Source organism: Prosthecobacter gellanilyticus (assembly GCF_007992435.1).
Taxonomy (GTDB): domain Bacteria; phylum Verrucomicrobiota; class Verrucomicrobiia; order Verrucomicrobiales; family Verrucomicrobiaceae; genus Prosthecobacter; species Prosthecobacter gellanilyticus.
Genome location: NZ_BKAG01000048.1, coordinates 1 through 57671, shown reverse-complemented (window position 1 = coordinate 57671; position 57671 = coordinate 1). Strand labels below are relative to the sequence as shown.

The window sequence follows — 57671 nt, the reverse complement described above, 5'->3', positions numbered from 1 at the left end:
CGGCCTGGCAGTGGACGAGCACGGGCTTGGATTTGTCGAGCTCGCCGAGCTTTTGAGCGAAGTCGTTCTCGGTGACGTCGATGTTCTTCGCGCCCTTGATGTGGCCTTCCTTGAACTCTTCCGCGGTGCGGACATCGACGACGGTGACCTTGCCATCGGCGATGAGCTTGGCGGCTTCATCTGCCTCGACATGGGCGACTTTGTCCACAGCGAAGAGGACGGCAGGAAGGAGGGAGAGCAGGGTGAGGAGGAGGTGTTTCATGGGGATTGACGTATCAATGGTTAGGTGGTGGCGGAGTGGCGGAGATGAAAAAAGGGGCGGCAAGATCACTCTTGGCCGCCCCTGAATGTGAATGCTGATCGACGATGCGGATCAGGCCTTGGCGCCTTCGTAGCCCTTGGCCACTTCAGCCCAGTTCACCACGTTCCACCAGGCGGCGATGTAGTCGGGGCGCTTGTTCTGATACTTGAGGTAGTAGGCGTGCTCCCAGACATCGAGACCGAGGATGGGGGTGCCGAGATCAGCGTCTGCGACGATGCCCTTCATGAGCGGGTTGTCCTGGTTCGGGGTGGAGGTGACGGCGAGCTTGCCATCTGGCTTCACGATGAGCCAGGCCCAGCCGGAGCCGAAGCGCTTGGTGCCGGCTTCGCCAAAGAGTTTCTTGAAGTCGTCAATGCTGCCAAAGGTGCTCTGGATGGCCTCGCCCAGCTTGCCTTCAGGGCCTTTCGGGCCGCTGCCAGCGGGGGCCATCCACTTCCAGAACCAGGTGTGGTTCACGTGGCCGCCGCCGTTGTTGCGGATGGCCATCTGCTGATCGGCGGGGGCCTTGGAGAGATCGGTGATGAGGTCGATGACGTTGTCTGCCTTGAGATTGGAGGCCTTCAGGGCATCTCCCAGCTTGGTGATGTAGGCCACGTGGTGCTTGCCGTGGTGGATGCCCATGGTGACGGCATCGATGTGCGGCTCGAGGGCCTCAGGCGGGTAGGGCAGGGGTGCCTGCTCCATGCCGATGCTGGCCAGCGCGGCCTGGGAGGGCGTGCTGATGAGGGTGGCGGCGGCAGCGGTGCTGGCGGTGGTGATGAAGGTGCGGCGGTTCATGGTGGGGACGGAACGGAGGTGGATGGGGCTGAGCTGAGATCAGAAATACGAATCACGGAGAAAAAAGTCACGGCTTTTGCTCAGACGCGGGAGACCCGAGGCACATTTCATCCTGGATTCTGGTGAATCCTGCCTAAAGGAAGCGCGCCCATGCCCCTGTTTGTTCCTCCTGACTATTTCCGCGAGCTCCGCCGTGATGAGATCTTCCCTGATGCCTCCCGCCCTCTGGAGGTGGAGCTGGGCTGTGGGGACGGCACCTTCCTTTTTGGCATGGCAAAGCAGCATCCGGAGCGTGATTTCCTGGGCTTGGAAAGGATGCTGGGCCGTGTGCACAAGACCATGCGCAAGATCCGGAACGGCGGGCTGACGAATGCCAAGGTGCTGCGGCTGGAGAGCGGCTACAGCACGGGCTGGCTGCTGCCCACGGCGAGTGTCTCGCGCCTGCATCTACTGTGCCCGGACCCATGGCCGAAGAAGAAGCACTTTCCCCGCCGGCTGGTGAACCAGGATGAGTTCCTCAACGGTCTGGCGCGTGTGCTGATGCCGGGCGGTGAGTTCCTGCTGAAGACGGATGACGCGGTCTATTTTGAAGACGCGCAGGTCAGCCTGGCGGCGCGGCCGGAGTTTGAGCGGCTGGACTGGCCGGAGGATGCCTTCTTTTACCCGACCACGGATTTTGAGGCGCACTGGCTGGCCATGGGCCGCAGCATGAACCGCGCGCGCTGGCGGCGGAAGTGAGCGGGTTTGGGGAGATGGCGGAGCTTCCAGCGTCCCTCCGGGACGCGGGCCTGAACCCATGGGGCGTTGTGCGTTTTACCGGTGGTTCTCGCAAGCTTCGCTTGCTTCACCACCGGCTACCGGCCAGCGATCCTCCGGCTCGCAATACCGAGTGATTCGATGTCGGGCTGCCAATGCATGGGGCAGCGAGACTTCGGCCCGGCATCCAGTCAGTTATGACCGGCTGATGAGGTTCGTCTCCTGGTCCTCGATGTTTTCGGGGCCGCGTTCGGAGGGGTTCAGGAGTTCCTCGATGAGGAGCTGGCTGTCTTCCAGGAAGGTCTGGCCGCTGCGGCGGAGGAAGTCTCCCTCCTCAGCGCGGGTGTGCAGGATGACGAGGACGCATTCACCCTGGAAAATGACGAGGGCGTGGCAGGTCTCAAAGCCGAACCAGTAGGTGTGCGCGGTGCGGTCTCCGCCACTGCTGAAGTGGTTCCGCATGTCATGGACGGCGTGGAGCAGTTTCTCCCCGCGGAACTCCTCATACGGCAGGGAGTTGATGAGGATGTGCCGGCGCCAGCCGAGCAGGAGACCGTTCACGGCGCCGCCATTGCGGAGGCGCTCCATGGCCGAACGAAGGGAAGGGGTGATGTTGGCAGGCATGGTCGGTGGTCGGAAAGTTAGTTCGGCTGGGTGGTGACCTTGGTCAGCAGCTCATAGAGCAGGGTCTTTTTGCCGATGAGGGCGCCCGCGCCAGGGTCGTTGGGGCTGGTGCCTTCGCCGAAATACGCATAGGCCACGCTGAGGTCGTCCTCCTGGATCAGGCCGGTCCATGGGGAGCCGAGGTCCAGGGATTCGCCGATTTTGTTGCCGTAGTGACGGAGGCCCTGGAAGTCAGCCGCAAAGGCATCGACGAGGGTCTGGTCGGCGGAACTTTCGACGACGCCTTCTTTCAGGCTGAAAACGGTCAATGGGGCTGGCTTGGTGGCGCTCATTTCAAAGTCGTCTCAAAAAGTGCGTGTTCTGGCAAGCATAAACCTCCGGGGGCACCTTTGGGGTGTTTCCCGTATGGTTGAACTCCGCGGGTTTGACTAGGTTTTGCACACCAGCCGGATCTGGAGCTCGATGAGGTCATTCACGAGGTGCCCGGCCAGACGGGCGAAGAACCTGCCGGAGCCGTAGAGCACGTGCCAGCGGGTGCGGTCGATGGCGAAGGCGGCCTGGGCGGCGGGGCGGCCCTGGTCATCAATGCCAGCGCTGGCGGTGAACTCCACAGGGGCAGTGATGCCTTTGAGGGTGAGGTCGGCCTTGACCTGCAGGTTGGGGGAGCCGGGGGTGCCGCCATCGGTGGGCTTGGCCTCGCGAATGGTGATGCGGGCCTCGGGATGCAGGTCGGTGTCGAAGAAATCATCACTGCGCAGGTGGTGGATGAGCACGTCATGCAGCGGATTTCCCTGCAGGTCATCACAGGTGATGGCGGTCATGTCGATCAGGACTTCACCGCCGGTGACGAGGCCGTGATCGAAGTCCAGGTGGCCGGATTTGAGGGAGATCTTGCCGCAATGTTTGTTCAGCAGATTGCGTCCCGTCCACTCGAGCCGGCTTTCCTGGAGGTCGATCTCCTTGCGACCGTGCGGCGGGAGGGGCTGGGGCTGCTGCCCGCCTTTTCCTTCCACGGGGAGGTCGGCTTTTTTCCAGGCATCGAGGCCGCCCTGAAGCAGGCGCACATCCGCAAACCCGGCGCGCTTCAGCTTTTCCGCGGCCATGGGGGCCTCATGGCTGGCCTCTGACTGGCCGTAGAGGCAGATGAAGGACGGTGAAGCGGTGGAGGAGTCCTTCAGGCGCTCATGGAAGGCCACCTCATACACGCAGTTGTTCGCCGCCCCGGGGATGTGGCAGCACTCGAAGTCATCCGCGAGCCGGACGTCCAGGATGTGGGCTTGAGAGGCAGCGGCGTGGAGGTCGGCAGGGGAGATGAGCTTCATGGTGCCCAGGCATTACGTGCGGCACGGGGAGGGGGTGATGGGGAAATGGAGGGGGGGAGAGACGCGGAGACACGGAGACACGGAGACACGGAGACACGGAGATGCGGAGATGCGGAGATGCGGAGAGTCCTTCGCCAAGGCTTCGGACTCAAGGGACGCGGTCGAGGCTCTCGAAACTCTTGGTTAGGCTTTTTTCACCAGGCGCGCGGCGTAGGCGCCGTCCATCTGGTCTTTGGGCGGGAAGACGAGGCGGCTTTCGGCCATCTCCAGCTCGGGATGCGCGGCCATGAGGGCTTTGACGAGCTGCTGATTTTCCTCGGGGTCGATGCTGCAGGTGCTGTACACGAGGCTGCCGCCGGGCTTGAGATAACGAAGGGCGCTTTCGGCGATGCCGCGCTGGGTTTGGGCCAGCTCGGCAAACTCGGGCTCGTTGAGACGCCAGCGGACATCGATACGGCGGCGCATGACGCCGGTGTTCGAGCAGGGCACGTCGAGCAGGATGCGATCGAAAAGCAGGTCACCAAAGGGTGGTGCGTCACTGCTGAGGAAATCATGCTGCATGACCTGGGCATGGTGCACGCGCAGGCGGGTCAGGTTTTCACGCAGGCGGTTCAGACGGGCAGGGGAGCTGTCGCAGGCGATGAGCTTGCCTTCTCCCACCATCATCTGGGCGATGAGGGCGGTCTTGCCGCCAGGGGCGGCGCAGGCGTCCAGCACGGTTTCACCGGGGCGTGCACCGAGCATTTTCGGGGCGATGGAGGTGCTGGGGTCCTGGGCGTAGCAGATGCCGGACTTCAGGGCTTCACGCGGGACGGGATTGACGAGGAAGAAGTCCTCCTCCGTGGCATGCGCGGTCAGGCCGGTGATTTTGGAGAGGCGGGCCTCGGCCTCGTCATGCAGGCGGTTCAGGCGGATGTGGGTCTCCGCAGGTTCCTGGTTCCACTGGCAGAGGGCCTCGGTCTTGGCCTTGCCCATGATCTTGATCCAGCGGCGGATCAGATACTCCGGCTGGGAATAGGCCACGGCGAGGGGCAGATCCTTGCGCTGGGCCAGGAGGGTGTTCATCTCGCGGCCAGCGCGGCGCAGCACGGCATTCACCAATCCGGAGGCACGTCCTGCGGTGGCCACGGTCTCATTCACCGCGGCATGGGAGGGCACGCCGAGCAGCATGAGCTGGCAGAGGCCGATGCGCAGCACCCAGCGGGTGCGGTGGTCCAGGTGGCGTCCGTTGGTCAGGTGATCCACCCAATGATCCAGCATGGTCAGGTTCCGCAGCGTGGTCAGCACGATGTCATGCAGAAACGCGGCGTTCGGCCCGGAGAGGGTGGCCTGGCGGGTTTTGTCATCCAGCAGATCAGCGGCATAGCGCGGCGTTTTCTGCCAGGATTCAAGGACTTCAACGGAAAGGCGACGGACGTTCACAAGCGGTCAGGGGGAGGGGCCGGAGCCCAAGGTGCGGAGACAGGGGGAGCCGGTAACATGCCACAGAACAGCTTTGGGGCAAGGTGGAGTTCGGGCAGGGGTTGAGTCGGCCTCAGAGCTCTGGCAAAGCCACATTCCAGCGCTCATTGACCAGGGACTTCTCATAAGGGGACTTTGCCTCCACGAGCTGGCGTGCAAATCCCAGGATCTTCTGCCTCTCGGTGTCTGATCTGGCGGCGACATAGCAGTCATGCAGGTGCCTCCCTAAGAGCCAGTTCCCTGGCGGTGTCCCAATCTTCCCAGGAAACCACCACACCCCGAGGGTGGTCTGTGTCCACTCGTCGGTCGCCGGGTGGTGGCCGACGGTGTTTTTGAGCCACAGGGACAGGTCGTTCTCCGTGACCTTGTAGGGGGTGAGGCGCATTCCAAACCAGGTCACATACTCCCGGGCGGCGGTGGTCTCATAGCTTGTCGCGCTTTGAAAGCCGAGCGGCAAGACCACGACCAGCACGGCCAGAAGGACACGTTTGAGGATGGTTTCTGTCATGGATGGACAAAGGTAACCCGAACGCAGGTCTATCCTGCGCAGGAGTATTCAATTTCCACTTCGGCGCAGGGTTCTGTGTGAAGTCGCTGGATGGCCGCTGTTGTGGCAATGAAAGCGAAGAAGTCTGCGAGTTCGTCAAGTGAACTGCACCATTGGTTACCGAAGCCCAGAGCATCGAGCTCAGCGCTCGGGTGAAACTTGGCTGTGGCCGAGAGCTGGAAGATCTCATCATCGTCATCCTCAGCATGCTGGGGAATGATCTGTCTTGTGATATTGAGCCTAAACCAGCGCCCCTGGCCCCAATCATAGGTTCCCCACTGGAACAACAGCATGTCTCCTTCATTCTCCAGGATACAGTCATCGACCCGGACAGAGTTGTAGAAACGGAGCATGGTATTAACCATGACGAGTGGGAAAGCGTGATCGTCCTGCGCGAACAGCAGCTTCTCAAACTCGTCCTTTGCTTTGTGGCTTTTCATGAGGCGAGGTGCTCTAGCAAGCTGTTCGCTTCAAGCCCTCGTCTCCACCACGCCTCGGCCGATGCCGCGGTATTGGAAGCCGAAGTCGGCGGCGGCGACGGGGTCGATGAGGTTGCGGCCGTCAAAGATCATGGGGGCGCGCATGGTGGTGCGCAGCTCGCTGAGGTCCACGGAGGCGAACTCGGGCCACTCGGTGGCGATGATGAGGGCCTCGGCACCGGCGGCGGCTTCCAGCGGGCTGGTGGCAAACTTGACCTTGGAGGCGAAGGCAAGCTCCTTGGCCTTGTCCATGGCCTTGGGGTCGTAGACGGTGACGTCAGCACCTTCGGAGACGAGTTTTTCGACCACGCTGATGGCCACGGAGGAGCGCACGTCATCCGTGTTCGGCTTGAAGGCGAGACCCCAGACGGCGAGCTTTTTGTCCTTCAGCACCCAGAGGGCTTCGCGGATGCCATCGATGAAGCGGTCGATCTGGCGCTGGTTGATGCGCTGCACTTCCTTGAGGAGGGTGAAGGGCGTGCCCATCTGGTCGGCGATGGCGATGAAGGCGGCGATGTCTTTCGGGAAGCAGGAGCCGCCGTAGCCGAGGCCCGCGTTCAGGAACTCGCGGCCGATGCGCTTGTCCGCGCCGATGCCTTCCGCCACCTTGATGACGTCCGCACCGCTGGCCTCGCAGATTTCGGAGAGGGCGTTGGCATAACTAATTTTGAGGGCAAGGAAGCTGTTCGCGGCGTGCTTGATGAGCTCGGCGCTGTTGATGTCTGTGACGAGCACCGGCGCGGCGAAGGGCTCATACACCTTCTGCATCAGCGCGATGGCGCGGTCCGTGTTCCCACCAATGACGATGCGGTCCGGCTTCATGAGGTCTGCCACGGCGCTGCCTTCACGCAGGAACTCGGGATTGCTGACGACATCAAACTCCACGCCGGGCTTGGCATAGCGGCGGATGGTCTGCGCGACACGCTCACCGGTCTTCACGGGCACGGTGCTCTTGTCCACGATCACGCGGTAGCTGTCCAGGAACTGGGAGATCTCACGGGCCACCTTCTCGATGAAGCTAAGGTCCACGCTGCCGTCTGCCTGCGGAGGTGTGGGCACGGCGATGAAGAGCACCTCGCCATGGTCCACGCCTTCCTCCGTGCTGGTGGTGAAGCGCAGGCGCTTCGCGGCCACGTTCTTTTTCACCAGGGATTCCAGACCGGGTTCATAGATGGGGATCTGGCCGGCGAGCAGGGTCTCGACCTTGCGCGGATCATTGTCCACGCAGACGACATGGTGCCCTACTTCTGCAAAGCAGGCGCCTGTGGTGAGTCCGACGTAACCAGAACCGATGATGGTGAGCTTCATGAGGGAGAAAGTGACAAAGGGATGTGAACCGGAACCAAAGGCCGGGACTGCGCCCCTGGAAATAATATATTCGAGAAAAGTGTGACACCGCCGTGGGGGCGGATGCGGCTCTGGAGTGATGGCGAAGGGCCGAAAGGACTGAAACAACAAAAAGGACCTCGAATCCGAGGTCCTTTCTGTCCTGTGTGTCGTTTCTGTCCTTCGAAGACAGAGATGAAGAGGCCTTCTCTCTACTGGTTCCCACCGCGGCCCGAGGGGTTCGGGTCGATGTCCAGCGGGATGGTGAGGTTCGGGAAATCCTTCAGGGTGAGGGAGAGCATGATGCCGCTGTCCACCTGGCCGCCGCGGTTGTTACGCATCATGCCACCGACCGAGACGATCCAGCTCGTGAGGTCACGGGTGATGCTGTAACTCTGGAACTCCATGGTGCCGTCATCACCTTCAAAGACGTGGTTCATGGTGAAGCCCCAGTTGTCATTGAAGCGTGTGTAGACGCGGGAGAAGAGGAGGTTCGAGTCCTGGAAGTAGGGGTTGTTATTGATGAGCTGGTGCCCCAGGGTGAAGGACAGGTAGTTCGTCGGCATGAGGGTCACGCCCTGGTTGAACTCGGTGAAGTTGCCGTCGTCGTTGCCGATGGGGATCTGCATGTCCATCCAGAGGTTCACCCACGGCACAGGGCGGAAGAAGAGTTCGTTGTAGAGGTTCGAGATGCTGCGGTTGAACTCCGGATCCTTGGAGAAGATATCCACATAGGTGTTCATGCCGGCGAAGTTGTAGGTCTGGACGGCCTCGTCCGTGGCGGAGGAGAAACGGCCATTGCCTTCACCGGTGTAGTCACGGCGGGTCTGGAGGAAGTTCTTCAAGCCCACGCGGGTGATGCCCCAGGAGCGAAGATCATCCACGGCGGAGTAGAGCGGCACATCGATCGGGCGCGGCCGCGTCGTCGCCGAGAGGCGGTCGATGCTGGGGAAGCCCTCGGGCTGGCTGGCATCCAGATAGGAGACATTCACATAGGGCTGGAAGACGTGGCGCAGGCCGTCCAGGCCCAGGGTTTCGCTCTGATAGTCCGACCAGGTCTTGGTGAGCTTGAAGGACACGTCCACACCTGCGTGGAAGATGAACTTTGTCTCGGTGCCGTCCGTGTCCGGAGTGCCGAAGGGCGTCCCCGTGCGCGTGCCGCTGATGCCGGAGTAGTGGGTCACGCCGGCTCCCACACGCGGGACCACATTCAGCCAGCCGCCAAAGGTCTTCGGGTAAAGAAGCTCATGGTAGGTGTGGAAGCGGGCGAACTCAGGGAAGCCATATCCGCGCCGTGCGAGGGCCGCCACACGGTTTGCCTCAGGCACACCCACCACCGTGCCTGGATCCAGGCCGAGCAGCCCACGGATGAACTCATTCTGGTCAGGGGTGCCCACATAGTTCAGGCCCAGGACCGAGACAGCGTCCTTGAGCTGGTCCTGCGCGCGGATGCTGGCCTCAGACGCGCCTTCGCGGTAGTAGCCTGCGGACAAGGTCCCCTGGTGAAAGAGCCCGGTGTTCCAGAGCGGGCGGCGGGTCCAGTCGATCGCCAGTTCAGGCAGCTTCTCACCGACGGTGTAGAAGTCGTTCGCCTGGAAGCGGGTCATGAGCGTGGCGATGTAGGAGGGCGCGGTGTGGACGAGGGAGATCTGGTTGTCCGGCTCCGGGGTCTCACGGAAGTCATTGAAGAAGAAGTCCTCGTAGAAGTGCTGGTCGCTGATCTTGTTGATGTCGAAGTCCACATACCAGGTGCTCTTCTCCGGGCCGGGGAGGTAGATGCGGTGCTGGAAGTTCACGCGGTAGCGGTTTTCTGGCACGGGGCCGCGCGGGATGCTGGACTTGTTTTTGTCCGGATCACTGTCGTTGAGGTAGTAAAGCTTCAGGCCGGAGAAGTTGGTCCAGTTCTTCTTGTAGCGCATGGAGAGCCAGTCCACCCCCACGGCCACGCCGCGGGCGGAGCGCAGGTCCAGGTGGTAGCGGCCCATGGTGTGGTCACCATGGATCACATTGTACTGGTTCAGCATGAAGGCGCCCCAGCGGCTCTGCTGGCCGACGTTGAAGCGGTAGCCGACCTCCTCCTCCAGCGGCTGGGAGAGATAGGGCAGCCAGAAGACCGGGGTGTTTCCAGCCAGGATGGTCACGCCACGAAGGACGACACGGTCACCGGGCTTGATGGTAAGGCTGCGGGCGCGCATGCGGAAGTTTGGGTCTTCCGAATCGTGCGTGGTGATGAAGGTCTCTCCACCCTCCACTTTCTGGACGATCTTTGTCTCGCTGGTGAAGCGGTCCGTCTCGTAGAAGAGATTGCCGATCTCCATCGGCAGGCTGCTGCGCACGGCGTCACCGGTGATCTCACCGGTGTTCGTGTTGTAGATGATGTTGTCCCCTTTGTAAGTGGCGCCGGCTCTCCAGATCACCACGTTTTCCCGGGCGATGACCTCCCCCGTTGTGGCATTGTAACTGGCCTGACCGGCACGGATCTGCACGTCAGCATAGCTGATGTGCACGTCACCTTTGGCGATGGCCAGACCCGTGGTGGGGTCGTAGGTGGTTTCCAGGCCTTCGATGTTCAGGTCACTGGACAAGGAATCCAGGAAGCCCTGCCCGTGGGCAGCAGGGGCGCAGAGGACACCGGCCAGCGCCAGGGCAGCAAACGAACGGAAAAAACTCATGGTTCCAGGGAGTGGGTGATGCCGCTTCGGAGGAGTGCATGCAGATGCGGGAGCCTCCTCAAGAAATACAGTTTTCTTCATAGGCCACCCCGCATCCAGTGACAAGAAAAACGACGGGAAAATTGCCGCCTCCGGCCCTGGTGCGCGGCCATTTGACGGGCTGGCTTTGGATGAAAACATGAGGGGAGATTCGGCGGGCGGGCGGATCTGCCTGAACGGCCCCCTGCTGAAATCACCGTCAGCGCCCTCCACACAGCGTCATTTACCTGAATCGTCGTTCCTGGGGCATACGTAGTAGACGAAGGCTTTCTGCGTCTGTGTCCACCCCTGGACTGACAGGGCTGGCAGGGATGATGTGAAGGTCATGGGTGGGTTTGGAAATCCGCGGCGCTCTCTAGTCCTGTCTCGTCAGTTAAGAATAATGAATGCCTTCCCTCTGAAAGCCTGCCCTATTCACCTAGCGTGCCTAGGTTTCCAGGCCCTTGGGTGAAGATATAGACTCCCGTGCAGATTACAGGAAGCAGGATAATTTGGTAAAACTAACTTTCCTGCTTTACAGTTTATAAAAAATATGGCAATTTCACATAATTCTGACAAACACCATGCCGCTGGCCTTCTCTTTCTTCAGTTCTAAACGCTCCTCGGCGCCCCGTTCCGAGGCGGTTGCCGAAGTGACGCCGACAGTTCAGACGCCTGATTATCAAGAAGAAAGCTCTCCTCCGCCGAGCCCGTTCCCCACGAACGCCGTGCCTGAGGCACCTGCTCCAGCCGTCTCCAAAGAGGTTTCGGGCCCTGTGGGAGACTGGGTGAGTGCCGCCACACTCGTTTTGCCTACCCAGGCGCCGTCCCTCGCCGAGCAGGGAGAGACAGTCAGTGTTTTGCCAGAGCGGCAGGTCTTTCACAAAGGCCTGGCCGCCATGGTGGTGAATCAATGCGAGAAGGAGGCACCTCCTTTCAGCCGCCGACCTCCCATTACCTCGCCCTTTCCTGCGACCACGCCGGAGTCCATGGTGGCCAAAGGCTTTCAGGAAGCCATCGTGGCCGCCTCAGTCCCGGCTTCCCCAGCCTCTGCTCCTTCCGTCTTTCATGCCGTGGAGCGGGTGAAAGTTCCCGAGCCCGCCCCGCTTCCCGAGCCCCAGCCTCTCCAGCCCGATCCCGCGCGGCAGGAGCTGCAGGACGAGATCGAGCAGGTCAAAAACGACCTCTTCGGCGCTGTGATGGGGGTGAGCGCCCTGAAAGACCGCCTGGACGGCCTGGAGGCCCAGCTTTCCCGAATCCAAACCGCGCCCCTGATTCCGGCTCCGCCGGTGGTGGTGCCTGCGGCCGGCCCATCGCGGTCGGAGGTGGAGAGCCTGATCAGCTCCTGGATGGAGACACACCTGTCCGCAGCTGTGGAGCGCTTCATGACCGCCTCCCAGAAGCAGATGATGTCATCTCTCAGCACCCTCGCCTTTTTCCGCGCGGCGACACCCCTGGGTGGCACTGACCGTCAGAGTTTCCTCGCTCAACCTCCCGTCGTCCTCACTGCCACTCCCGTATGAACTCGCTCCGTGTCCGCCTCCTCCTCCCGCTGATCTTGTTCGGCTGGCTGCCTGCCCTGGGTGCCGCCAAGCTGATGGGCAATAACCTGGACTGGTTTTTCAGCTCCTGGGGTTTCGTGCTGCTCGCCGGGGTGTTCCTCGGCAGCTACCTCATCAGCGGCTGGGCCCTGAAGCCCGTGGCTGCGGTGATGAATGCCACCGCCAGTGTCATGCGCGGTGTGCCGCCCACCAAGGAAGTCTCCGACTGGCTGCCCCAGGATTTTTGGAAGCTGCGCTGTGACATCAACATGCTCTTTGCGAAGCATCGCCAGAGCCTGAACGCGGCCGAGACACATGCCAGCCAGACCTCCCAGCGTCTGCTGAATGCCGAGCGCCTGGTGCGTGAGGCTTTCACCGCCCTGCAGGGCATCTTTGCCGCCAGTGATGAAGGTGTGGCCGTGGTAGATGCCAATGGCAGCATCATCGCCTCCAATGCCAAGCTGGATGACTTCCTCGGCGCGCCTTTGGAAGAGATGAGCGGCCGTGGTGTGAAGCAGCTCATGGAGGCGATCGCCAACCGTTTCATGGAGAAGGACCGCATGATGCAGTGGATCGCCAATACCGAGGCCAATCCGCAACTTCGTGACGAGGTGGAAGCCGAGACTCGTGACACCCAGCAGCGCGTGTTTTCCGTGCGCACGGCTCCCATGCAGACAGAGACGGGAGACGTCATCGGCCGTCTCTGGATGGTGCGTGATTGCAGCGAGGTGCGCGGCTTGAAGAAGCAGCTGCGTGAATCCCAGAAGCTCGGCACCATCGGCCAGCTGGCAGGCGGCATCGCCCATGACTTTAACAACATGCTCACCGCCATCCGTGGCAACCTCACGCTGGCTGAGCTCAACCCCGGCACCTCCGGCAATGCGGACGTGCGTGACAAGCTGCAGTCTGCGAACCAGGCCACGCAGCGCGCCGCTGATCTGGTGAAGCAGCTGCTCGGCTACTCACGCCGCGGCAATGGCAGCCAGCTGCGCAAGGTCACCAATCTGAAGAAGCTCCTCGCGGACGTGCAGAGCCTGCTGCGTCACAGCGTGGATCCGCGTGTGACCGTGCGCATCCGTGCCGGCATGGACGCCTCCTTTGCACTCGCTGATGCCACGCAGCTGGAGCAGGTGGTGCTGAACCTTTGCATCAATGCCCGTGATGCCCTCCCGGCCAGCGAAGGCATCATCGAGATCGGCATTGAGAATGTCATGCACCGCTCACCGCAGGGTGGTGACACCGCTGAGTTCGCCATGATCGCTGTGCGTGACAATGGCAGCGGCATTCCTGAAGACATGCGCCACCGCATCTTCGAGCCTTTCTTCACCAGCAAGGATGCCGGTCGCGGCACCGGTCTCGGCCTCAGCATGGCGCAGGACATCGTGCGCGAGCATGGCGGCTGGATCGAGTTTGACACCGTCGAAGGCCAGGGCACGGAGTTCCGCATCTTTCTGCCGCGCGCCCAAGATCCTGAGAACATCGAGGAAGATGTGCAGAGCTTTGATCCGCGCTCCATGGCCGGATCTGCGGGCCAGCGCGGCACCATCCTGGTGGTGGATGACGAGGCGCCCGTGCGTGCCATCGCCGTGAACATGCTCAGCTTCCTCGGCTACCGTGTGCTGGAGGCCGGCGACGGCCAGCAGGCGCTCGACATCGTGCTGCGCAGTGGTGAGAAGATCGACGCGCTGCTGCTGGACATCTACATGCCGAAGCTCAGCGGACGTGACACCTTCAAGCAGCTCCGCGCGGCTGGAAATGATGTGCCCATCGTGGTCTGCTCCGGCTTCGTCATCGATCCGGATGAGTTCACCATCCTCAGTGAAGGCCGCTGCCCGCCGGTGGACATCATGCTGAAGCCTTACTCGCTGGATGGTCTGAGCAAGTCCATGGCCAAGGCGGTGAAGACCGCGCATGCGCCGGACACCTTTTCCCGCCAGATGACACCTCCCGGCTCCGCCCCGCTCTCCGGTCCGACTCCTGTGATGGCGGCCTAACATCGAATGCATCAGCCATCTCGTCTTCGCGGGGTGGCTTTTCATTCTGAAGCTTCGCGAAGCATCGTGAGCTTAACCAAAAATGGGTTCTTGATGCGAAGGCATCAGGCTTGGAGAACCACGGAGTGGTTCCCCATGAATAGCCAGGGGTGACCGGAGGGAACCCCTGGTGGTATCACGATAACGAATCACCCAATATCAATCCCGTAGGGATTGCCCAATGCGCGAATGATCCTGCTTCACGGCAGATAATCGGGCTGCCATTCCAGCCCCACCGTGCGGACCATTCGCTGTAGTTCCTGCACATAATTCTCTCTAGCATGATGATGCTCCTGCCCCTTGATATAATCAATCAAGGCTGGTCTGGCATCGGCTGACAGAGTGAAGGCCCCGTAGCCTTCCTGCCAGTAGTCGAAAGCGGGAAACACATGCTGTCCTTTGATCCAAGACGATGATGCGGTCTTGATTTCTTTGACCAGATTGGCCAGTGCGATGGTGGGATGCAGAGAAGTCAAAAGGTGGAGGTGGCCCTCGACACCTCCGATGCGATAAACGTGGCAGTGGCGTTCCTCAGCAACACCCCAGATGAAACGGAAGAGCTCGTCGCGGCGAGGTTTGTCCAGGGCAGGAATGCGGTTCTTGGTGCCGAAGACGATGTGGTAAGTGATGTCAGTATAGGTTGGCATGTGAAGGGGAGAATGAAGATGCCGTGAGGATTGGGCAACTCCTACGGAGTTGGTTCTCAAAAGTGTTTTCAACGCGACTTACCAGGGATTTCGCGCGCTGACGCTTGCTTCACCCCTGGCTATTCAGAGGGAACCACTCCGTGGTTCGAGACAAAAGCCTTGATGTCGAGATGCATAAACCCTTGGGGCAGGCTCAGGAGAAGCGCTCAAGCGCGACACCGCTGTCGTGCGCAGGCTGGAAATTCGAGGATCAAAAGCCGTGCACGCGCAGACGCAAGCCGCTCCTGAAATCGCTGCTGGTTAGGCCAGCCTCTCCATTTTTTACCTGAATATTTCTACAAAGCGCTCCAGTCCGCTGCTTCGCGCGAATCAATGCTTGCCTCGTTCCGGCTTTTCTCATTGATTGAGGGCAAATGCTCCGTCGATCCTTGAGTCCTGGCCGATGCCTTGTTGTGCTGCTCGGGATCGTCCTGCTCGCGCTGGCCCAGTGGCTGCCGCGGAGTGTCCAGCACACGCCGCTGCGCGTGGGCATCGGCATGTGGGCGGGCTCAGAATCCCTGCTGCTGGCACGTGAGCGCGGGCTGCTGCCGAACAGCCGGTTTCAATGGGTGGAGGTCACCTGGCCCTCGGCGCTTTCCAGCACGCTGGACACCGGCGTGGTGGATGCGGCGGTGATGTCTCTGGAGAGTGTGGTGACCTTGCTGGAGAATGATGAAGACCTCCGCGTGGTCGCCGTGCTGGATGAGTCCAAAGGCGCGGATGCGGTGCTCGCGCGAGGTGACGTCCCCACGCTCAGTGACCTCAAGGGCAGGCGTGTCGGCGTGGATCTTCGCGGACCGGGGCAGCACCTGCTTTCGGAGGGACTCAGCAGCTCGAATTTGAAGATGGAGGACATTGAAGCGGTCTCGATCCTCCAGCCGGAGATGGTGGATGTGCTCGCGCGTGGAGACGTCTCGGCGGTGGTGGCTGCCGAACCCTGGATGACCAAGATGATCGCAGGCGGAGCACATGTTTTGAAGGATTCCGCCTCTGTCAAAACACCCATCTACCGGGTGCTGGTGGTGAAGACTCCGTTCCTGGAGGAGCAGCGTGAGGCCTTGAAGGAGCTGCTGCGCGCACACTTCGCCATGATGCCGGTGCTGCGCAAATCAGAGGCATGCCCGGGCATGGAGGCGGTGCTGCGCCGGCAGGAATTGAAGCTGGAGGAGCTCTCGGCCATCATGGCGCGCGTGCATCATCTGAGCCTTGAAGAAAACCTCACCCTGTTAAAGACACCGGGGAAGGGGCTGGCCGCGACCATCAGTGAGCTGATGAAGCTCAGCCGCATCGGCCGCACGCGGCGTGAGGCTGCGCTGCCTGATCTGTGGCTGGACAGCTCCATCGTGGAGGAACTGCTGCGATGAGCGCCCGGCATTCCATCAAGGCCACCATCTCTTTCAGCGTGCTGCTGCTCGGCCTGCTGCTCATCGCGCTGGATAAATCACGCAATGAGCAACTGCTCGTGGAGAGAAGCGTGGCGCGCATGGAGCGTGAGGCGCAGGTGACCGGCATGCGGCTCTCCGGAGTCATGCAGTATTTGTTTCGCAATGAGCAGCGCCGGGTGGCCGAGCTGGAGATGAGTTATGCCTCCATCTCGCAGGATCTCTCGCTCGGTCTGGTCTGTGATGAGGCGGACGTGGTGCAGTTTGCCTCGCGCCTGCAATGGCGGGGGGGGAGGCTGGCAGACACGCCGCTGGGCGCTGCCACCGCGCCTGCGGCACGGTCCCGCGCGCTCATGGAAGGCATCACGGAGTGGGATGCGGCGCGTGAGCATCTGCTGGCGGTGTTTCCCTTCTTCACAGGTTATGGCATGACCAGCCGTGGCGTGGTGGTGCTGTCCTATGATTCATCATCCGCCTTGGAAAGAGCCCGCGCGGATGCGCTGCAGGAGTCCCTGGTCCGCGCCTGCCTGCTGGCCGCCACCTGCCTCATGCTCTGGCTCACGCTGGACTGGCTCATCGCGCGGCGTGCGCGTGAGGTGCTGGACTACACGCAGGCCATCAAGACCGGGCAGGATGTGCCTCCGCCCGCCGGCAAAGATGAGCTCGCGCTTATTGCGCAAGGTTTCGCAGCCGCAGTGGAGCAGCTGCGCGAGACGGAGGCGCGTTTGATGGAAGCCTCCGAGGCGGAGCGAAGGCGCATCGGCCGTGACATTCATGATGACGTCTGCCAGCGCATCTCGGCGGCGCAGTTGAAGAGCGGCGTGCTCAGCCGTCTGCTGGCGCGTGAGGAGTCCGCGCACTCCAACCTCGCGGAGGAAGTGGCGCGCGAGCTGCATGATGCCGCGGCCATCACGCGCGGTTTCTCGCATGGTCTCGCCCCTGTGTGGGTGGAGAAGGAAGGCTTGGCCGCGGCTCTCTCCGAGCTTTGTGAGCAGATCACTCGCACCTATGGCATCCCTTGTGACATCGCCTCGGATCTCGGGGACGCACCGCTGGCGGTGTGGGTGCAGACGCATGTGTTCCGCATCATCCAGGAGCTGGTGGTGAATGCCGCGAAGCATGCGAAGCCCACGCACATCGAGGCGCGGGTGACGCTGGCGGAGCAGATGCTGAGGATCGAGGTGGAGAACGACGGTGCTCCTTTTGCAAAAGGCGTGGAGACGTCCAAGGGGCTGGGCATGCAATTTTTGCGGCAGCGTGCGCGTGCGCTCGGCGGGCATCTGGAGTTTCATGCACGGCGTGAAGGCGGCTCCGGAACTTTGGCGTTGTGTGAAGCCCGGCTCTCGGACATTCACTTCACCCAACCTCCTGCCAAAGCCTCATGAATGCCCCGCCGTCCTCCCCCTCATGCCGTGTCGCCATCGTGGAGGATCACACGTTCATGAGGGAAGGCATCAAGCTCTTTGTCTCCACCACGGCTGACTTCGCCTGGGCCTGGATGGCGGCCAGCACGGCCGAGGGCATGGAGATGCTGGCCAAGGATCTGCCGGACCTGCTGCTGGTGGACATCACCCTGCCGGATCGCAACGGGCTCGAGCTCATCAAAGATGCGCACGCGCTTTATCCGAAGCTGCAGATGATCGTGCTCTCCATGCATGATGAGAAGCTGTATGCGCATCGTGCGCTGAAGGCCGGCGCACGTGGTTACCTGCGGAAGGATGCGCTGCATGCGGAGTATGAGAAAGCCTTTCGCCGGGTGAGAGGCGGCGGCATTTATGTGAGTGAGAGCATGTCCGCGGACATCGTGCTGGCTTATGCCACGGGTGGCAGCCTTTCCGCTGGTGGTGATGACGAGCTTGGCCAGCTCACGGACCGTGAGCTGGAGGTCTTCCGCCTTCTGGGTGAAGGCAAAAGCACGCATGAAGTGGCGGAGGAGCTGCGCATCAGCCCGAAGACGGTGGATGTGCACAAGATGAACATCAAAACGAAGCTCATGCTGGAAGACGGCTCTGCCGTGGTGCGCCGTGCCATCCGCTGGCATGAGGGCAAACGCCTGGGCGGCGGCTGAACCCAACCATCACCTCCAGACTGGCCCGTATCATGCTTCATCACCAGGGGCATGCGGCTCCAGATGAGCTTATCACCTGAGTCACGCATCAGGTGCGGTTTTGCAGAAAATAAGCAAAACCTTTATGAACGCTAAACCCCAGGTTTATAAAGGGGCAAAGGGCGCGCTTGTGGCTGGCGAGAGGGGGTAAATGACACAGTGGCGGCTCTTCCGTCCTGCCTTGGCATCACTCCCAGATCTTTGATCGTCAGATGTCTAGGCAGGTCGGCCTAACCAGCCCTCTGTCATTCCGTCCCTGACCATGATTTTCCGTCAAAGCTCCGTCCTGCCATGGTTCCGAGCCACTGCGAAACTGCCTGCCTCAGCCCTCGCGCTTCTTCTGATGGTCTCGAGCCAGGTGCCTCTGCCTGCGGCGACTGTTGACTGGGGTGTCTCGCAGTCCGGCACACCGGGCGTGTATTCCTGGCAGCATCTTTACAACTGGACGTCGAACACGGACTACATCACACCGCCCGCCATTCCCTCGCTCGCGGGAGACGTGGCGAACCTGAACCTCCTCAGCCTAACCGGAAATCAAACCATCAATCTCAACGGTGCTGTCACGCTCGGCACCTTGAACCTGGGTGATGCGGCGGGACAGTTTGCCTACACCCTCGCTCCAGGCACGGGCGGTTCATTGATCATGAACAATGGCGGCACGGCGGCGGTCAACAAGACCGGCCAGGCCTTTGACATCATCAGCTCCAACATCACGCTCACGAACAACACCGACTTTAATGTGAACGATGGTGCTCTCGTGCTCACCGGTGTGCTGAGCGGTACGGGGACAGGCCTAACGAAAAATGGTGATGGAACACTCATCCTGCGCGGGGCGAACACCTACACCGGGGCGAACACGCTGAACGGCGGCATGACGCTCCTCGTGCCCCTGGTCAATGACGGCACCGTGCTCGGCACAGTCGCTGGCGCTACCGTGGTGAATGCCGGGGCCACGCTGGCCACCGGTCCGGATGCCCTGGGCTCCGGCGGCATTGGCGCCCCGAGCGAACCCATCACCCTGAACGGCAATGGATTCCGCAACAACGGCGCTCTGCGGAGTTTCATGGGGGCCAATGGTCCTACCATCTCGGGGGTGATCACACTGGGCAGTGCCACGCGCATTCAGAACGACCAGGCCGGAACTCTGACGCTGTCAGCGGCCATGAATATCAACCAGGAGCTGACGGCCGGCGGGGTCGGCTTTGTTGACATTTCTGGCGCGGCTTCCGGAGCATCGACCATCAACCACTATGGCATCGGCGGCTTGCGCCTTCGCAGCATCGCGTCCGGCCAGAGTTACTCTGGCACGATCACTTCCACGCTGGGTGAGATCCGCGCCGACTACGGAACCGATGTGCTGGCGAACGCGCCCTATGCGGATGTCTCCGCGCTGAGCATGAGAAACTCCTGGCTGCGCATCGGCTTTGGCAACACCGCCGGCAGCGCCACCAATGATGATAACACGAACAGCACGGCCAACAGCCGCTTCTCCACCACGGCGCCGATCTCCATGGCCAGCAGCCAGATCTACATCGACAATGCTTCCTTCAGCGGCACTTCCACAAGTTTCTATGACTATGCGGTGATCCAGGGGCTGGGTGCCACCACCATCACCGGTGGTCACAACCGCATCGGCTTCCGCTCGGCGGACGCGGGCAGCGTGCTCATGACTCTTGCCAGCCTCTCGGTGCCCAATCCGGGCACCACTCTTGAACTGTTCGTGGACAGCCTCATCGGCACTGCCTTGGGCGCAGGCACGAAGCACCGTATTCTGAACTCTGCCATCGGCGCGGATGTGCCGTTTGTCGGTGGCTGGGCCTACACCTACTCCGCCACCGCAGGCACTGGCGGCGAGTTTGTGAAGTATGACTTCAGCGGTGGCAATGGCTACACGGCTCTCACAGGCCTGCCCACCTCCATCTCCAGCGCGACACCGACGGACAACGTGCGCCCGACTACGGCGCAGACGGGCTTTGGCGCGAAGACGATCAACTCCCTGAACATCGCCGGTGGTGTGGCCATCGGTGCTCCTGGAGACACGCTGGACATCACATCCGGGGGCATGATGAGCAGCAGCGGCACGAACACCATCGCCGCCACCAGCGTCACCAGCAGCGGCGGGACGCTTTACGACATCGCCATCGTCTCCCACAACATCTCGGCGGACATCACCGGCCCGATTGACTATGTGAAAACGGGCGGCGGTATCACCTCCATGCTCGCCAGCAACAGCTACACAGGCACGACCTACATCAATGAAGGTGTGTTTCGTGGAGTCATCGGTTCACTGGCGACGGCGCTTGGCTCCGGCAATTTGAATTTCGGCGGTTCTCCCAACTCGCCTGCGGCTTATGAGACAGACGATGATTTTTCCCGCGCGCTCGGCACCGGCCCTGGCCAGGTGCAGTTCCTGGGTGGTGGTGGTGTGGGCGGTGGCAGCTCTGGCATCAACGCCTATGGTGCGCCAGTCACGGTGAATCTCGGCGGTGCCGGCGGCACGATCACCTGGGGCAGTCCCACCTTCAATCCTGGCATCTTCGGTCTGAACGTGGGCGGGGCCTCCACCCATGCCATCACCTTCATGAACACCCTCGATTTCGCGGGCGAGCAGCGATATGTGCGCGTGGACGGCAGCGGCTCAGGCACGGAGCGCGGCGCGCTGGTGATCATGGCCGGTGACATGCAAAACGGCTCCCTGGTGAAGCGCGGTGGCGGCACGCTGGTGTTTGACACACCCAAGACGTATGAAAACGGCACCATCGTGAACCAGGGGCAGCTCTGGCTGCGCGGCACTGGCAGGGCAGGTGCCAACGTGAGCGGCAATGACATCCAGATCGCGGCAGATGGTTACCTCCGCATCGAGTCACCCGTGAACATCGGCAGCCGCCAGATGATCATTCTTCAGAACGTCAACAATGACACTCCAGCCGCGGTCTCCTTCGGCGCAGGTTACGGCACGGGTGAGCAGATCACCTTCAGCAGCTTTAACTCCACCAGCGGACCTCTGGGCAGCGGGCCTAACAACATTTTGATCGCGAACAACCAGTCCGGTCAGGCCCGCCGTGTGGCGGTCACGATCAGCGGCAACAACGACTTCCGCAAAGATGTCCTCGGCGAGATCCGCACCGTGGCTCCGAACGTGGAAGCATGGTTCGGCGCGGACAATGGCAACGGCACTTTCACAGGCACCACGCTGTCTCCCTCCGGCGGCACAGGAACCCAGACAGGAACGTTGACGGCAGCTCCTGCCTACCGCCTGGGTGGTCATACCAGCAATGGTGGTGTCCTCACCATCGCCAATGCCAACGTGCTCTCTGACACGGCGCTGGGAGTGCCGACACCGCTCATCGTCGGCGCGCCTGATGCGACGGACCGCAATTACACCGACGGCACGGTCTACATCCCGAAGGCCCAGGCCTTCTCCGGTCAGGTCACCATTGGCCAGGGTGGCCTCTTGTGGGCGGGTGAGAACGCTTCCCTCGGCTCAGGCAGCTTTGACATCAACCTGCGGGCAGGCGAGCTCCGCCTGGACACGCAGAGCAATGCCTTTGGTGGTGAAATCAACACCCAGTATGGCGGTCGCAATCTCAACATCGGCGGCGGCACCAGCACGGTCCGCACCAGCACTCTGGATGGCGGCGGCTTCAACACCGTCACTCTGGGGAATCTGACCTTTGATGCCAACCGCACGCTGCAGGTGCTGTCCGTCGGCACCAACTTCACGGACCTTGCCGTCAACAACATCGTGTTCAACAACTCGGCCAACACGATCGATCTCACCGTTGGCGTTGACAACAGCTTCCAGGCGGGTGCGGGCTTGCTCACCGTGAACGGCATCATCGGCGACCAGGCCACGGGTGCGCAGACGCTGCGCAAGAACAATGGCGGCGTGCTGGTGCTCAATGGCGCGAACACTTTTGACGGTGGTTTGATCGTCACCCAGGGCCGCGTGGTGCTCTCCAACACAAGCGCCGCAGGCACAGGCAGCATTCAGCTGACCTCAAACAGCGACCGTCGCACTGACGTCGAGTATCGCATCAACGGCAGCGGTCCGTTCCTGTTTAACAATGCTCTGACGACCAGCGGCGGCAATGACGGCAGCACACGTGTCATCGCGGTGGGGCCTACCGGCCCCGGTTCTGAAAACCAGGTGGTGCAGATCCCCAGCCTCACCATCGGTCATGCGGGCGTGTATGCCACCAGCGGCGGCACCAGCAGCGCGATCTATTTTGACGGTGCCAACGGCTACAGCACCACCATCACCGGCAACATCAATCTCAACCGCAGCATCGTCCTGCGCACTCGCGGTGCCCTGACCACGGTCAACGGGGCCATCGTCTCCAACGCCGCGGCCAACATCCTGGAGAAATTTGAGCAGGGCACGCTCTGGCTCAATGGTGCCAGCACGACAGCCTTCGACACCGTGATCAGCAATGGTTACCTGGTGCTTGGCAACGGCAGCGCTCTCGGCACGGCCACCACGGACGTCAACATGCGCAGCGCCTCCTTCTCGCAGTTGCTGCTGTCTGGCACGACGAACTTCGGGCGCAACATCATCAACACGGCCACGGGCAGTGTGCAGACCATTGGCGGTCTGGATGCCGGGGCGAAGATCTTCAGCGGCGGCATCAACCTCTCCACCCGCGGCGTGGCTCTCACCGCCATCGCCGGAGGAGACACCACGTTCAGCGGTGTGATCAGCGGCGGCGCGGGCTTCGGCATCGACAAGCAGGGAAGCGGCACGGTGTTCCTCACCAATGCCAACACCTACAGTGGCACCACCACCGTCTCGCAAGGCACATTGGTCGGCACCGCACGAGCGGTGGGCAGCCCCTTTGGCACAGGTGCCATCTCCATGGCGGACGGGGAGCTGAGGCTCGCCGGTATTGGCGGTGCCACCACCACCACGGCGGGTGTGCTGACCACCGGCGGCGGCGCGCGTCTGGGGATTGATGCCACCGCAGGCGGTGTCACGACGTTCAGGTTTGACTCTCTCGTCCGCACCGGCGCGGGCAGCATCACGTTTGTTCCGACCACAGGCTCGCTGAACACGAACGAGATCTTCAACTTCACGAATGCGCCGGTCCTGGCGAATGGCATCGTCGGCCCCTGGGCCGTGCACGCTGCCTCGGGTGCCAGCAACGCTGCGCACTATGTGACCACCAGCAGCAATAACATCGTCAGCCTCGCAGGTGCTTATGGCGGCACGGGCGATCTCAACGGTGCCTCCGGCCCGACCCAGGTCTTCGATGCAGGAGTGACTGGCGGCACCCTCACAGCGGACCGTTCCGTCTTCGCCTTCCGCACGGATGCGAACGTCAATCTCGGCACCTTCACCTTGAATCTCGGTGACAACGCCACCCCTGCCAACGGCGGCGGCATGATCCTGAATGCGGGCGCTGACATCAACGGCGCGGCGGGATCACGGATCAACATCGGCAACACGCAGATGAATGTGTATGTGGACAATGCGGCGGTTTCCAGCCTCAACGTGCCGGTGGTGAACACACGCAACAATGCGACCAACACGCTGAGCACCGTCTTCACCAAGTTTGGTCCGGGCACACTGGAGATCGGCTCCGTGCAGCAGTTCCAGGGCAACATCGAGCTGAATCGCGGAACCCTCAGCTTCACGGTTCCCAATGCGCTGCCGCTGTTCTCCAACCTCAACGGCACCACGGGCTCTTTGGTGATCATGTCACCCGGCACGGAGATCCTGCTCAACAACAACAACCAGGAGTTTGGCAACATCTCAGCGGTGAATCCGAGCAACTCCTTCCAGTTCTCTGCGGGCACCTTGAACCTCGGCACAGCCACACTGACCGTGGGGCGTGACGACGGCAGCCAGACCTTCAACGGCCAGATCCTGGGCGGTGCGGGCTCTATGCTGGTCAAGGTGGGAACCGGGCGGCTCACGCTGGACAACATCAATGGCAACAAACCCAACTCGATCGAAGCCGTGCGCATCGACCGTGGCTTTTTGACGACCTGGGCGAATGACAACTCATGGGCCACGCCTACCAGCAATATTTCTGCCATCCCCGGCACGGCCACGGTGTATCTCCGCGGTGGTGAGTGGGAGGTGCGCGCCATCGGTGACAGCTCCAGCAACGCGCAGCGCATCAACATCGGCAATAGCATCATCCACCAGGGTGGCGACTCCGCCCTGGACACCGACCGTGCGACCGGCGGCGGCAGCAACAAGCTGCTGACCTTCAACAACCTCACTCTCGATGTGCAGCGGTTCCTCATGACGGGTGGAAACACCTTTATCCCACGGTTTGACGGCACGATCACCCTGACCAACCACGCGCGTGTGCAGATGGATGCCGCAGGCGTCTTTGCCGGCACCATCACCGACGGTGGCAATGGCTATACGCTGAACAAGATCGGCGGCTCTGATCTCGCCATCGGGGGTGACAACAGCGCCACCTGGCGCGGCGGCCTGGTGGTGACCGGCGGCACGCTGCTCTTTGGCACCCGCGGGCTGGATGACGTCCGCTCCCCAGGGACGACCTTTGTTTCCCTCTCCACGGCTAACGCCGGCACCGGGGACATCATTGTGAACCAAGGTTCGGTGATCCGCCTCAACGCGCCGTCCAACGTGCTCACCGCGCAGGGGCAGGAAGTGCGCATCTACGGCTCCGAGCGTGGTTCCACCACCCGTGTGGACCTGCAGATGGACGCACCGATCACCGACTATGGACTGCGCTCCCTGACGGACGGCTCCATCGCCCTGGGACTTTCCGAAGGTGCCTGGACCACGCCGATCAACATGGCGCGCGTGGGCAATGGCAACTGGGGAATCGCCGCGCTGAGCAACACCTACTACACGCCCACCACGCTCGGCGCCGGTCTGGACAATATTTACCGCTTCAATTCCACCTCAGCAGGCATCCTCAGCATCACCAACTCAGGTGTGGTCACCGGCACGGCCTCCGTGCTGGTCGGGAAGGATCCCATCTACAATGGCGCCACTCCAGCGGGCTCGGGTGCCAACATCCGTTTCTACGGGGATCAGAACTACACAGGCAGCACCACCATTTACCGTGTGGCAGACGGTGGCAGCATCGGCGGCCTGCTGGAGCTCACCGGTGACACGGCCTCCCCGACCTTTGATGTGTATGGCCGTCTCACGCTGCGTGGCGCGGGCCGCCTAACGAATGATGCGGGAACTCAAACGAGCACGCTCAACCTGCGCCCCGGCGGCAACCTGCGCCTGGATTACAGCATGGATGTGGCCGACAGCATCTTTAACTCCCGTCTCAATGACTCGAACCTCGGCCTTGCGATCACGGAGAACAAGCTGGGGGACACCACGCCGCTGGTGCTTGATGGTGCAGGCGTCAACCTCATCAACCATAACGCCCGTGTGAACATGGAGACGGTGGGCGCCATCACCGTGAAGGGCGGCGCAGGCATCACCCTGGAGCGCAACGGCACAGGCGGCCAGATCCTGCTCTACACACCGAGCATCACCCGCAACGGTCAGAGCACGCTGACGATCCGTGAAAACGCCAACGAGCTCGGCTCCATCAACATTCAGTCGATGAAGCTCATCCTGACCGGTGGTGATCCCGTGCTGACCAACGGCATCGTGGCCCCCTGGATGATCAACGCCACGCGGCGCACCTTCCTGAGCTACAACTCAGTCACCGGCTTCACCAACGCGCCTTTTGTCCTTGGAACGGTCACGGCCGGCACGGGTGACGCCTTCCTGAGCAGCGTGACCGCCACGGATGTGGTGCAGTTCTCCGGCGGCTTTGGTGACACCACGCTCACCGGCACCAAGAATATGTATGCCCTGCGTGTGGACGAGGAGAGCAGCACCAATGACATGATCTTCAATGGCGGCCAGATCAACATCCACAGCGGTGGTCTCATCCTCGGCAGTGACGACGGCAACCGTGTGGACTTCAACACGACGAACGTCTATTTCGGCAATGGTTCCACGCCGGTGGAGGGCATTGTTTATGGCGGTCACTCCGGCCCGAACTCACGCTTTGGCGGCGTGGTCACCGCGGCAAATCTGACGCTGGACGGCCCTGGCGGCTTCCAGTTTGTGAACACGGCCAACGCCATCACCGGCACCATCCAGCTGAATGGCGGCAGGCTTTACCTGGACGGCGCCGGCACCCAGGGCACGGCCAGTGAGATCATCCTGCACAGCAACTACGCCAACAATTTCAACGGCAACCAGATTGCGGATCTGCGCCTGCGCCATAACAGCGCCACCACCACCTTCACCGGCCTAACCATCACCGTGGCGGAAAACGTGGGCCAGGCCATCATCCAGGCGGAGCGCTACACGGGGTCTGGAACCACCACGGCCGTGCAGTTCCAGAACCTGAACATTCTGGGCACCACCGGCCCGGCCGGCACGCTGCTGCGCATGAACAACAGCAACTCGAACACGGATGTGCTGGGCACCACCACCATCGGCGGCACCAGCCCTGTGGGCATGAACGTGAATGCGAACACCTGGCGTCTCATGGGCAGCATCACCGGTGCGGCGCCCATCGTGAAGACGGGGGATGGTGTCCTGCGCTGGGATGCTGACAACAGCGGCTTCACTGGCGGCTTCGTGCTGAACCGCGGGGAGTGGCGTCTCACGTCCAACTCGGCGGCGAACTATGATGTGGCCGGCACGGGTGATGTGGAACTGAACTTCGGCACCGTGCGCATGGCCTTCAACGGCACCTCCAGCGTCTTCACGGCGGCGGGGCAGGACATCAATGTCAACGGCCAGATCCTCTTCCTGGTGGATCGTGATGGTGGATCCGCAGCCGCGCGCACCATCGGCACCAACAATTCCGGAAACGTCTTCCGCACCTCCAACAGTCCCTATCTCGTTTTCCAGTCACCTTCGTTTGGTGATGACCTGGTCCTGGAGAACATCCTGGAGATCAATGACAGCCCGACCTTCCGCACGGACAGCTCGGACCTCTTCCTGCGTGATATTGTGCGTGGCAATGGCATCTTCAACAAGGCAGGCATCTGGTATCTGCACTTTGACAACAATGCAGCGAACACCTGGACCGGCGGCTTCAACAACTTCACCGGCGTCACCACCGTGCGCCAGACCAATGCCACCCTCGGCACCGGCCCGGTGCAGATCTTTGCGGGCACGGGCCTCTCCATTGCCAGCACAGCGCAGCTGGGCACCACCGGCCTAACCAATATCTTTACCAGCGGCGGCGCCATGCCGGTGATTGGCACACGCACGATCGCCAACTTCAACAGCATCACCGCGGCTGCCGCAGGCGTCATTCGCGGCACCGGTGCGGGGGTGCTCGCCATCGACAACAACCAGAGCCTGACGGTGGACCCGGCCATGGCCACCCGTGACGGAGGTGTCTACAACACGTGGTATCTCGGCTCGCAGGACGGCAACGGCAACCTCACGGCCAACAGCGTGGCTCCCTGGGGCACGGGCGGCGCGGAATTCCGCCTCGGTGGTGGCAGCACCACGCTGACGGTCAATCCGGCCACGGTGGGCGCGCAGTTTGCCGGCGCGTCTAACAAGATGCTCATCGGCGCTCAGGACACGGTGATGGGATACGGCACCGTGACCTTCGGTGCGAACTCCGCGAACACCTATGGCGGCGGCACTCTGGTGGCCCGCTCACGCAACCTTGATGGTGGTTACCGCGCTGCCATCCTCTCGCTGCAGGGCGGCGCCATCGGCACGGGCACCACTTTCCGCACACCGCTGGGCACCGGCCAGGTGGATCTGGTGGGTGAGGGACGCATCGAGGGCGCCTCCGGCACGGCTGTGGGCGGCACTGGGGTCAATGCCAACACCTGGGTCTTCCATCCAGGTTCACGCCTCCGTTTTGACAACAACACGCCTTTCACCGGCAGCGGTACCACAGGCACCCGTGCCGCGGGCACGCTGGGAGGCGGAGGGCGCTGGACTGACACGGTGGGCATCACGCTGAACAGCTCCGTGCTTGAGTTGTTCGGTGACAACACGGACCACATCGCCAACCGCGAAGTCATCGGCGCCCTGACCATTCAGGGAGGCTCTGAAGTGGTCATCCGCCGTGACACAGGTTTCTGGGTGGAGCTGAACACGGGCGCCATCACCCGCAGTGGCAATGGCACGATGATGGTCACCGGCATGGTGGTCAATACCAACACGGCCGGCATCCTCGGCACCGTGGCCAGCAATGTGGGCAGTGCCCTCTTCCTGGCGTCCAACGGCGCCGACCTCATGAACAACGGCATGGTGGCGCCGTGGATCGTCAGCCGCGTGGACAACAACTTCATGAAGTATAACGCCACGCTGGGCTTCCAGGACATCACCCAGGGCGGCGCGCCGGTGAACTACATCACGCACACCGGCAACACGCTGACGATGCCCTTGAACGATGGCACGGAGATCCTGAACCTGACGACGGCCACGGCCACGCTGGGCGCCAACCTCAACCTCCATGCCCTGCGTCTCGACCGCGACATCAACAGCAGCGCTGACAATGCCTTCAACCGGATCACCATCCAGAGCGGCGGTCTGATCCAGGCTTCCTCGGCCATCGCTCCGAACATCAATCCCGATGTCTACTTCGGTTCCCTGGCCGGTGATGGCGAGGCGCTCATCTATGCCTCCGCGAACACCATGCAGTTCAATGGCAAGATCTTCGCCAGTGATGTGACGAAGTTTGGCACGGGCTTCATGAACGTCCGCAGCGACCAGGCGCACTTCAGCGGTGACTGGATCATCAACAACGGCGGCATCCAGTTCCTCACCCCCGGTGCTCAAGGCGCGGGCGAGGTCATCCTCAACGGTGCGCGCATGACGGACCGTGACAGCACATTGAACCTCACGGAAGTGCGTTATAACTTCAACAGCGGCACTCCGGACCTCTTCACCTGGACCGGTGGCAAGATCACGGTCAACAGCCTCGGCATCATCCGCAGCGTGGGCGCGAGCGACCGCCTGAGCCAGCTCCCTGCCGTGGACCTGAAGACCTCCGGCAGCGGCCATGAGGGCATTGTCTTCTTCCAGGTGGACGGCTCCCGCCACACCACGCGCACAGGCGCCGTCACGCTGTATGACAACTACCTGCTCAGCTCTGATGCGGTGAGCTTCGGCCCGGGTTCCACCAGCGGCATCCAGCTCGGTGCTGGCAATGGCGCCGGCGGCCTGAACAACCAGGGCCTCTATGATGTGCGCCTCTCCGGTGACGGCATGTTCACCCTGGGTGACAACAGCAGCAGCTTCACCGGCAGCCGCACCTTCAGCATTGGCGATGGCAGCGCGCGTGTGACGCACAATGGTGCCTTCGGTGCCAGCACGGTCACGGCCGTGGTGCGCTCCACAGGCTCCATCGAAGTGGCAGTGCCAAACTTCCAGCCCACGGCCAACCTGGTGCAGGAGCCCGGCTCGATCGAGCGCTGGGCGGTCAGTGATGCTCGTGGCACGGGCAGCTACAGCCTGCCGAATGGCGTGCATCTCCAGCTCTTCACGGATGTCGCGGGCACGCGCACCATCAACCTCGCCGGTGGTTCCATCATGGGTTATCTGCCGCTCGACTATGATCAGGTGGCGGTCATCCAGACCATCCGCAGCGGTGTGACGGTGAACCTCACGGCCAATTCCTTCCTTGGCCAGATCTACCCTGCCGGCATCTCCAGTGGCGCCAACCATTTCATGTATGACATGGGCAAGCTGAACACGAGCACGAACCTGAATCCGAATGATGTGGGTCTGCGTGGTTCCTACCTGGTGATCGATGGCAGCATCACCGGCAATTTCTCACTCACGAAGGTGGGGCAGGATGTGATCAAGCTCGCGGGTGCGAACACCTTCACGGGTCTGGACATCCAGGGCGGTGTCATCCAGATCGGTCGTGACAATGCGCTGCTTCCCACGGTGGCGGTCACCACTCGTGGAGATGGCTACTCCGCCATTCTCGATCTCAATGGTTACAACCAGCAGATCGGCTCGCTCGCCGGTCCTGGCGGCACCATCAACAACAGCGGCTTTGGCATCAACACGCTGACGGTCAACCAGGCTGTCAACACCGTCTACGGTGGTTCCATCCAGGGTGCGGTGACTCTCACCAAGCGTGGCGCGGGCACACTGCAACTGACCGGCATCAATGAATACCAGGGCGGCACCGTGCTGCAGGAAGGCACGCTCTCCGTGGCGGCGGACACCAGCCTGGGCCGTGTGCATCTCACCACGCGTGCGGATTCTCTGCGCTTCGCCGGCGGCACGCTGCAGACCACCGTCAGCATGACCATCGCCCAGACACGCGGCATCACGCTGGATCCGGCGGGCGGCACCTTCCAGGTCTCCGCAGGCACCACCACGCAGGTGAACTCCATCATCACCGGCTCCGGCGGCCTCTCGAAGACCGGCAGCGGCATCCTCCAGCTCAACAATGCGACGAACGACTACATCGGCGTAACCAACATTATGGCAGGGACTCTGCAGGCGAATGGTGTGAACCGCCTTGCCGCCCGGTCCCGCCATGTGCTGACGGGTGACGTGACCTCCGGCACCCTGGCTCTGAATGGCAGCAACCAGGCCATCGGCTCGCTGGCCAGCACCGGCCCGGTTCCGGCGAATGCCACCGTCGCTCTCGGCACGAGCATTCTCACACTCGGCGCGGATCGCACGCAGGATGGTGTGTATGCAGGTGCCGTCACGGGTGGCGCGGGTTCGGCCCTCCGTCTGAATGGCAGCGGCCTGGTGCAGACTCTCTCCACCGCTGACAACAGCGCCCAGGCCTGGGCCACAGAAGTGGCGAACGGCCAGCTCGTGCTGGCGAATGGTGCCAGACCTGGCTCAGGCGCTTTCACGCTCGGTGTGATCGGTGTCTCCGGCATTGATGACCTGGCCGTGCTGGATCTGCAGGGCATCACAGGCCTGACGAACAATATCTCGGTGACGAATGCCAACAGCACCGGCAGCGTGTTTATCACGGCCTCCGGTGCCGCGGACTCCTCCATCAACGGCTCCGTCAATCTGGCGCGCAAGACCTTCCTCGGTGCCAGCGCGGGTCGTCAGTTAAGCTTGGATGGCGCGATCACCGGCTCAGGCCGCATCACGGTCCTGGATGGCGGCACGCTGAGCCTTAACACCGCGAACACCTACGGCACCGGCGGTGGTGTGTCTGGCACGGCCATCGATGGCGGCACCGTCATCCGCTCCGGCACTCTCCAGCTTGGCAACAACCTCGCTGCGGGCACGGGAAGCATCGAGCTGGGTGACACCACCTCCACGCTCGGCGCGGCGGTGGATCGCGCGGCGCTGACCAGCATCCTCGGCAGCGGCAGCTTCAATCCGAATGGCAATGGTGCCGCAGGTGTGGGCTTCGGTGAGTTCACCGGCATCAGCTCCACGCTCGATGGCAGCACCTACACCTCCGGTGATGTCGGCAAGCGCATCCTCGTGGCGGGTGAGGAAGGCAATCCTGAGCGCAATGGCATCTACGTCATCGTCAGTGTCAATGGCAGCACGATGAACATCGCCCGCTCCAGCGACACACAGACGAGTGATGCTCTTCGCTACGGCGCGCAGGTGGCCGTGACGAATGGCAGCTCCGGTGGCAAGACCTTCTTCATGTATGAGGAGAATGTGGTGGTGCGCAACGAGCCGGGCCTGAACCCCGTGCGCTTCCGCGAAGACGCGGTGAATCCTGGCATCTCCCTGCTGCAGAGCGCCCCGGGCCTCGCCGTGGCTAACAACATGGATGTCAACGCCACCAGCGCGGGCACCGTCACCATCGGAGCGAGCGCTGCTGTCACCACCGGCACCAGCACCTTCTCCGGCGCGGTTCGTCTGCAGAACCTGCAGGCCGGTGTGTCTGAGACACGCACGGTGAACTTGAGCTCGAACATCACCGGCAGTTCCGGTGTGGTCTTCTCCAATGTCATCAGCGAGGTCGACCAGACGGTGGGCACGGGTGATGTGCTCTCCATCAGCAAGGTGGGTGATGGCGTGGTCACCATGAGCGCTGCGAACACCTACCGCGGCACGACAGCCGTGACCGCTGGACGTCTGCAGGTCGGCAATGGCACGAGCGGCAGCATTCTCGGCACAGGCGCAGTCACCGTCACGGGTGCTGCCACCACGCTGGCCACGGCGCCGGTCCTGGCGGGTGGTTCGGCCACCACGGTCATCGCCGGTGCGGTGACGGTCGGCACGGCTTCCAACCCTGGCATCCTTGCTCCTGGCATCATCAACAGCGCCACGAGCAACCAGTCCATGACCTTCTCGAACTCTGCGGGCCTGGTCATTGCCAATGCCTCGCAGGTGCAGATGTCCATCACCAACCCGACGCTGAACAGCAGCAACGGCACGATCAGTGCCTGGCTGGCGAGCGGCAATGTGCTGAACGACTACATCACCGCGAACCCAGGCTCCGCCGCGCTGCTGAACATAGCGCCCGGCACCTACGGTGATCTGGACTACATCAATGTCTCGACTGGCGCGTTCACCATCGGCAGCCGCGCTGGCGCAGGCTTTGGCAGCGGCAGCATCCTGGTGCAGAGCAATGGCTGGAATGCTCCGGCCGCGGGTGACATGTTCAACCTGATCGACTGGGTGGGCGCCATGGGTGGCAGCTTCTCCATTCCTGGCACGGGCACCGCAGGCGGTGTGTATGGAGATCTGGATCTCCCCATGCTCTCTGGAAATCTCATCTGGGACCTCTCGGCCTTCAGCTCGCATGGCATCATCGCCGTCACTACGGTGATTCCGGAGCCTTCCCGGGCACTGTTCATGCTACTGGGACTGCTTGCGATCTTCGGCCGCCGCCGTCGCTCATCTGTCGCGTCACATTAATCCCCCCACTTATGGTTCTTGAATCCCCCCGTCAGGAAACAAAGCTTCAGCATCCGCATGCGCATTCCTCTGACACGCTTTTGGTTCGCCAGGAGCGCCGTCGCGGCCGTCCTCGGAAAGAGCGTCCGGCCGAGCTCAGCAATCTCTCGCAGAATTTCGCCGCCCAGGACCGCCTGAAGGTTCTGGCTCTCTATCTGGAAGGCAAATACAGTTACCAGGACATCGCCTGGGCCACCGGCCGCTCACGGGACTCCGTGCGCACCTGGATCCGCGCCTGGAAATCCGGCGGCATGGATGCGCTCCTGCGTCCTGCTGAAAAACCCGTCCGCGTGCCTCACCGCCTCACCCATGAGGCCCGTGAATCCTTGCTGTCTGCCATGGCCGAGTATCGCTGGACGACTGCCCAGCAGGCCTGGCGATGGGTGCGTGACGAGCTCGGCATCGAAGTCTGCTATCTCACCGTCTGGCGCTTTCTGGCTGGCAAAGGCCTCTTCGCCGGAGGTGTCATGCACTCCCGCAAGCTGAACTCCTCCGAGGCGCTCGTCACGGCTGCTTGACCGGTGGTGGAAGTGGAGTCATCACCGGTCCGGTCTGTGATTTTAGGTGCTGCAGTTGGATTTCAACATTGAGCCTGTCCTTGAGTCTCTGAAACTCCTCGCGGAATTCTTTGGTCCGCCGCTCCTCCATGGCCTTTAATTCTTGTTCGGCGCGCCGGCGCTCCGCCCTGGCCGCAGTTTGAGAGTTGATGAAGGGGATCATGATGAAAATCTGGGGCACCACCACCAGGATCAGGACCAGGAAGAAGAGACGCTTCGGCCATGGGTTTCGAGGCGCTGGCGTCAGGCTTCCTGGTGACGCGCCCTGAGGCCTGGGCGCACTGCCATCCTCTTTGTTAGAGAAATGGTAGGCCAGGCTCACGACCCAGATCATCATCAAACTGAGGAGGCCGATCACGGGCAGCAGCAGCCCGCCAGCTTCGAGCTTGGGCGGAGTGACCGCGTTTGAGGTCAGGATGAGCCAGTGAACACAGCTCATGAAGCCGGTCATGATGGCGGCAAGCACGAGATTTTTTCCAGCGAGGATGAACAGCGTGTCACGCTTGCGTTCAGGAGCCATCCAGTAATCCCGGTTAGGCAGGTTCAAGGTCTGTGGGAAGGCAGAGGCCAGCCAGAGCACCAGGCCGAGGAAGGCCACGACGAGGATGGGCGCTGCTCCCAGCCACAGGCAGTGCTCCGTGCGTGTGCTCCAGCCATTGGCCTGGCCGTTTGCCCCGAAATGGATGGCCACACGCTCCGGCAGATCACTGTGCGTGGAGACAAGGTAGGTCAGATGCGCGCCGCAGGTGATGACGAACAAACACAGCGACAGGAAGACATGCCGGTAAAACGGATGAGCAGCGCCAGGCAGGTCCAGCCAGCCCGCCCGATGCTGGCGCGGAGTAGGATCAGAAAGGCGGTGGCAGACCAGGACAAGCGTGATCAGCACTCCCAGAAAGCTGAAATTCTGCACATTGCGTGACGGGCTCCTGTCCATCACCATCTCCACCACCACCCACACGACGCCGATCAGCCCGGCGGTGAAGGGAATGGCCAGAGGCCGCGCCATGTTGATCGTCCAGCCCAGTCCGGGGATGCGCTTTGGCACGATGATGCGCGGATCCTGACGGCAGAAGTAAAAGAAGTAAAAGAACCAGTTTCCGGGATCGGTGCTGTAGCGGGTGTAGTCCGTGACCAAGGGAGACTGCTCACCTGTCACGGCATTTTCAATCTGCGTGCGAAACTCCGCCGCGGTGGCAAAGCGCAGCTCGGGCGCTCTTTCCAGGGCGCGCAGCACGATCTCGTCAATGCGGACGTCCACCTGCACGCGCTTCGAGGGCGGCACGAGGTCTGCGCGCGGCCGCTCGCCGGTCAGCATCTCATAGAGGACCACGCCGAGGCTGTAGATGTCCGCGCGATGATCCGCCGCGCCCTCCGCCTGCTCGGGTGCCGCATAGTCGGGTGTGCCAAAAGGTGTGCTGCGAGACTCTTGGTTAGGCTCGGGTGCGACTGGTGAGCTCGCAGGATCCAGTGCGACGATCTTGGCGATGCCGAAGTCCGCGATTTTGACGGTGCCTGCCTTGTCGATCAGCAGGTTCTCCGGCTTGATGTCCCGGTGCACGATGCCGTGATCATGCGCGCACTGCAGCGCCTCGCACACGGGAGGGACGATGCTGAGGGCTTCTTTCGGCGTCAGGCGCTTGCCTTGCAGGAGCTGGCGCAGGTTCACGCCATCCACGAACTCCATGAGCAGATAGTAAAAGCCTCCTGCCTGACCGAAGTCATGCACACTGACGATGTTTGGGTGATTCAGCGAGGCCAGTGCCTGCGCCTCTTTTTCAAAGCGGGCTGCGAAGCGTGGATCATCTGCACGCTCAGGAGCGAGAAGCTTCAAAGCCACCAGACGATTGAGTGATTTCTGCCGCGCTTTGTAGACGACGCCCATGCCACCACGGCCGAGGCACTCCAGGATCTCGAGCTGCGGAAAGTGCGGCGCGAGCTCTTCCGGCGAAAGTGGAGGCGCGGGTGCTTTTGCGGCCTCGCCGGGCATCATGGTTTCCGTGGCAAAGTTCAGCGCGCCCAGGCAGCGCGGGCAGAGGCCACCCACGCGATTGCTTTCCAAGGCGGAACCACAGCGCGGGCAATGAGAAGGAGTTTCGGGGCTCATACCCATGAAATAAGAAAGCGGCGGAACATGTGGCGAGAAAGGCAAAATTTGTTCAGACCCTTCGATCAAGCCTGATATCCATGCTGTGGGTGAGTTCAAACTCACCCCTGGATCGTGGACGAAACCCCATTGGAATGGGGTTCAACGACCGGCCCGGCCGTACCACCCCATTCCAATGGGGTGGAGGGAGTCCTGGAGATTTGGAATCCATCATCCAGCCCTCGCTCAGCTCAGTGCCGCGATCACTGCGCGCATCTCGTCGTCCACATCCGCCGGATTTGCCACGGTGCTGGCGATCTCCTCGCGGAACATCTCACGGAAGCGCTTGCGCAGACGATGCACGGAACTGCGCACGGAGGCGGGCTCCATGCCCAGCGTGGCTGCCCATTCATCATAAGGAATCTCACCGCGCTCCGCGGTGAGAGAAGGCTTCAGCAGGTCATGCTCGGCGAGTTTGCCCATGGCCTCATACTCGGCGCGCAGGCGCTGCATCACGGTCTCCAGCAGGGTCAGCGCCCAGCGCCTTTCGAAAAGAGATTCCGCAGGCAGCGTGGCCAGATCACGACCGGCATAGAGGCCCTCAGCCTCGTCCGCATCCAGGCTGATCACCTCCGTGCCACCACCGCGTTTCTGGGCCTGCGCGCGGTCGCGCTCGTTGGAGAGGAAGTGCTTTAGCGCCACCAGCAGGAAGGTGCGGAAGCGACCGCGCTCCTGGTCCGCGGCGGTGAGCCACTCTTTCTCCAGCAGCCGCGCAAAGAAGGCCTGCGTGAGGTCCTGTGCATCATGCGCGCTGTGGCCGCGATGCCGCACATAGGCATACAGCGGCGGCCAATATTGACCGCACAGCGCCTCGAGAGACGCAAACTCATCCCGCGATGAACGTCCCTGCGCGGCCAGCACCACCGACCAGCGTGTAGTGTGAAAGGCACCCTGGCGTGTGGATGGAGATGAGGAGTCGGGAGACATTCCACCTCATCATAAGCAAACGCTTCCCGATGTGGCGAAGAAAATGCGCGCTTCGTCGTAGCACGGGCTTTCCAGCCCGTGCCTCTCTGACGTTGAGCCCAGCCTAGAAAGGTCAGGCTACTGTCACTGAATTGCGCAAGCCTCAGCATTAGCGTCTGATCCGAGTGACATCAGGCTGCTTTCTGAGCACCTGAATACGCAGGTGCAGGGAAAGATGCATGCGCAGCGCCAGGTATCTTCATCAACCATGGACCAGCCTTCCTCTTCCGTTCCTCGTCGTGATTTCATGCAGACCGTCAGCCTCGCGGCGCTGGGTGGGGCGCTGGCTCCGCTCATGCCCGGCGCTGCTTCCGCGGCTGACGCTGCTGTGAAGAAGGCTGCGCCCGTGCTGGAACCACTGAACCGCTTTCCACGCATGATGCAGGACTGGCTCGTCACTGAAGTGCGCGCCGCCGAGACTCGTGGCAATGAGCAACGTGCCAAGCTGAAAACGAAGGCAGATGCCGAGGCCTATGTGAAGTCCGTGCAGCAGCGCATCCGCGAGTGTTTCGGCCCCATGCCGGAGAAGACACCGCTGAATGCGAAGGTGACGAAGACCCAGGAGCGCGAGGGCTACCGCATCGAGAACATCATCTTCGAAAGCCGCCCGGGTTTTCATGTGACGGGAAACCTGTATCTGCCTACCACGAAGAAAACGCAGGTTCCCGGTGTGATTGGTGTTTGTGGTCACTCGCTGAATGGCAAGGCTGCGGAGGCGTATCAGAGCTTCGCGCAAGGTCTGGCCCGTCAAGGCATGGCCTGCTTCCTCATCGATCCGGTGGGGCAGGGGGAGCGCTTCCAATACCTGAATGAAAAGCTCGGCTCGCGTCTCGGTGGAGGCACCTCTGAGCATAACCAAATGGGTAATCATCAGGTGCTGGTGGGCGAGGTACTGGGCTCCTGGTTCGCCTGGGATGCCATGCGTGCTCTCGACTACCTCCTCACACGTCCGGAGATTGATCCCAAGCATCTTGGAGTGACGGGCAACTCCGGCGGCGGCACGCAGACCACCTGGCTTTGCGGCCTGGAGCCGCGCTTCACCATGGGGGCGCCTTCCTGCTTCGTCACGACCTTCCGGCGTGATGCGGAGAACGAGCTGCCGCAGGACTGCGAGCAATGCCCGCCCAGCGTGCTGGCGCAGGACCTGGATCACTGTGACTTCATCGCCGCCATGGCGCCGAAGCCAGTGATCATCATGGCGCAGGAGAAAGACTTCTTTGATGCGCGCGGCTCCGCCGAGACTTATGAGCGCCTGAAGACTCTTTATACCTTGTTAGGCAAGCCGGAGAACATCCAGCTTCACACGGGTCCGGATCCGCACGGCTACTCGCAGTCCAACCGCGAGGCCATGTATCGCTTCTTTGGCAAGGTCACCGGCCTCGGCGGTCATGAGGCGGAGCCTGTGCTGACCCTGGAGAAGGACGCGGACCTGCAGTGCACGCCGGAAGGGCAGGTCGCACGCATGGGATCGACGTCATTGATGGCCATGACCCGCGCGAAGGCGGAGGCACTGGCGGCCAAGCGTGGCGAGTTGAAAGGCGAAAGCCTCATCAAAGCCGTGCGTGAGGTGCTGCATCTGCCCGAGCTGCCCTCCACCGCGCCTGACTACCGCATCCTGCGCAGCGTTGGGTCACGTCCTTATCCGTCCAAAGGTTACTGCACCTATGGCATCGAGACCGCGCCCGGCATCCATGCGCTCGTCACACGTTTGAGCGAGGAGGCGCTGACCTCCCGCCTGCCGCGCGGCCAGAAGAAGGCTGTGCTGTATGTCTCGCACCGCTCGGCCGATGCGGAACTGCGTGAAGATCCCTGGGTGAAAGAGCTGGTCACTGCTCATCCTGACGCGGCCTTCTTTGCCTGTGATGTGCGGGGCATCGGCGAGTCCCAGCCGGATACCTGCGGCGCGAACCAGTTCCTGCGCCCTTACGGCAGCCACTATTTCTACGCGGCTTATGGTTTGATGATGGATCAACCTTTGTTAGGTCAGCGCGCCTATGATCTGCTGCGTGTGATCCAGGTTCTCAAGGACGCGGGGCATGAGGAGATCCATCTGGCAGGGAAGGGGTGGGGAGCTCTGCCCGCGGCCTTTGCGGCTCTTCTGAGTTCCGGAGTAACCCAGGTCACGCTGAAGAACGCGCTCTCATCCTTTCATGAGATCGCCATTCACGAAGACTACCAGTGGCCTTACGCCGTCATGCCTTTTGGTGTGCTGGAGCACTTTGACCTGCCGGACTGCTATCGAGCGCTGGAGGCGAAGAAGTTGTTACAGCTCGAGCCTTGGGGCGCGGGTGATGGGATGTCGTGATCCACGTTCTTCAAACCATTTGTTAACCACTGATAGGCACTCATGCACACTTATGCTCCAATCCTTCTGAGGATTGGTCATGAGTGTCAATCAGTGTCCATGAGTGGTTTAAAAATCCGGAGTTCACCGAGGATGCTTTCTCACTTCGTCTCCTCATAGGGAGTGGCTTTTGGCACTTCCTCGAGAGGCATGCCGAAGCGCATGGTCTCCTCCATGATGTGGGCGCGGCGGGACTCGATGGCATTCGGGCTGTTGATGGGATCGCGGGTCACGATGTTCGGCTGGATGAAGATGAGCAGCTCATCCCGCTGGTTGGTCTTCTGCGTGGTGCCGAACAAATGTTTCAGCACGGGCACGCGGCGCAGGAAGATGGCCCCTCGCTCGTTGGTGCCAGTGCGCTCGGTCACCAGACCGCCGAGCACCACGGTGGCTCCATTGCGCACGGTGACGGTGGTCATCAGCTCCTGCGTGCCGATGGTGGGCACGGTGTTTCCGGAGATGGTCTGCTCACCCACGATGTTGTCATTGATCTGGGCGATGCGCAGCGTGACCTCCTTGTCGGAGTTGATCAGGGGCACGACCTCGAGCTTCAGCACGACGTCACGGTAGTCGATGCTGGCGCTGGTGGCAGCCACGTTGTTCAGGCCTGCGTTGGAGAGGATGTTCACCGGCACGGCGATGCGCTGACCACTGGAGATGGTGGCCTTGCCATTGTTCATGATGTGCAGGCTGGGGCTGGAGAGCACCTTGAAGTTCTTGTTGCCTTCCAGCACCTTCACATAGCGGCTCAGCGCGCCGAGCTGGCCGTAGAAACCCAGGGCAGCCGTGCTGAGGTTTTCACCATTGAAGGGCAGGTCCAGGGCTCCGGCGATACTGGTGCTGCCTGAAGGAGTGGTCACGCCTTTCTGGCGCAGCGTGAAGTCATCCAGCGCGTTCAGGAAGTCGAATCCATAGTTAAACTCACCGCCCAGGCTGAGCTGGCCGATGATGGTGCTGATGTAGACCTGCTGCGGGCAGACATCCATCTCGCGGATGAGCTGGTCGATGATCTGGATGTGCTCCGGAGAGCCATTCACGACGAGGCTGTTCGACTGCGGATCGGCAATGAGCAGGGTCTTGCCCACCACCACGGACTCCGGCGCGGAGACGGACTCTGGATCATCCAGCAGACTTTGGTTCGCACGGTTGTTGCCCTGGCCTTGGGAGCCGGTGTTGAAGCCGAAGCCACCACCGCCGAAGCCGCCGTTGTTGCTGCCAAAGTCATTGCTGCCAAATCCGCTGCTAGAATCGCGGTTCCGGGCATCTGTGGAAGGGGAATTGGAGGAGCCGCTGGGGCGACGACGGCTGCTGCTGCTGGATCCTCCACCGATGCCGGAGCCGCCTGCGTCATTCTGAATGTCCGTGTCCTTGGCCAGGGCATTGTAGGCCACGGGCAGGAAATCTCCCACGTCCATGTAGCTGAGCTTTCTCTTCAGGAAGGTCACGCTGTCCGTCGGCTGGTCCAGCTTGTCCACGAGGCCGCGGATGTAGGTGATGTCCACAGGGCGGCCGATCACGAGCAAACTATTGGTTCGGCGGTGCGGGATCACCTTCACCTTGGCGATGGCGGGATTCGTGTTCGCGGAGCTGCCCACAGCGGCAGCCGCGGCGTTCGGCACACGCACCCCATTTGGCGTGGCCACCGGTGCGGTGGGAGCGGCCGGTGCACCAGCGGTGGCATTCTTCGAGGCTTCCTCACGCTCCTCAAAGATCTCATTGATGATCTCGGAGATGCTTTCCGCATCACTGCGCTGAAGCTGGATCATTTCATTGGCGATCTCCGCCGGCGGTACATCGATCAGCAACGCCATCTCGGCGATGCTCCGGATCGTGGCGCTGTTTTCCGTGATGATCAGCGCGGCCGAGTTCGCCATCGGCATGATGGCTCCATAGGTGTGCAGCTTTATCACCTGCTGAAAGGCCTTGGAGGCTTCATCCGCTGAGATGTGCTCCAGCGGCAGCACGAAGTGACAGATCTCCTCACCCAGGGGCAGTTCACGCAGGGAGCGGTAGACTTTCAGTCCTTCCGGTGTGGGGCTCTTGCCACCGCTGTGGTGGATGAGCTTCGCCGTCTTCGAATCCACGTTGATGAAGACATAGCCGTTCAGCACGGCGGTAGCCTCGATGAATTCCACGGCTTCGCGGATCGGCAGCGGCTCGGGAGCGACAATGCGCAGCGGCTCGCCCGTCAGAGCGGAGTCCTGGATGATTTTTTTCCCGGTGAGCTGGGTGTAGAGCGGGATGATGGCCTGGATGGGCACGCTCTGAAAGTTCAGCTTGATGGTGGACCCATCAGTCATGGGGGCCTGACTGGGCTGTCCCTCAGCCGCAGATCCAGGCACGGTGGGGGAGAGCTGCGCCTGCAGGCACGTCCCAGCTCCGGAGAGCAGTGCCGTGAGGGCAAGCGCAGGAATGGCCCGGCTGGAAGGGCGGAGGGCGAAAAAGCGGTTCATAAGGGTCAGATTAACCACAGATTATAATTTTCATAGGAGTAAGGGCAATTGAAATATTTGGAAATGTTAAAATTAGCGGCTGACTTTAATAATGACCCTTTTGAAAGGTCAGCTGACTCTTTCATGACTGTCACTTAAAAGTTCTTGTCTTTCTGGAATCTAGACAAACGAGCCCTTCTGATCAGTGAACTGCACAAATTTTTCCTGATTCACGGGTAGATAAAGTCACGAAAAATGCGCAACTCCTCATCCACAGCTCAATAGAGAACCTATGATATGAAGGGAAAGGGAACGCTCAATTCGATGTTGTGACGGCTTCGTGACAATGGAAATGAATGTTGTGATGAGAGGTTTAAACTTTTCTTGCGTATGTCTTACAATTGGTCTACTCGACCATAATTTCCATAGAACTCCCCCAGGCTGGATGCGCCCGGGAACGAGTTTGCCCTCCTTGCTCCCAGACTACCCATGAAACTTCTCCTCTCTTTTCTTACGTCTGCCTTCCTCCTGGCCTCCGCCTTCAGCAGTGCTCAGGCGGCGACCTGGACGTATGAAACGACGGCAACGGTCACCTCAGGACGCCCAATCTCGGATATCTGGGGTGCCAGTGACAGCGCTGTCTGGGCGGTGGGCGGAACCGCTTCTACCACGGAACTGTGGAAGTGGAATGGCTCCAGCTGGGCCACCCAGTCCACCGGAGCCACGGCCAATCATGCGGGTGTGTGGGGAGTGGATGCCTCCAACGTCTGGATTGTCGGTCGAGGAGGCCGCATTGACAAGACGACGAACGGAGGAACTAACTGGTCCCAGCAGGCTTCAGGATTACCCGCATCGGCCTTGATTCGCGGCATTTGGGGAAGCAGCGCCAGCGATGTCTGGGCCGTCGCAGGTGACTTCAATGACACGAACATTGTGTACATCACCCATTTCAATGGAACCACATGGACACCTTACGCACAGTCATTCACCGGTGGTTTGCGCAGCGTCTGGGGCTCGTCCGCGAATGACATTTGGGCTGTGGGAGATGGCGGAAACGTGCTGCACTACAATGGCACGGCCTGGAGCTACGTGAATGTGGGCGTCACGACGCCTATCTTTCGTGTTTGGGGACTGGATGCCAGCAACGTCTGGCTGGTCACCAGCAATGCCACTCTCCTCAAATACAATGGCACCACCTGGCAGTCCTTTCCGAACACAGGCATCACCGCCACGAACCAACTCCGTAGCATCACCGGTTCCTCTGCCACGAATCTTTATGTGGTCACGGACAACGGCACCCAGAACATGTATCACTACAATGGCACAAGCTGGGCCCTGGAAACCACGAATACGCCCAGCAACAACACTCTGGTGAGCCTCTGGAGCACGAACAACGCCACGAAGTTCTGGGCAGGCGGCACGCCCGTGATCATCTCCGGCACAGCGGCTGCACAGGCCGCCGCCCCGACCGTGACCTCACCGACGCATGCCAGTGTGACTCACAACAGCGCCACTCTCGGCGGTAATGTGACGAGCGACAATACCTCGGCCATCACGGCACGCGGCGTGGTGCTGGCGAAGACCTCGGATGATTCCACACCCACGATCGGCGAGCCGAATGTGAGCAATCTGACCGGAACGGGCACCACCGGTGTGTTCACGGTCAATGCCAGCAGCCTCACTCCCAGCACGGGTTACACCTATGCGGCCTATGCCACGAACGGCATCGGCACCACTTACACGTCCACCTCGAGCTTCACGACCTCGGCACCCCCGGGGGTCGCTGTCACGTCGTTGGTTAGGTCGGGCGCCACGCCTTCGAATGCCTCCTCCGTGAGCTGGACGCTGACCTTCCCCAGCGCGGTCACCGGCGTCACCGCCACGAATTTCAGCCTCAGTGGCGCGGCAGCCACGGGTTCCAGCATCGGCACGCCGACCACGGCAAACAGCGGTGTCACCTGGACCATCCCGGTCACCACTGGCAGCACCGATGGCGCGCTGACTCTGACCCTGGCGAACGCCACAGGGCTTTCCCAGGTGGTGTCCAATGTGCCTTTCGGCGGTGAAAGCTACACGATCGACAAAACGGCGCCGACGGTGCAGTCCGTCACGCGTCTCACGCCGGCTGGCCAGACGACGAACCTAACCACGGTTGTGTTTCGCGTGACCTATTCGGAGCCAGTGACGCTGAACTCGCCTGAGACTGCACGCTTCAGCGTGGTGCCGATGAATGGCAGCACCGTGGTCGCCAGTGTCACCGGGGTGACCGGTACAGGGAACACACGAGATGTGAGCGTGAGTGTCACCAGTGGCACGGGTGAGTTCCGCCTGCGTGTCATCGACTGATTTGCCCCAGACCTCAGAGAATCTGGTTCACAACTTTTCTTCTACTTCCTTTTATGACGACTTTTAAACGTGGCTTTTTCTCAGCCGGCAAGACCTTGCTAGTCATCGCAGCCCTGGCCCTCGCCTTGGCCAGCCAAGCTCGGGCGGATTCCATCCTGACAAATATTCTGGGCTCAAACACCACCTCGCAGTGCGTCGTCAATGACGTCGATGTGGACTCCTCAGGGAACTGTTACTACACCGGTAGTTTCAACGGCACTGTCGACTTCGGGGGGGGCGATGTGACTGACCCAAATCCTGATGGCACAGGTGGGTCCATCTTCATTGCCAAATACAATGGCAGCGGCGTGCTTCAGTGGGTGCGGGCGATCGGCGGAACCAAGATCAGCACGACCTACGGTGATGTTGGGCGTCAGATCGCGGTGGATGCCAGCGGCAACGTGTATGCCGCAGGTCTGTTCAAGGGGAACGTGACCACCGGCACCTTGGACTTTGACCCGGGCGCAGGTGCGGTGGAGCGTGCGGGCACGCAGGGGAACGATTCAGCCTTCACCGTGAAACTGGATGGCAGTGGCTTGTTCCAGTGGGTCTGGACGTTCAAGGCGTTCACCGGTGCCACGGCTCACGTCGCTGTGAACAGCTCGTCAGTCTATATCTTTGGCGCTTACACGGGCGCTGCGGCTCCCAATTCCACACCGATGACGGATGGAGCTGGCACCGATTTCTTTCCTACTGACTCAGGAAATGCGAATCACTATTATGCGGTGAAGCTGGCGTCCAGCACCGGGGCGAGGACATGGACCAGCATCGCGCCCAACTCGGCCAGTGGCTATTCCTCCGGCACTGCGCAGGGCGTGACGGTGGACAGCAGCGGCAACATGTACTGCGTGGGCAACTTGGGTGGAAACACTTTTGGCAGCACCCAGCTGCTCAGCGGTACGCCACCCTCTACGTATGCCATGGGCTTCATCTGGAAGCTGGATGCTAGCGGCGCCACCACCTGGGCACGCAAGATCCAGAGCACCTCCTCCACGACTTGCCGTGGAGTTGTCACGGACACGGACGGGAATGTCTATGTGGCTGGCTCTTATCAAGGCACAGCTGATTTCGATCCGGGTTCAGGAACGACAACCGTGATCTCTCCCGGGGCTAACAATGACCTTTGTGTGATCAAGCTCACCTCTGCAGGTGACCACGTCTGGAATTACGTCAATGGCGGAAGCGGTGTGGATTCCGCCGACCGCTTGTGCCTGGATCAAACCGCCGGAGCGCTTTATGTGCAGGGTAGCCACCAGGGAGGCTTCCTTTCACTCACGACGCAGGGGTTTGCGGACATCCTGACGATGCGTCTGGCCACCAGTGATGGTTCGCTGGGATGGGCCAAAAGCTTTGGCAGCACCAGAACTGAACTGGTCGGTGGCATTGCCATCAACTCCGGTGGAGTCAAGATCGCCGCGACCATCCGCAACACATCGGATGTCGATCCATCGGCTGGCGTGCTGAATGCGGCAACCTCGCTGGACAATGTCCCCGGTCTTGCCTCTGTCTCATGGACAGCGAGCGGTGATCTTGCGTCGGCTGTGGCCACCGCTCCCGAAATCGCCGTCACCGAAAGCGCTGCCAATGTGGCTGACAATGGGTCACTGAGCTTTGGCACCACCACGGTGGGAACAGTGGTGACGAAGACCTTCACGGTCAACAACACCGGCACGGCGACACTGAATCTCTCCAACCTCAGCGTTCCTTCAGGCTTCAGCATCGCGCAAAACTTTGGTAGCTCCACCGTCGCCGCCAACGGTAGCACGACCTTCCAGATCACGATGACGGCAGCCGCTGCTGCCACACCCAGCGGCACACTGAGCTTTGACACGAATGACAGTGACGAGAATCCCTACAATTTCACCGTCAGTGGCACGGTGGCGGCACCGCCCAATGTCGCGCAGCTTGGCACCCCGGCTTTTGTGACCGTGGCAGACAGCATCGCCTCCTACACCGTCAATGCCGGGACAAACCGCCTGCTCCTGGTCACTGTCTCCCATGCGGAGACCGCAGAGACTGCGGCTGCCTCAGCCGTGACCTTTGCAGGCCAGGCCATGACCCAGGTCGGTGTGAAAAAAGATGGTTTGTCTGTGGATTCGATCTGGGCTCGAGTGCTGGGGAGCGGGAGTTCCGTGACCGGCGCCATCGTGGCCACGCGCTACCCTTCCATGGGCACGAAACCACTCTCATTCCTCTCGGCGCAGGCCTTTGAGAATGTGGACCAGACCACACCCACCTCCGGCGCGACGACCAATGCGAACGCAACAGCAGGTAACTCGTCCGTCAATGTCCCCAGTGCCGTGGGAGACATGGTCATGGACTTGTATGATGTGTGGGCGCTCAGCGGTGTTCCAAACCCCTCCGTCAATGGCGGCCAGACCCCGCTCAACAATTCCGGTCCTCTTCCGATCAATGCCAATAACCTCGGGGGCTATGGAGGAACCGCTCATTACCAGACATCGACCAAGCCAGGAGCCGCAGGGACCGTGAGCATCGGCTGGACGGCGACAGCAAATGCCGCCATTCAGGTGGGGCTGAACATCAAGCGGGCCGCAGGTGGCGGTGGCGCCCCTGAGATCACCGTGACAGAAAGCGCGGCCAATGTGGCGGACAACGGATCACTGAGCTTTGGCACCACCACGGTGGGCACGGTGGTGACAAAGACTTTCACCGTTAACAACACGGGCACTGCGACACTGAATCTCTCCAGCCTCAGCGTTCCTTCAGGCTTCAGCATCGCGCAAAACTTTGGCAGCTCCACAGTCGCCGCCAACGGCAGCACGACCTTCCAGATCACGATGACGGCAGCCGCTGCTGCCACGCCCAGCGGCACGCTGAGCTTTGACACGAATGACAGTGACGAGAACCCCTACAACTTCACGGTCAGCGGCACGATCAGCCTTCCTCCACCTGACTTGACGGTTGGCATTACGCATTCGCCAGCCGGCTTCATCCGTGGCCAGACCGGCACTCTGACTTTTGTGGTGAACAACATCGGTACTGGCGCGTCCTCCGGCACGTTCTCCATCAATTCGGCGATGCCAGGCGGCCTCGTCGTCAACTCGATCGTTTCCGGCTCTGGATGGAATTTCACGGCTTCCACCTCCACGACGGTGCAGGGAACGTATACCGGATCCATCGCTGCCGGGGGAACGAGCCCGACTGCTACTGTGACTGTCGATGTCGCCTCCAATGCTCCGGCATCTCTCAATGTGTCTGGCACTGTCACCGGTGGTGGTGAGACCAACACGGCGAACAACACCGGCTCCGACACGATTCCGGTCCTGGCCCCCGAGATCGCTGTGACTGGCAACGGCAACAACATCGCCGATGGAGCCTTGCTCGCCGCGGCCAGCAGCACCAACGCGACTGACTTTGGCAGCACGCCTGTGCAGGGCGGCGCGGTGGAGATGACCTACACGATCAGCAACAGCGGTGGCGCACCTCTCAATCTCTCCGGCACGCCGAAGGTCAGCGTGAATTCCTCCGATTTCACCGTCACGCAGCAGCCTGCGGCCACCGTCGCAGCAGGTGGCAACACCACTTTCAAAGTGAGCTTTGACCCGAGCACGGCGGGAGTCATCTCCGCGACGGTGAGCGTTGCGAACAACGACGGCGACGAGAACCCCTTCGACTTCGTCGTCAAAGGCACCGGCACGGGTCCGCAGACTTTTGATCTGGCTGGCAATGCGGTGAGCAACACGCCTTTTGATGGCGGTCAGAGCTACATCTACACCACGGTGCCTCCGTATATGGGGTCCACGGGTGTGCTGGACACCACCTTCGATGGTGATGGCAAGCGTGTGCACCCCTTTGGCAATGCCGGTGATGGTGCCTATGCGGTGGCCATTCAGAGTGACGGCAAGATCGTGGCCACGGGTTACACGCTCAACACCAGCACCAGCGTGAACAATGTGCCGATCGTCCGCTACAACAGCAACGGCAGCTTTGACACCAGCTTCGACGGCGACGGCAAGGTGGCCTCGGTCTTCGGCACGGCAGATGCCTGGGCGAATGGCGTGGCCATTCAGAGTGATGGCAAGATCGTGGTGGCAGGCATGGCCACGGCAGGTGCTTCCGGAAAAGTGTTCCTGGTCGCGCGCTACACCTCCGGCGGCGCGCTGGACACCAGTTTCGGCGCTATTGGTTATGCCATGACAGATGTCTCGGCCTCGGTTCATGAGGACGTCGCCTACGCCCTCGTCATTCAGAGTGATGGGAAGATCCTGGTGGCCGGCACGTGCGACACCAGCTCCCAGGGCAGGCAGTTTGCCATCGTTCGTTATACCTCAGGCGGCATCCTGGACACGGGGTTCGGCAGCGGTGGCAAGGTGTTCACGGACTTCACCACCGGTGATGACATCGCCCGCGCCATCACGATCCAGCCCGATGGAAAAATCATCGTGGCAGGTGAGGCTGGAGCCTCCTCCGACTTCGCCGCAGCCCGCTACCTTGCGGACGGCACGCTGGACACCACCTTTAACACGACGGGCAAGTTCACTCACTCGATCACTGCGGGGACTGACGGTGCGCGTGGTGTCGGTGTACAGTCCAGCGGAGCCATCGTGCTCGGCGGTTTTGCCGGCACAGGGAACAGCAGGGACATGGCGCTGGTGCGCCTCACTTCCACGGGTCTTCTGGACACGACCTTCAACAGCACGGGTGTGGTGACCACGCCCATCGGCAGCGGCGTGGACGAGGGGCGCAGCCTGATCGTGCAGCCGGATGACAAGCTGATCCTGGCCGGTGCCTCCCACAATGGCACGAATCACGATGTGGCGGTTGTTCGTTATACCTCTGAAGGTGTGCTGGACACGAGCTTTAACACCACGGGCAAGGTGGTCACGCCGGTCGGAGTCGGTAATGATGTCGCCAGCGCCGCGGCTCTGCAGAGCACGGGTGAGATCGTGGTGGCCGGTGAAACCACGGTGGGGAACAACCAGGACTTCCTGCTGGTGCGCTATGGCCTGGGCAATGTGCCGACCACCTCGGCGGAGATCGTGGTGGAGCAGCCTGCGGGCTCAGGCCTTCTGGATGGCACCGCGAGTGTGGCCTTTGGTTCGCAGGAGGTCGCCACGACCGCCACGAAGACCTTCACGATCAAGAACACGGGCACGGGTGTGCTGAACGTGATCGGTGTTTCCTTCACGGGCGCTGATGCGGATGACTTCTCGGCCACAGCGCCGGGATCCACCGTCGCCGCCACGAATGGCAGCACCACTTTTGATGTGACCTTCAGCCCCCTGGGCGCAGGCGACCGTGAGGCGGTGATGCACATCGCCAGTGATGATGCGGATGAAGGATCTTTTGACATCCAGGTCACCGGCAAGGGGCTGGCCGTCATCAGCGGCACATGGACCGGCGGCACGCCGCTGGTCAGCACCAGCGGTCCGTTTGATGCGACCGGGATCACCTTTGAAACGGATCTGGGCTATGTGCCCACCCCTGAAGAGGTCGTCACCTTCGTTCATGCGGATGGCGGTATCACAGGTCACTTCAACGATCTGCCGGACGGTGGTGTGGTGGCGATGGCCATCAATGGTGTCATCTACTACTTCCAGGTGGACTACACGGGCACGGACATCACGCTGAAGAACTTCACCCCGACAGGCGCTGCTGCCTGGAAGTGGGTGGGCGGTCCGAAGGCGCGCAACGGCATCGGCGTGTATGGCACGCTGGGCACGGCGGACAGCGGCAACAACCCGGGCGCCCGCCAGGGTGCCATGAACTGGCGCGCGCCGGATGGCAGCCTGTGGATGTTCGGTGGTTACGGCCATGCGTCGGTTTCATCCCCGACTCCACGCTATCTCAATGACGTCTGGCAGTATCGTCGTGACATCGGCCAGTGGGTCTGGCGTGCTGGTGCCAACATCGCCAACCAGCTCGGTGTTTACGGCACGCAGGGCACGGAAGCTGCGGCGAACACGCCGGGCTCACGCCACTCCGGCACCACCTGGACAGATGGTGATGGCAACCTGTGGATGTTCGGTGGTTATGGTGTCGGCTCCGCCTCTGGAGTCGGGCCGCTGAACGACCTGTGGAGGTTCAACCGCACGAACGCGCAGTGGACTCACATGAAGGGCAGCAACCTCATCAACGGCACTGCCACCTATGGCACGCAGGGCGCCGCCGCTGCTGGGAACACACCTGGCTCGCGCAGCAATGCCGCCGGCTTCTACCGCAATGGCAGCCTCTGGCTCTTCGGCGGCTACAACGGCGCGAATTACTACAATGACCTGTGGCGTTATGACATCGCCACCGGCAACTGGACATGGGTGGGCGGCAGCAGCACGCCTAACCAAAACGGTGTCTATGGCACGCAGGGCACTGCCGCTGCGGGCAACATGCCTGGCTCACGTCGTGACGCCACGGCCTGGACGGCTCTGGACGGCACTCTCTGGCTCTTCGGCGGTCTGGGGCTGCCGGAATCCGGTGCTGTGGCTGCTGACATGAGCGATCTGTGGAGCTATGATCCTGTCAGCGGTAACTGGACCTGGAGAAAGGGCGTGAAGACCACCGGTGCCACCGGTGTGTATGGAACGATCAACATGCCTGCGTCAACGAACCTGCCAGGTGCGCGCAGCGCGGGCAGCGGCTGGGTCACGGTGGATGGTGACTTGTGGCTGGTGGCTGGCTTCAAGGACAGCGGCCTGGGCTTTGATGACGTGTGGATCTATGACGTCGCCACCAACCAGTGGACCTGGAAGCTCGGCAGCGAAGGTCTGCTGAGCCAGACGGGTGTCTACGGCACGCAGGGTGAGCCTGATGCGGCGAACAAGCCGGGCGGCCGCTTCACCCCGAGCACCTGGGTCACTCTCAATGGAACACTCTGGATCTTCGGCGGCGGTGGAGCCGATGGTCTGGGCGGCACGGGCCGTCTGAGTGATCTCTGGAGCTATGGCATCCCGATGCCAAACGGTGCGATCAATGACAGCGGCTCACTGGCTGCCTTCCCAGATTCACTCATCCTCAATGCTGCTCCGACTGCGGGGGATGCGACCGCCGGGACGATGGCTTATGTGCCTGTCAGCGGCCAGCTCACGGGTGAAGATGCCGATGGTGATCCGATCAAGTTCAACAGCGCGGGCGCCACGGCAGGCAGCAAGGGCACGCTGACGCTGAATGCGGACGGCACCTGGACCTACACGCCTGCCTATGGCTTCACCGGCCTTGCCAGCTTCCAGTTCAAGGCGAACGACAACTACGGCGGCGTGAGCTCTGTGAAGACTCTCATCATCAGCGTCATCCCGAATCCGGCTGACAGTGATGGCGACGGCATCGCGGATGCGTTCGAGCAGCAGATGTGGGGCAGCCTTGCCACCGCTGATGGCGAGGGTGATGCGGACCTCGATGGTCAGAGCAACTACTTCGAATTCCTCGCTGGAACGAACCCGCTGGATGGTGGCGAGCGTCTCGGCACCACACCGACCATCGGTGGCGTGGGCACGGCGAACGGTGGCGTGCTGCTGCAGCTCAACCACGTGCGTCCGGGCGTGAACTATCACCTCGAGACCAGCGCGGATCTTGAAGCCTGGAGCCGCATCGGCACCTTCACGTTTGACGCTGCCGGCAGCGCCACCCTCGAGGATCCGACACCTGCCACGGGTGCGCCGAGGTTCTACCGCATGAGCCTCGAAGCCACTCCGGCGGTGATCGTGCCGTAAGAAGGGCTAACCAGAAGTGATTCCAAGGGGTCAAGATGGGCGGATGCCTGTCTTGACCCTTTTGTTTTCCCCGATGCCGCACGCGCGGAATCACTCAGGAGAGCCGTCATCGTTGTGTGGAGGGATCTTGTTTGTCTGGAGCATCTTGAGGGCCTGCTCACGCACCTTTTCATCCGCGCGGTAGAGCCCCAGAGTGCCTGATTTGCTGCTGAAGACGCTGGGGAGCTTTTCGGAGACGATCTCAGGAGTCAATCCGTCGAGAGGCGGCATGATGATCCAGCGGGCGGACTTCAGTTCCTCCGGTGTGGGATCTCCTGGCTGGTGCCGCCGCAAAAAGAACTGCAGCGTGTTATAACCTGTGGCGACGAAGGCGATGGAGTCGTCAGCGGTTTTCGCGGTGACCTGGGCGGCGAACTCTTTGAGATGGTCGCCATTGGGTTTCGTGGCCGCGCTGCTGAAGCAGAAGGACTGGACGCACAGCGCCGCAGCCATCAGCAGGCCGGCCCAGCCATAGAAGACCGGCCCCAGCTTCCAGCGGCCAAAAGTGCGGACACAGGCATAGGCGGCCAGGATGGCGGCCGCAGGGAAGGCGGGTGCGATGTAGTCTGCCGTCTTTCCTGCCGTGAGGGAGAAAAAGGCCAGCACCAGCACCAGCCAGAGGATGGCCGGAGCCAACGGGTGCCGAAGCCAGCGGCGAGGGCCGATCACCCAGAGGGCGGCCAGGGTGGCGAGGGACCAGGGCAGCATTTTTTCGACGAGCCAGACGGGGTTCTTATAGAGACCCAGCAGCAAGCCCATGGCGCCGCCCGACTTGGTGGCGCTGCCAAACTGCTGCCCCACACCCGCGACCCGGGAGAGCAGCTCACGGCCTAACAAAACTTTAAACAAATGGTCCGTGTGAAGCACGGCCACCGGCACCAGCCAGAGGCCGATGATGCCGAGAGCCAGGGGAATGCCCCAGCGCCAGCCTGTGGAGGAGGCCAGGCCTTTTTTCTCCGGGATGAGCCAGGCGGCCAGCGGCACAAAGAGCATGGGAAGAAGTGCGGGAGGCCCCTTGGCCAGCCCGGCCAGACCGGTGGCGATCCAGAGGCCTGCCTTCATCCAGCCCCTGGCACCGGCCTCCATGCTCCACGTGGCAAACATCCATGCCGCGGCGAGGCAGGTGACCAAAAGAGGGTCCGGACGGCAGTGGTAGATGAGGTCCATGCTTCCCGGCGTGGTTAGCCAGGCCATGCCTGCGAGCAGGCCGCCCTCCGTGGCATGCAGAGCTGTCTCGGCGCATTGGGAGAGCAGATGCCGGCCCATCTTGATGATGATGCCGAGAGTCAGAAGAGAGCCCAGGAGCATGGGCATTTTCACGGCCCATTCCGTCCAGAATCCCATGGCCACCAGCGGTGCGGCGAGCCAGTTGACCAGCGGCGGCTTGGTGGAGGGCCGCCCGAACATGTCGTCCGGCAGCAGCCATTCATGATGCAGCACCATGCTGGCTGTGTAGGCCACGGTCTTCGGCTGGTCGAAGCGATGCATGGCGCTCGGACCCGCGACGCGGGCCACGATCATCATGACCAGGCTGATCCCAAGCAGGAGCGTGAGAAGGCGCTTGTGAGAGGATGCGGAGGGAGACGGCAAAGCGGGAGACCATCAAGGGCCAGGCTTCCGTTTTAGAGCGTCTCGCCCCGTCTGGCTCATGAAGATTCCGTCACACTTGGGAGGTCTTTACACCTCTGCCTGGACCGCCACCTTCACGACCACTTTGAAGATCTGCTCCGAGGTCTCCCACTCCACACAGGGGGCATGCGCATCCTGCGGATAGAGGATGCAGAAATGACCTCCGCTGAGATGCAGGTCCGTGGCCTCGGGCACGAGTTTCCAGAGCGCGGCGTCCTTGCTTTCATCAAAGGCCATCGTCTCTTCCTTCATGGCGGCGAGCGGTGCCCAGAGGATGGTTTCGCGACCGCTGAAGATGAACTGCACGTCGATGTATTTCCGATGCGCCTCAAACAGCGCCTTTTCCACGGGCTTCGTGGCATAGGTCTGCACCAGCGCGAAGGCCTGGTCACCCTCGATGTCGTAACGTCCGGGTGTCTCGGTGCCGTTCACCGTGCGGAGATAATCAAAAACCTTCGCGAAGAGCGGGTGGAGGCTGGTGTAGCGGGCGGCGTTGTCGAGCGTGTCGAGGATCATGGTAGGTTCAAATGACTAAACGGAAACGTGTCCGGGCTGCAAGCCTCTCACCGGAAGTGTCTTTCAGGGACCAGCAGGCTTTCTGCCCTGCCAGAAGAGGTTCAGGCAGAAGGTCAGGACGGCGGTCCAGATGAAGCCAAAGGCCATCAGAGAGACCGGGCTCAGCGGCTCATCATAGACAAAGGCCCCCACGATGAACTGCCCGGTGGGCGCCAGGAACTGCAGCAGGCCCAGCAGGCTGAAGGGCAGCTTCCGGGCCGCATGCGCAAAGCCGAGAAGCGGCACCGCCGTGATCAAGCCGAGGCCGAGAATGTAGGCCACATCATGCAGAGAAGCGGTGCCGAAGATGTGCCTTCCCTGGCCGCTCCAATACGCCAGAAAGGCCAGCGCTATCGGCAGGGCGATGATGGACTCCGTGGCGAGGCCGGGCAGGGGACCCTGCATGGAGCGGCGGCGCACCAGGGCATAGAAGCCGAACGAAAAGGCTAACAAAAGCGCGATCCATGGCGGCCTGCCCACGGCGATCATCTGGATGCCGACACCGAGGCCCGCGAGGGTGATGCTGATCTTCTGCCATGAGGTCAGCTTCTCTCCCAGAAGCAGGCAGCCGATCAGCACATTCAGCAGAGGATTCAAAAAGTAACCCAGGCTGCACTCCAGGATGTGCCCGTTCAGCGCGCCCCAGATGAAGACTCCCCAGTTGATGCCGAGCAGTGCTGCGGAGAGCGCATGCGTGCGCAGCACGGCGGGCTGCTTCAGGGCCACCAGCCAGGCTTTCAGCCCGCCCTGCCACAGCAGCATCAGCACGGCCGCCACCAGGGTCCACACCACCCGCTGGGCGATGGAGATGCCCGCGCCGAGGTGACCGATCTGCTTCCAGTACACCGGCAGCACCCCCCACATGCTGAACGCCAGGATGGCGCTGAGCACGGCGGAGGTCGGTGGTCGCTGCATGCTGCCTCCATCATGCAGGGCCTTTAAAAGTCCAAATCTCTCTCCTGCAAACTTGGGATTCCTGGTTAAAAGGAGCGCCCCGCCATGCCCCAGCCCGCCCGCCGACTCGAAGTCTTCACCGAATCCGTCATCCGCGAGATGACCCGCCTGTCCAACCGCCATGGTTCGATCAACCTGGCGCAGGGTTTTCCGGACTTCGATCCTCCGACCGAGCTCATCGATGCGCTGGCCACGGCGATCCGCGGTCCGCATCATCAATACGCGGTGACCTGGGGTGCGCCGAGATTCCGCCAGGCGCTGGCGAAGAAGAATGAGCGCTTCATGGGCCGGGAGATCGATCCCGACCGCCATCTGGTGGTCACCTGCGGCAGCACGGAGGCCATGATGGCGGCGATGATGACGGCCTGTGATCCGGGAGACAAGGTGATCGTCTTCTCACCCTTCTATGAGAACTACGCGGCGGATGCCATTCTCTCCGGAGCGGTGCCTGTGCATGTGCCGCTCTATGCGCCTCACTTCACCTTTGATCGTGATGAACTGAGCCGCGCCTTTGCCACCGGGGTGAAAGCCATCGTGATCTGCAATCCGGCGAATCCGAGCGGCAAGGTTTTTACACGCGAGGAGCTGCTCTTCATCGCTGGCTTGGCTGAGGAACATGATGCCTTTGTGCTCATGGACGAGGTGTATGAGCACATCGTCTATGCGCCGCATCAGCACACTTATTTTGCCACGCTGCCGGGCATGTGGGAGCGCACGCTGAGCTGCGGCTCACTCTCGAAAACCTATTCCATCACCGGCTGGAGGCTTGGGCACATCATCGCGCCGGAGCGGCTGATCTCGCGGGCGCGCAAGGTGCATGACTTTCTCACCGTGGGGGCTGCCGCGCCGCTTCAGGAAGCTGCGGTGACCGCTCTTGAATTCCCTGACAGCTACTACACCGAGCTTCAGCGCGAGTATGATGTGAAGCGTGATGTGTTTCTCGATTACCTGAAGCAGACCGGCCTGTCCTACACGGAGCCGCAAGGGGCCTATTATACCCTTTTGGACATCTCTTCGTTAGGCTTCAAGACGGACACCGAGGCCGCCGAATGGATGACCCGCGAGGTGGGTGTGACGGGTGTGCCGGGGAGCAGCTTCTTCCGCGAGCCGGAGCATCGGTTCATCCGGTTTCATTTTGCGAAGAAGGAGGAGACGCTGCGTGCAGCCGGTGAGAAACTGGTGAGTGGTTTGAAACGTGGTTAGGCTGAATCGAGATTGTTGAAGAACTAAAGACTTGCGGATGGAGGAATGGCGCCGGGGTCGCGGAGCGTCCTGGAGTGCTCCAGTCCTCTGGAGCTTTCCGACGAAGCGTGGGATTGCAGGTCTCACGACGCGAACGGACCTCGAAGGATCTTCGTCACCAGCTGGCGCGAATCTTATTGTTAGGCCTTCAAGAGCGCCAGAGGACAGGCGCAGTCCAGGACGCTCCGCGAAGCTCGTGGCGTCCCGTGTTTGCCAGACTTCCATCGAGCTTCGTCATTCTGCCTCAGGTGCCTACTTTCCGGAGGTCACGCCAGGCTCGCCGAGTTCCCAGGCTCTGCCGGCGGCACGCACGGAGACGGCGGCGGCACCTGCGGGCCACTCGGTTTCATGCTCGTTGAGGAAGGCGACCTTCACGATCTGCCATTTGCCCTCGATCAAGGCCTGCACGACCCACCAGCGGCTGTAGTTTTCCCAGCGCATGTCATCAAAGAACCAGCGCAGTTTTTTGCCCTCGGCCACACGCTCCACGCGCGGGGCAGGCAGGGCCACATTGCTGAGCCAGGGGCTGGCCGGGAGGATGGACTGGATGTTGTAGGCGCGCTCTTTGGTGAGGGTGCCGAGCTTTCCGAGGTCCTTGTCCAGCGCGGCGAAGTTCCAGTGAAAATGCCCGGGTGGCATCTGGATCTGACGAGCGCGGGTGATGCTGATCTGCGCCAGGATCTCACCCGCGCGGCGGTCATCGCCGATCTTGCTGGAGTTCATGCCGGGCCAGATGTGGCGGTTCAGCGTATTTTCGCCTAACCACCATTCAAAATAGGTGCCGAAGCCCAGCTTCGGGCGGTCGATGGTCCAGTAGAGCTGCGGGGTGAGGTAGTCCACCCAGCCTTTCTGCAACCAACCGCGGCTATCCGCGCCCATGTGCTCATAGGGGTCGAGACCGCCGCCGGTGCCGGCGGGATAGTTAGGCCGCCACAGGCCGAAGGGGCTGATGCCAAACTTCACGGTGCGCTTGGTGGCCTTGATGCCTTCATAGATGCTGCGCACGGTTTCATCCACATTCCACCGGCGCCAGGCGGTGAGTTCCAGAGTGCCGCCTTTCGTTTTGTAGCGGGCGTAGGTTTCGGCATCATTGAAGGCCACCGGTTTGCCATCGCGACCATCCGTGGGGTAGGGATAGAAATAGTCATCAATGTGGATGCCATCCACATCATAGCGGCGCGTGACGTCCAAGATCACATCAAGCACACGTTGGCGCACTTCAGGGAGACCAGGGTTCAGCCACCAGTCACGCCCGTATTTGATGGTCCACTCCGGATGCTGGCGGCGCACGTGATTCGCACTCGGGGCGAAGCGGTCGCCAGCCAGCGCACGATACGGATTGAACCAGGCGTGGAGTTCCAGGCCCTGCTTGTGCGCCTCCTCGATGGCAAAGGCCAGGGGATCGTATTTCGGCGATGGCTGAAGGCTCATCAGGCCGCTGAGGTAGCAGGACCAGGGCTCAATCTTGGACTCATACATGGCCTCACAGGCGGAGCGCACCTGGAAGATGAGGCAGTTCAGGCCACAGGCCTTGGCATTTTGGATCAGCCGCTTCAGCTCTGCCTGCTGCTGTGCCACGGGCAGGCCTTCGCGCGAAGGCCAGTTGATATTATGCACGGTGGCGATCCACGATCCGCGCAGTTCACGCGGTGGATTTGGCACGCTGAGCTGGGCGGGCAGCAGGGAAGGGAGGCACGCCAGGAGCAGGGAAAGCCCTGCCTGAAGCCAGCGGCGAGACGCGAAAGCCCGCCGGGAAAGATGTTTCATGCTGCCTGCCATGGGGGAGAGCAGATTCATAACGCCTTTCATAGGTCGTTTGGGCGCATTCACAAGCTGGGGTGAATGGAGACTGAGGGAGCGCGGACTTCA

Annotated in this window: 30 protein-coding genes (1 of these 30 running past the window's edge); 12 read left to right on the top strand and 18 right to left on the bottom strand. The window is 61.6% G+C overall.

What is annotated here, in order from left to right; genetic code table 11:
- Positions 1–262: the 5' portion of a rhodanese-like domain-containing protein gene (locus BGE01nite_RS23345; RefSeq protein WP_146854269.1), read on the bottom strand. It extends 116 nt beyond the left edge of the window; only the first 262 of its 378 coding nucleotides appear in the window; the start codon lies at positions 260–262; its stop codon lies beyond the left edge, outside the window.
- Positions 263–373: 111 nt separating this feature from the next.
- Positions 374–1099 carry a superoxide dismutase gene (locus BGE01nite_RS23340; RefSeq protein ID WP_218033080.1) on the bottom strand — a complete coding sequence of 242 codons (726 nt, stop codon included), beginning with the start codon at positions 1097–1099 and terminating at the stop codon, positions 374–376.
- A gap of 150 nt (positions 1100–1249) precedes the next feature.
- On the opposite strand from BGE01nite_RS23340, the gene trmB reads away from it, so the two are divergent.
- Entirely contained in the window at positions 1250–1837 is a 588-nt protein-coding gene (trmB, locus tag BGE01nite_RS23335; RefSeq protein WP_146854267.1) for a tRNA (guanosine(46)-N7)-methyltransferase TrmB, read from the top strand.
- A gap of 213 nt (positions 1838–2050) precedes the next feature.
- Here the strand turns inward: trmB and BGE01nite_RS23330 are convergent, their stop codons facing one another.
- The 8 genes from BGE01nite_RS23330 to BGE01nite_RS23295 form a co-directional block, all read right to left on the bottom strand.
- Entirely contained in the window at positions 2051–2479 is a 429-nt protein-coding gene (locus BGE01nite_RS23330) for a hypothetical protein (RefSeq protein ID WP_146854265.1), read from the bottom strand.
- Between the two features lie 17 nt (positions 2480–2496).
- On the bottom strand, positions 2497–2811 hold the full coding sequence (locus tag BGE01nite_RS23325; RefSeq protein ID WP_146854263.1) for a hypothetical protein: 315 nt from the start codon (positions 2809–2811) through the stop codon (positions 2497–2499).
- Positions 2812–2907: 96 nt separating this feature from the next.
- On the bottom strand, positions 2908–3801 hold the full coding sequence (locus BGE01nite_RS23320) for a YceI family protein (protein ID WP_146854261.1): 894 nt from the start codon (positions 3799–3801) through the stop codon (positions 2908–2910).
- Positions 3802–3984: 183 nt separating this feature from the next.
- Complete coding sequence (locus tag BGE01nite_RS23315) at positions 3985–5223, bottom strand: RsmB/NOP family class I SAM-dependent RNA methyltransferase (RefSeq protein WP_146854259.1); 1239 nt, start codon at positions 5221–5223, stop codon at positions 3985–3987.
- 112 nt (positions 5224–5335) lie between these two features.
- Entirely contained in the window at positions 5336–5770 is a 435-nt protein-coding gene (locus BGE01nite_RS23310; protein WP_146854254.1) for a hypothetical protein, read from the bottom strand.
- A 29-nt stretch (positions 5771–5799) separates the two neighbouring features.
- On the bottom strand, positions 5800–6249 hold the full coding sequence (locus BGE01nite_RS23305) for a hypothetical protein (RefSeq protein ID WP_146854252.1): 450 nt from the start codon (positions 6247–6249) through the stop codon (positions 5800–5802).
- A gap of 30 nt (positions 6250–6279) precedes the next feature.
- Positions 6280–7596 (bottom strand): UDP-glucose dehydrogenase family protein, encoded by a 1317-nt coding sequence (locus BGE01nite_RS23300; RefSeq protein WP_146854250.1) that lies wholly within the window; start codon positions 7594–7596, stop codon positions 6280–6282.
- A 230-nt stretch (positions 7597–7826) separates the two neighbouring features.
- Positions 7827–10286, bottom strand: a complete 2460-nt coding sequence (locus tag BGE01nite_RS23295; protein ID WP_170267004.1) for an LPS-assembly protein LptD — start codon at positions 10284–10286, stop codon at positions 7827–7829.
- Positions 10287–11032: 746 nt separating this feature from the next.
- Here BGE01nite_RS23295 and BGE01nite_RS23290 point away from each other — a divergent pair.
- Together BGE01nite_RS23290 and BGE01nite_RS23285 are read left to right on the top strand one after the other, a co-directional pair.
- Positions 11033–11827: a hypothetical protein gene (locus BGE01nite_RS23290; RefSeq protein ID WP_146854246.1), complete on the top strand. Its 795-nt coding sequence runs from the start codon at positions 11033–11035 to the stop codon at positions 11825–11827.
- Positions 11824–13839, top strand: coding sequence for a hybrid sensor histidine kinase/response regulator (locus BGE01nite_RS23285; RefSeq protein ID WP_146854244.1), 2016 nt, complete (start codon positions 11824–11826; stop codon positions 13837–13839). Before BGE01nite_RS23290 ends, BGE01nite_RS23285 begins: the two co-directional genes overlap by 4 nt.
- 239 nt (positions 13840–14078) lie before the next feature.
- On the opposite strand, the gene tnpA is transcribed toward BGE01nite_RS23285, so the two are convergent.
- A complete protein-coding gene (tnpA, locus tag BGE01nite_RS23280) occupies positions 14079–14525 on the bottom strand; it encodes an IS200/IS605 family transposase (protein ID WP_146854242.1) in 447 nt (148 codons plus the stop codon).
- A 413-nt stretch (positions 14526–14938) separates the two neighbouring features.
- On the opposite strand from tnpA, the gene BGE01nite_RS23275 reads away from it, so the two are divergent.
- The 5 genes from BGE01nite_RS23275 (at position 14939) to BGE01nite_RS23255 (ending at position 33407) form a co-directional block, all read left to right on the top strand.
- The gene (locus BGE01nite_RS23275; protein ID WP_146854240.1) at positions 14939–15928 is read left to right on the top strand and encodes an ABC transporter substrate-binding protein; all 990 of its coding nucleotides are present in this window, start codon (positions 14939–14941) and stop codon (positions 15926–15928) included.
- Positions 15925–17331: a sensor histidine kinase gene (locus tag BGE01nite_RS23270; RefSeq protein ID WP_146854238.1), complete on the top strand. Its 1407-nt coding sequence runs from the start codon at positions 15925–15927 to the stop codon at positions 17329–17331. The genes BGE01nite_RS23275 and BGE01nite_RS23270 overlap by 4 nt, the downstream gene beginning before the upstream one ends.
- On the top strand, positions 17328–18014 hold the full coding sequence (locus tag BGE01nite_RS23265) for a response regulator transcription factor (protein WP_146854236.1): 687 nt from the start codon (positions 17328–17330) through the stop codon (positions 18012–18014). The genes BGE01nite_RS23270 and BGE01nite_RS23265 overlap by 4 nt, the downstream gene beginning before the upstream one ends.
- A gap of 301 nt (positions 18015–18315) precedes the next feature.
- Positions 18316–32850 carry an autotransporter-associated beta strand repeat-containing protein gene (locus BGE01nite_RS23260; RefSeq protein WP_146854234.1) on the top strand — a complete coding sequence of 4845 codons (14535 nt, stop codon included), beginning with the start codon at positions 18316–18318 and terminating at the stop codon, positions 32848–32850.
- 11 nt (positions 32851–32861) lie between these two features.
- Complete coding sequence (locus BGE01nite_RS23255; RefSeq protein ID WP_146854232.1) at positions 32862–33407, top strand: helix-turn-helix domain-containing protein; 546 nt, start codon at positions 32862–32864, stop codon at positions 33405–33407.
- Here the strand turns inward: BGE01nite_RS23255 and BGE01nite_RS23250 are convergent.
- Together BGE01nite_RS23250 and BGE01nite_RS23245 are read right to left on the bottom strand one after the other, a co-directional pair.
- Entirely contained in the window at positions 33394–35553 is a 2160-nt protein-coding gene (locus BGE01nite_RS23250; protein ID WP_218033079.1) for a serine/threonine-protein kinase, read from the bottom strand. The two genes, BGE01nite_RS23255 and BGE01nite_RS23250, sit on opposite strands and share 14 nt — an antisense overlap.
- 225 nt (positions 35554–35778) lie before the next feature.
- The gene (locus BGE01nite_RS23245) at positions 35779–36519 is read right to left on the bottom strand and encodes an RNA polymerase sigma factor (RefSeq protein WP_146854228.1); all 741 of its coding nucleotides are present in this window, start codon (positions 36517–36519) and stop codon (positions 35779–35781) included.
- 247 nt (positions 36520–36766) lie between these two features.
- Here BGE01nite_RS23245 and BGE01nite_RS23240 point away from each other — a divergent pair, with 247 nt between their 5' ends.
- Complete coding sequence (locus BGE01nite_RS23240) at positions 36767–38863, top strand: alpha/beta hydrolase family protein (RefSeq protein WP_146854226.1); 2097 nt, start codon at positions 36767–36769, stop codon at positions 38861–38863.
- Positions 38864–39003: 140 nt separating this feature from the next.
- Here BGE01nite_RS23240 and BGE01nite_RS23235 read toward each other — a convergent pair whose 3' ends face one another.
- Positions 39004–41355, bottom strand: a complete 2352-nt coding sequence (locus BGE01nite_RS23235) for a secretin N-terminal domain-containing protein (protein WP_146854225.1) — start codon at positions 41353–41355, stop codon at positions 39004–39006.
- Between the two features lie 468 nt (positions 41356–41823).
- Between BGE01nite_RS23235 and BGE01nite_RS23230 the strand changes: the two genes are divergently transcribed.
- Both BGE01nite_RS23230 and BGE01nite_RS23225 read left to right on the top strand, forming a co-directional pair.
- Complete coding sequence (locus BGE01nite_RS23230) at positions 41824–43680, top strand: hypothetical protein (RefSeq protein ID WP_146854223.1); 1857 nt, start codon at positions 41824–41826, stop codon at positions 43678–43680.
- Between the two features lie 53 nt (positions 43681–43733).
- Complete coding sequence (locus BGE01nite_RS23225) at positions 43734–51383, top strand: choice-of-anchor D domain-containing protein (RefSeq protein WP_146854221.1); 7650 nt, start codon at positions 43734–43736, stop codon at positions 51381–51383.
- A 90-nt stretch (positions 51384–51473) separates the two neighbouring features.
- Here BGE01nite_RS23225 and BGE01nite_RS23220 read toward each other — a convergent pair whose 3' ends face one another.
- The 3 genes from BGE01nite_RS23220 to rarD all read right to left on the bottom strand — a co-directional run bounded on the left by BGE01nite_RS23220 (position 51474) and on the right by rarD (position 54521).
- A complete protein-coding gene (locus tag BGE01nite_RS23220) occupies positions 51474–52946 on the bottom strand; it encodes an ArnT family glycosyltransferase (protein ID WP_170267003.1) in 1473 nt (490 codons plus the stop codon).
- Positions 52947–53099: 153 nt separating this feature from the next.
- On the bottom strand, positions 53100–53567 hold the full coding sequence (locus BGE01nite_RS23215) for a NanQ anomerase/TabA/YiaL family protein (RefSeq protein WP_146854217.1): 468 nt from the start codon (positions 53565–53567) through the stop codon (positions 53100–53102).
- Between the two features lie 63 nt (positions 53568–53630).
- Positions 53631–54521: an EamA family transporter RarD gene (rarD, locus tag BGE01nite_RS23210; RefSeq protein ID WP_170267002.1), complete on the bottom strand. Its 891-nt coding sequence runs from the start codon at positions 54519–54521 to the stop codon at positions 53631–53633.
- Positions 54522–54605: 84 nt separating this feature from the next.
- On the opposite strand from rarD, the gene BGE01nite_RS23205 reads away from it, so the two are divergent.
- Complete coding sequence (locus tag BGE01nite_RS23205) at positions 54606–55763, top strand: pyridoxal phosphate-dependent aminotransferase (protein WP_146854213.1); 1158 nt, start codon at positions 54606–54608, stop codon at positions 55761–55763.
- Positions 55764–56054: 291 nt separating this feature from the next.
- Here the strand turns inward: BGE01nite_RS23205 and BGE01nite_RS23200 are convergent, their stop codons facing one another.
- Positions 56055–57569, bottom strand: coding sequence for a glycoside hydrolase family 10-like protein (locus BGE01nite_RS23200; protein WP_218033078.1), 1515 nt, complete (start codon positions 57567–57569; stop codon positions 56055–56057).
- Positions 57570–57671: the final 102 nt, after the last annotated feature.

Excerpts from the sequence above, each read along its gene's own strand:
- BGE01nite_RS23340 (WP_218033080.1), bottom strand. The coding sequence starts at position 1,099 with ATGAACCGCCGCACCTTCATCACCACCGCCAGCACCGCTGCCGCCGCC.
- trmB (WP_146854267.1), top strand. The coding sequence starts at position 1,250 with ATGCCCCTGTTTGTTCCTCCTGACTATTTCCGCGAGCTCCGCCGTGAT.
- BGE01nite_RS23330 (WP_146854265.1), bottom strand. The coding sequence starts at position 2,479 with ATGCCTGCCAACATCACCCCTTCCCTTCGTTCGGCCATGGAGCGCCTC.
- BGE01nite_RS23325 (WP_146854263.1), bottom strand. The coding sequence starts at position 2,811 with ATGAGCGCCACCAAGCCAGCCCCATTGACCGTTTTCAGCCTGAAAGAA.
- BGE01nite_RS23320 (WP_146854261.1), bottom strand. The coding sequence starts at position 3,801 with ATGAAGCTCATCTCCCCTGCCGACCTCCACGCCGCTGCCTCTCAAGCC.
- BGE01nite_RS23310 (WP_146854254.1), bottom strand. The coding sequence starts at position 5,770 with ATGACAGAAACCATCCTCAAACGTGTCCTTCTGGCCGTGCTGGTCGTG.
- BGE01nite_RS23305 (WP_146854252.1), bottom strand. The coding sequence starts at position 6,249 with ATGAAAAGCCACAAAGCAAAGGACGAGTTTGAGAAGCTGCTGTTCGCG.
- BGE01nite_RS23300 (WP_146854250.1), bottom strand. The coding sequence starts at position 7,596 with ATGAAGCTCACCATCATCGGTTCTGGTTACGTCGGACTCACCACAGGC.
- BGE01nite_RS23295 (WP_170267004.1), bottom strand. The coding sequence starts at position 10,286 with ATGAGTTTTTTCCGTTCGTTTGCTGCCCTGGCGCTGGCCGGTGTCCTC.
- BGE01nite_RS23285 (WP_146854244.1), top strand. The coding sequence starts at position 11,824 with ATGAACTCGCTCCGTGTCCGCCTCCTCCTCCCGCTGATCTTGTTCGGC.
- tnpA (WP_146854242.1), bottom strand. The coding sequence starts at position 14,525 with ATGCCAACCTATACTGACATCACTTACCACATCGTCTTCGGCACCAAG.
- BGE01nite_RS23275 (WP_146854240.1), top strand. The coding sequence starts at position 14,939 with ATGCTCCGTCGATCCTTGAGTCCTGGCCGATGCCTTGTTGTGCTGCTC.
- BGE01nite_RS23270 (WP_146854238.1), top strand. The coding sequence starts at position 15,925 with ATGAGCGCCCGGCATTCCATCAAGGCCACCATCTCTTTCAGCGTGCTG.
- BGE01nite_RS23265 (WP_146854236.1), top strand. The coding sequence starts at position 17,328 with ATGAATGCCCCGCCGTCCTCCCCCTCATGCCGTGTCGCCATCGTGGAG.
- BGE01nite_RS23260 (WP_146854234.1), top strand. The coding sequence starts at position 18,316 with ATGATTTTCCGTCAAAGCTCCGTCCTGCCATGGTTCCGAGCCACTGCG.
- BGE01nite_RS23255 (WP_146854232.1), top strand. The coding sequence starts at position 32,862 with ATGGTTCTTGAATCCCCCCGTCAGGAAACAAAGCTTCAGCATCCGCAT.
- BGE01nite_RS23250 (WP_218033079.1), bottom strand. The coding sequence starts at position 35,553 with ATGAGCCCCGAAACTCCTTCTCATTGCCCGCGCTGTGGTTCCGCCTTG.
- BGE01nite_RS23245 (WP_146854228.1), bottom strand. The coding sequence starts at position 36,519 with ATGTCTCCCGACTCCTCATCTCCATCCACACGCCAGGGTGCCTTTCAC.
- BGE01nite_RS23240 (WP_146854226.1), top strand. The coding sequence starts at position 36,767 with ATGGACCAGCCTTCCTCTTCCGTTCCTCGTCGTGATTTCATGCAGACC.
- BGE01nite_RS23235 (WP_146854225.1), bottom strand. The coding sequence starts at position 41,355 with ATGAACCGCTTTTTCGCCCTCCGCCCTTCCAGCCGGGCCATTCCTGCG.
- BGE01nite_RS23230 (WP_146854223.1), top strand. The coding sequence starts at position 41,824 with ATGAAACTTCTCCTCTCTTTTCTTACGTCTGCCTTCCTCCTGGCCTCC.
- BGE01nite_RS23225 (WP_146854221.1), top strand. The coding sequence starts at position 43,734 with ATGACGACTTTTAAACGTGGCTTTTTCTCAGCCGGCAAGACCTTGCTA.
- BGE01nite_RS23220 (WP_170267003.1), bottom strand. The coding sequence starts at position 52,946 with ATGATGATCGTGGCCCGCGTCGCGGGTCCGAGCGCCATGCATCGCTTC.
- BGE01nite_RS23215 (WP_146854217.1), bottom strand. The coding sequence starts at position 53,567 with ATGATCCTCGACACGCTCGACAACGCCGCCCGCTACACCAGCCTCCAC.
- rarD (WP_170267002.1), bottom strand. The coding sequence starts at position 54,521 with ATGCAGCGACCACCGACCTCCGCCGTGCTCAGCGCCATCCTGGCGTTC.
- BGE01nite_RS23205 (WP_146854213.1), top strand. The coding sequence starts at position 54,606 with ATGCCCCAGCCCGCCCGCCGACTCGAAGTCTTCACCGAATCCGTCATC.
- BGE01nite_RS23200 (WP_218033078.1), bottom strand. The coding sequence starts at position 57,569 with ATGAAACATCTTTCCCGGCGGGCTTTCGCGTCTCGCCGCTGGCTTCAG.